The 56,508-nt window shown below is 51.8% G+C and carries 54 protein-coding genes and 1 riboswitch (2 of these 55 cut by a window edge); of the genes, 33 read left to right on the top strand and 21 right to left on the bottom strand.

Going from position 1 to position 56,508, the window contains the following annotated elements; genetic code table 11:
* The 8 genes from Q3O06_RS04400 to gcvT form a co-directional block, all read right to left on the bottom strand.
* On the bottom strand, positions 1-590 hold the 5' portion of the coding sequence (locus Q3O06_RS04400; protein ID WP_301817877.1) for an ABC transporter ATP-binding protein. The gene continues 307 nt to the left of window position 1, outside the view; only the first 590 of its 897 coding nucleotides appear in the window; its start codon is at positions 588-590; its stop codon lies beyond the left edge, outside the window.
* Positions 591-647: 57 nt separating this feature from the next.
* The gene (locus tag Q3O06_RS04395; RefSeq protein WP_301817869.1) at positions 648-2,003 is read right to left on the bottom strand and encodes a nitrous oxide reductase family maturation protein NosD; all 1,356 of its coding nucleotides are present in this window, start codon (positions 2,001-2,003) and stop codon (positions 648-650) included.
* Between the two features lie 172 nt (positions 2,004-2,175).
* Positions 2,176-4,143 (bottom strand): TAT-dependent nitrous-oxide reductase, encoded by a 1,968-nt coding sequence (gene nosZ, locus Q3O06_RS04390; RefSeq protein ID WP_301817868.1) that lies wholly within the window; start codon positions 4,141-4,143, stop codon positions 2,176-2,178.
* 127 nt (positions 4,144-4,270) lie between these two features.
* Complete coding sequence (locus tag Q3O06_RS04385; protein WP_301817867.1) at positions 4,271-6,577, bottom strand: NosR/NirI family protein; 2,307 nt, start codon at positions 6,575-6,577, stop codon at positions 4,271-4,273.
* A 247-nt stretch (positions 6,578-6,824) separates the two neighbouring features.
* Complete coding sequence (hemA, locus tag Q3O06_RS04380; RefSeq protein ID WP_301817866.1) at positions 6,825-8,072, bottom strand: glutamyl-tRNA reductase; 1,248 nt, start codon at positions 8,070-8,072, stop codon at positions 6,825-6,827.
* Between the two features lie 145 nt (positions 8,073-8,217).
* Positions 8,218-8,604, bottom strand: coding sequence for a glycine cleavage system protein GcvH (gene gcvH, locus Q3O06_RS04375; RefSeq protein WP_301817876.1), 387 nt, complete (start codon positions 8,602-8,604; stop codon positions 8,218-8,220).
* Positions 8,605-8,655: 51 nt separating this feature from the next.
* Positions 8,656-9,195: a hypothetical protein gene (locus Q3O06_RS04370; protein WP_308446888.1), complete on the bottom strand. Its 540-nt coding sequence runs from the start codon at positions 9,193-9,195 to the stop codon at positions 8,656-8,658.
* A gap of 147 nt (positions 9,196-9,342) precedes the next feature.
* A complete protein-coding gene (gene gcvT, locus Q3O06_RS04365; RefSeq protein WP_301817864.1) occupies positions 9,343-10,443 on the bottom strand; it encodes a glycine cleavage system aminomethyltransferase GcvT in 1,101 nt (366 codons plus the stop codon).
* 214 nt (positions 10,444-10,657) lie between these two features.
* Positions 10,658-10,754: riboswitch (glycine riboswitch) on the bottom strand.
* Between the two features lie 202 nt (positions 10,755-10,956).
* Between gcvT and Q3O06_RS04360 the strand changes: the two genes are divergently transcribed.
* The 13 genes from Q3O06_RS04360 to nqrM all read left to right on the top strand — a co-directional run bounded on the left by Q3O06_RS04360 (position 10,957) and on the right by nqrM (position 21,722).
* The gene (locus Q3O06_RS04360) at positions 10,957-11,439 is read left to right on the top strand and encodes an Lrp/AsnC family transcriptional regulator (RefSeq protein WP_107818519.1); all 483 of its coding nucleotides are present in this window, start codon (positions 10,957-10,959) and stop codon (positions 11,437-11,439) included.
* 46 nt (positions 11,440-11,485) lie between these two features.
* Complete coding sequence (locus tag Q3O06_RS04355) at positions 11,486-12,091, top strand: DUF1415 domain-containing protein (protein ID WP_301817863.1); 606 nt, start codon at positions 11,486-11,488, stop codon at positions 12,089-12,091.
* Complete coding sequence (locus Q3O06_RS04350; RefSeq protein ID WP_301817862.1) at positions 12,088-12,447, top strand: YbaN family protein; 360 nt, start codon at positions 12,088-12,090, stop codon at positions 12,445-12,447. The genes Q3O06_RS04355 and Q3O06_RS04350 overlap by 4 nt, the downstream gene beginning before the upstream one ends.
* Before the next feature lie 358 nt (positions 12,448-12,805).
* On the top strand, positions 12,806-14,227 hold the full coding sequence (locus Q3O06_RS04345) for a sodium:proton antiporter (protein ID WP_301817861.1): 1,422 nt from the start codon (positions 12,806-12,808) through the stop codon (positions 14,225-14,227).
* A 244-nt stretch (positions 14,228-14,471) separates the two neighbouring features.
* Positions 14,472-15,815, top strand: a complete 1,344-nt coding sequence (locus tag Q3O06_RS04340; protein WP_301817860.1) for a Na(+)-translocating NADH-quinone reductase subunit A — start codon at positions 14,472-14,474, stop codon at positions 15,813-15,815.
* Between the two features lie 2 nt (positions 15,816-15,817).
* A complete protein-coding gene (locus tag Q3O06_RS04335; RefSeq protein WP_301817859.1) occupies positions 15,818-17,050 on the top strand; it encodes an NADH:ubiquinone reductase (Na(+)-transporting) subunit B in 1,233 nt (410 codons plus the stop codon).
* Complete coding sequence (locus Q3O06_RS04330; protein ID WP_114935033.1) at positions 17,043-17,819, top strand: Na(+)-translocating NADH-quinone reductase subunit C; 777 nt, start codon at positions 17,043-17,045, stop codon at positions 17,817-17,819. Before Q3O06_RS04335 ends, Q3O06_RS04330 begins: the two co-directional genes overlap by 8 nt.
* Complete coding sequence (locus Q3O06_RS04325; RefSeq protein ID WP_036493003.1) at positions 17,819-18,445, top strand: NADH:ubiquinone reductase (Na(+)-transporting) subunit D; 627 nt, start codon at positions 17,819-17,821, stop codon at positions 18,443-18,445. The genes Q3O06_RS04330 and Q3O06_RS04325 overlap by 1 nt, the downstream gene beginning before the upstream one ends.
* A gap of 3 nt (positions 18,446-18,448) precedes the next feature.
* Positions 18,449-19,042 carry an NADH:ubiquinone reductase (Na(+)-transporting) subunit E gene (gene nqrE / locus Q3O06_RS04320; protein ID WP_301817858.1) on the top strand — a complete coding sequence of 198 codons (594 nt, stop codon included), beginning with the start codon at positions 18,449-18,451 and terminating at the stop codon, positions 19,040-19,042.
* Between the two features lie 13 nt (positions 19,043-19,055).
* A complete protein-coding gene (gene nqrF, locus Q3O06_RS04315) occupies positions 19,056-20,273 on the top strand; it encodes an NADH:ubiquinone reductase (Na(+)-transporting) subunit F (RefSeq protein WP_301817857.1) in 1,218 nt (405 codons plus the stop codon).
* Positions 20,274-20,330: 57 nt separating this feature from the next.
* Positions 20,331-20,468 carry a hypothetical protein gene (locus Q3O06_RS04310; RefSeq protein WP_301817856.1) on the top strand — a complete coding sequence of 46 codons (138 nt, stop codon included), beginning with the start codon at positions 20,331-20,333 and terminating at the stop codon, positions 20,466-20,468.
* Positions 20,426-21,481 (top strand): FAD:protein FMN transferase, encoded by a 1,056-nt coding sequence (locus Q3O06_RS04305; protein WP_301817855.1) that lies wholly within the window; start codon positions 20,426-20,428, stop codon positions 21,479-21,481. Before Q3O06_RS04310 ends, Q3O06_RS04305 begins: the two co-directional genes overlap by 43 nt.
* 25 nt (positions 21,482-21,506) lie before the next feature.
* A complete protein-coding gene (nqrM, locus tag Q3O06_RS04300; RefSeq protein ID WP_002231930.1) occupies positions 21,507-21,722 on the top strand; it encodes a (Na+)-NQR maturation NqrM in 216 nt (71 codons plus the stop codon).
* A 227-nt stretch (positions 21,723-21,949) separates the two neighbouring features.
* Here the strand turns inward: nqrM and grpE are convergent, their stop codons facing one another.
* A complete protein-coding gene (gene grpE / locus Q3O06_RS04290) occupies positions 21,950-22,531 on the bottom strand; it encodes a nucleotide exchange factor GrpE (RefSeq protein WP_301817854.1) in 582 nt (193 codons plus the stop codon).
* Between the two features lie 177 nt (positions 22,532-22,708).
* Between grpE and cysE the strand changes: the two genes are divergently transcribed.
* Positions 22,709-23,527 (top strand): serine O-acetyltransferase, encoded by an 819-nt coding sequence (gene cysE, locus Q3O06_RS04285; RefSeq protein WP_301817853.1) that lies wholly within the window; start codon positions 22,709-22,711, stop codon positions 23,525-23,527.
* Between the two features lie 45 nt (positions 23,528-23,572).
* Here cysE and ubiB read toward each other — a convergent pair whose 3' ends face one another.
* The 5 genes from ubiB to Q3O06_RS04260 all read right to left on the bottom strand — a co-directional run bounded on the left by ubiB (position 23,573) and on the right by Q3O06_RS04260 (position 26,899).
* Positions 23,573-25,084: a ubiquinone biosynthesis regulatory protein kinase UbiB gene (gene ubiB, locus Q3O06_RS04280; protein WP_301817852.1), complete on the bottom strand. Its 1,512-nt coding sequence runs from the start codon at positions 25,082-25,084 to the stop codon at positions 23,573-23,575.
* A gap of 34 nt (positions 25,085-25,118) precedes the next feature.
* The gene (locus tag Q3O06_RS04275; protein WP_301817851.1) at positions 25,119-25,583 is read right to left on the bottom strand and encodes a peptidase; all 465 of its coding nucleotides are present in this window, start codon (positions 25,581-25,583) and stop codon (positions 25,119-25,121) included.
* Entirely contained in the window at positions 25,580-25,726 is a 147-nt protein-coding gene (locus tag Q3O06_RS04270; RefSeq protein ID WP_167435405.1) for a hypothetical protein, read from the bottom strand. The genes Q3O06_RS04275 and Q3O06_RS04270 overlap by 4 nt, the downstream gene beginning before the upstream one ends.
* Positions 25,727-25,742: 16 nt before the next feature.
* Positions 25,743-26,081 (bottom strand): iron-sulfur cluster insertion protein ErpA, encoded by a 339-nt coding sequence (erpA, locus tag Q3O06_RS04265; protein ID WP_002219692.1) that lies wholly within the window; start codon positions 26,079-26,081, stop codon positions 25,743-25,745.
* A 131-nt stretch (positions 26,082-26,212) separates the two neighbouring features.
* Entirely contained in the window at positions 26,213-26,899 is a 687-nt protein-coding gene (locus tag Q3O06_RS04260; protein WP_301673450.1) for a S24 family peptidase, read from the bottom strand.
* 186 nt (positions 26,900-27,085) lie between these two features.
* Between Q3O06_RS04260 and Q3O06_RS04255 the strand changes: the two genes are divergently transcribed.
* The 11 genes from Q3O06_RS04255 (at position 27,086) to Q3O06_RS04205 (ending at position 39,199) form a co-directional block, all read left to right on the top strand.
* Positions 27,086-27,358 carry a hypothetical protein gene (locus tag Q3O06_RS04255; protein WP_107818505.1) on the top strand — a complete coding sequence of 91 codons (273 nt, stop codon included), beginning with the start codon at positions 27,086-27,088 and terminating at the stop codon, positions 27,356-27,358.
* 207 nt (positions 27,359-27,565) lie between these two features.
* Positions 27,566-29,494: a molecular chaperone DnaK gene (gene dnaK, locus Q3O06_RS04250; RefSeq protein ID WP_301817850.1), complete on the top strand. Its 1,929-nt coding sequence runs from the start codon at positions 27,566-27,568 to the stop codon at positions 29,492-29,494.
* A 366-nt stretch (positions 29,495-29,860) separates the two neighbouring features.
* Positions 29,861-31,780: a TonB-dependent receptor gene (locus Q3O06_RS04245; RefSeq protein ID WP_301817849.1), complete on the top strand. Its 1,920-nt coding sequence runs from the start codon at positions 29,861-29,863 to the stop codon at positions 31,778-31,780.
* Positions 31,781-31,837: 57 nt separating this feature from the next.
* Positions 31,838-32,815: an ABC transporter substrate-binding protein gene (locus tag Q3O06_RS04240; protein WP_301817848.1), complete on the top strand. Its 978-nt coding sequence runs from the start codon at positions 31,838-31,840 to the stop codon at positions 32,813-32,815.
* 591 nt (positions 32,816-33,406) lie between these two features.
* Positions 33,407-34,054: a DarT ssDNA thymidine ADP-ribosyltransferase family protein gene (locus tag Q3O06_RS04235; protein ID WP_301817847.1), complete on the top strand. Its 648-nt coding sequence runs from the start codon at positions 33,407-33,409 to the stop codon at positions 34,052-34,054.
* A gap of 2 nt (positions 34,055-34,056) precedes the next feature.
* Entirely contained in the window at positions 34,057-34,764 is a 708-nt protein-coding gene (locus Q3O06_RS04230) for a DarT1-associated NADAR antitoxin family protein (protein WP_301817846.1), read from the top strand.
* A 218-nt stretch (positions 34,765-34,982) separates the two neighbouring features.
* Positions 34,983-35,780 (top strand): ABC transporter permease, encoded by a 798-nt coding sequence (locus Q3O06_RS04225; protein ID WP_301817875.1) that lies wholly within the window; start codon positions 34,983-34,985, stop codon positions 35,778-35,780.
* The gene (locus Q3O06_RS04220; RefSeq protein ID WP_301817874.1) at positions 35,780-36,472 is read left to right on the top strand and encodes an ATP-binding cassette domain-containing protein; all 693 of its coding nucleotides are present in this window, start codon (positions 35,780-35,782) and stop codon (positions 36,470-36,472) included. Before Q3O06_RS04225 ends, Q3O06_RS04220 begins: the two co-directional genes overlap by 1 nt.
* Before the next feature lie 296 nt (positions 36,473-36,768).
* Positions 36,769-37,383: a CadD family cadmium resistance transporter gene (locus Q3O06_RS04215; RefSeq protein ID WP_032804110.1), complete on the top strand. Its 615-nt coding sequence runs from the start codon at positions 36,769-36,771 to the stop codon at positions 37,381-37,383.
* A gap of 336 nt (positions 37,384-37,719) precedes the next feature.
* Complete coding sequence (locus Q3O06_RS04210; protein ID WP_003712505.1) at positions 37,720-38,007, top strand: barstar family protein; 288 nt, start codon at positions 37,720-37,722, stop codon at positions 38,005-38,007.
* Positions 38,008-38,101: 94 nt separating this feature from the next.
* Entirely contained in the window at positions 38,102-39,199 is a 1,098-nt protein-coding gene (locus tag Q3O06_RS04205) for an NnrS family protein (protein ID WP_301817845.1), read from the top strand.
* A 46-nt stretch (positions 39,200-39,245) separates the two neighbouring features.
* Here the strand turns inward: Q3O06_RS04205 and Q3O06_RS04200 are convergent, their stop codons facing one another.
* A complete protein-coding gene (locus Q3O06_RS04200; protein ID WP_301817873.1) occupies positions 39,246-41,435 on the bottom strand; it encodes a primosomal protein N' in 2,190 nt (729 codons plus the stop codon).
* A gap of 41 nt (positions 41,436-41,476) precedes the next feature.
* Complete coding sequence (locus tag Q3O06_RS04195; protein ID WP_301817844.1) at positions 41,477-42,142, bottom strand: hypothetical protein; 666 nt, start codon at positions 42,140-42,142, stop codon at positions 41,477-41,479.
* Between the two features lie 255 nt (positions 42,143-42,397).
* Between Q3O06_RS04195 and Q3O06_RS04190 the strand changes: the two genes are divergently transcribed.
* Entirely contained in the window at positions 42,398-43,189 is a 792-nt protein-coding gene (locus Q3O06_RS04190) for a DsbC family protein (RefSeq protein ID WP_301817843.1), read from the top strand.
* 101 nt (positions 43,190-43,290) lie between these two features.
* On the opposite strand, the gene Q3O06_RS04185 is transcribed toward Q3O06_RS04190, so the two are convergent.
* Positions 43,291-45,225: a MacB family efflux pump subunit gene (locus tag Q3O06_RS04185; protein ID WP_301817842.1), complete on the bottom strand. Its 1,935-nt coding sequence runs from the start codon at positions 45,223-45,225 to the stop codon at positions 43,291-43,293.
* A gap of 65 nt (positions 45,226-45,290) precedes the next feature.
* Positions 45,291-46,469 carry a MacA family efflux pump subunit gene (locus tag Q3O06_RS04180; RefSeq protein WP_301817841.1) on the bottom strand — a complete coding sequence of 393 codons (1,179 nt, stop codon included), beginning with the start codon at positions 46,467-46,469 and terminating at the stop codon, positions 45,291-45,293.
* A gap of 225 nt (positions 46,470-46,694) precedes the next feature.
* Between Q3O06_RS04180 and Q3O06_RS04175 the strand changes: the two genes are divergently transcribed.
* Both Q3O06_RS04175 and adhP read left to right on the top strand, forming a co-directional pair.
* The gene (locus tag Q3O06_RS04175) at positions 46,695-47,084 is read left to right on the top strand and encodes a type IV pilin protein (protein ID WP_301817840.1); all 390 of its coding nucleotides are present in this window, start codon (positions 46,695-46,697) and stop codon (positions 47,082-47,084) included.
* 263 nt (positions 47,085-47,347) lie between these two features.
* Positions 47,348-48,394 carry an alcohol dehydrogenase AdhP gene (gene adhP, locus Q3O06_RS04170; protein WP_301817839.1) on the top strand — a complete coding sequence of 349 codons (1,047 nt, stop codon included), beginning with the start codon at positions 47,348-47,350 and terminating at the stop codon, positions 48,392-48,394.
* Positions 48,395-48,712: 318 nt separating this feature from the next.
* On the opposite strand, the gene smc is transcribed toward adhP, so the two are convergent.
* Positions 48,713-52,198 (bottom strand): chromosome segregation protein SMC, encoded by a 3,486-nt coding sequence (gene smc / locus Q3O06_RS04165; RefSeq protein ID WP_301817838.1) that lies wholly within the window; start codon positions 52,196-52,198, stop codon positions 48,713-48,715.
* On the opposite strand from smc, the gene Q3O06_RS04160 reads away from it, so the two are divergent.
* From Q3O06_RS04160 to Q3O06_RS04150, 3 genes are all read left to right on the top strand, one after another.
* Positions 52,182-52,451: a hypothetical protein gene (locus Q3O06_RS04160; RefSeq protein WP_301817837.1), complete on the top strand. Its 270-nt coding sequence runs from the start codon at positions 52,182-52,184 to the stop codon at positions 52,449-52,451. The genes smc and Q3O06_RS04160 overlap by 17 nt on opposite strands.
* Positions 52,448-53,170, top strand: coding sequence for a UDP-2,3-diacylglucosamine diphosphatase (gene lpxH, locus Q3O06_RS04155; protein ID WP_301817836.1), 723 nt, complete (start codon positions 52,448-52,450; stop codon positions 53,168-53,170). The genes Q3O06_RS04160 and lpxH overlap by 4 nt, the downstream gene beginning before the upstream one ends.
* 268 nt (positions 53,171-53,438) lie before the next feature.
* On the top strand, positions 53,439-55,025 hold the full coding sequence (locus Q3O06_RS04150) for an L-lactate permease (protein ID WP_301817835.1): 1,587 nt from the start codon (positions 53,439-53,441) through the stop codon (positions 55,023-55,025).
* Here the strand turns inward: Q3O06_RS04150 and Q3O06_RS04145 are convergent.
* A complete protein-coding gene (locus Q3O06_RS04145) occupies positions 55,022-55,177 on the bottom strand; it encodes a hypothetical protein (RefSeq protein WP_301817834.1) in 156 nt (51 codons plus the stop codon). The two genes, Q3O06_RS04150 and Q3O06_RS04145, sit on opposite strands and share 4 nt — an antisense overlap.
* 17 nt (positions 55,178-55,194) lie before the next feature.
* Entirely contained in the window at positions 55,195-55,398 is a 204-nt protein-coding gene (locus tag Q3O06_RS04140; protein ID WP_002241191.1) for a zinc-finger domain-containing protein, read from the bottom strand.
* Between the two features lie 115 nt (positions 55,399-55,513).
* On the opposite strand from Q3O06_RS04140, the gene Q3O06_RS04135 reads away from it, so the two are divergent.
* Together Q3O06_RS04135 and Q3O06_RS04130 are read left to right on the top strand one after the other, a co-directional pair.
* Positions 55,514-56,011 (top strand): DNA-mimic protein DMP19, encoded by a 498-nt coding sequence (locus Q3O06_RS04135; protein ID WP_301817833.1) that lies wholly within the window; start codon positions 55,514-55,516, stop codon positions 56,009-56,011.
* An 81-nt stretch (positions 56,012-56,092) separates the two neighbouring features.
* On the top strand, positions 56,093-56,508 hold the beginning of the coding sequence (locus Q3O06_RS04130) for an amino acid aminotransferase (protein ID WP_301817832.1). It continues 778 nt past the right edge of the window; the window shows 416 of its 1,194 coding nt (coding positions 1-416); it begins with the start codon at positions 56,093-56,095; its stop codon lies beyond the right edge, outside the window.

Here is a 56,508-nt window from a genome sequence, read left to right as displayed (position 1 = left end):
TCCAACTCGGCAAGGGCGTGGGTACTGAGCAATACGGTCGCGCCGCGCCCGTTGAGTTCGCGCACGACTTCGTAAAACATTTGCCTTGATGCAGGGTCGAGGCCGGTTGTCGGTTCGTCAAACAGCAGGACTTTGGGTTCGCCCAGCAGGGCTTGTGCCAGAGCAAGGCGTTGGCGCATCCCTTTAGAATAAGTGCCGACGCGGCGGTGTGCCGCCTGTGAAATGCCGACGCGCTCAAGCAGCCCCCGGTTCTGCGTGAGCGGCTGTTTTTTAAGTTTGGCATAAAAATCCAGCGTTTCGATGCCGGTCAGCGAAGGGTGCAGCGCAACGGTTTCGGGCAGGTAGCCGATTTGGCTGCGAAGCCGCGCCCCCGCTTTGCTGCCGGTACGTTCGCCCAAAAGCATCACTTCGCCTTCGGTCGGGGTAATCAGCCCGAGTATCAGCTTCATAATGGTGGACTTGCCCGCGCCGTTGTGCCCGGCAAGTCCGACGCTTTCTCCTGCCTTCAAAACCAAATCGACTTGGTTGACGGCTTTTTGCGCCCCGAAGCGTTTGGTTACCTTCCTCAATTCGACATGATGTGTGGTCATGGTTGTTCCTTTTGTGTTTTCAGACGGCATTTGAATCCGGATACCGTCTGAAGCAGACTAGTTCAAAGAACCGTTTTCCGCCCTGCCCCATTCCGACTTCCGCGTTTCGGCTTCTTTGAGCAGCTCGTCCTTCATCGCCTGATAACGGGTTTGAATTTTGGGGGCATAAGGCTTCATCAGCGGTTTGCTGTCCACCACGCCGCCGGGCAAAACGGCGGGAAACTGCGCCTGCGCCCATTTGACGATGCTGATTGCGGGACTGTTCATCAAGAGGCGCGATACGGGCGCGCGCCAGATGATTTGGTCGATGATACCGTTGGGACGGTACGCGCTGTCGCCGAAGCCGTCGCCGTTCAAATCGAACGCGCTGTTGTCGCTCCAGTAGTTGCCGTGTCCGCCCTCGCTCCAGTCGAGAAAGCGCGTGCTGACGTATTTGACTTGGCTTTCGTTATTGACAAAGGAATTGTCATGCAGGGACGTGCCTTCGATGGCGGCGGTAAAGTGTATGCCGATTTGACAGTTTTCAAAATGATTGGCGGACAGTTTGTCGTAGTTGGCATTGTAGGCAAAAACGCACTTGCCCGCCTTGTTGATAATGTTGTCGTGAATATCGGAATAGTTGACATAGTTGAGCATAATGCCCTGATCGCGGCTGCCGACGGCGATATTGTCAAACACTTTGAGCCGTTCGGAAAACATCAGCACATAGCCCATATTGTTGCCCACAGAAATATTGCCGCTGACTTCGCTGTCGTTGGTGTACATATAGTGGACGGCGAAACGCAAATCGCTGAAGCGGTTGTTTTTATAGGTGTTGTGCGTGCTGGTGTTGGAAAAAATGCCGTCCCGCCCTTTGGAAATGTCGTTTCCGACGACCTGCGCGCCGGGCGCATTCCAAACGGTAACGCCGTTGCCGCGCTCATTCACGCGCAAAGTCGCGTCGCCGACGATTTTATTCTCGCGCACCATCGCGTCGGCAGAACCATGCAGATATACGCCGACCGAATTATCAAAAATATTGTTGTGTTCAATCAGGGCGCGCGGAGCGGTTTCTTCGAGATAAATACCGGCATCCATTGCTGGCAGGCTCATACCGGAACGGGTAACGGTCAGGTTGCGGAGCGTTACGTCCGGCGCGTGTACGGCTATGGTACGCCCGCTCCTGTCCCCTTCGATGGTTGCGGAACGGTCGGCAGGCCCTTCAATCGTAATCGGTTTGTCGATATAAAGTTTGGTTTGATATACGCCGGAAGCCAGTTTAAGCGTATCGCCCGCATGGGCACGGGCAAGAATTTCGGCAAGATTGTCTTGCGGGGAAACGTGGACGACGGCTGCCGATGCCGTCTGAAAAATACTGCCGGCGGCAAGTATCAGCACGGCCTTCAGCCATATACGGAGCGCGGATGTGTGCATGGTGTCCCTCTGTTTCGTTCGGTATGGCCGAACAAAATAAAGCATCATTCAAATGTGCCTGTTTTTATAGCGAAACCGCCTGAAACGGTATGGCAAGCGGTTTGGCTATAAATGCCGTCTGAAGACCTGTTGCCTTCAGACGGCATTCTCCATATTCAGCCGTCAGGCCGCATTATTTGGGATGAACAATCATCTGACCGGACATTTCCATATGCAAGGCGTGGCAGAACCATTGGCAATAGTACCAGTGCACGCCCGGACGAACGGCTTTGAAGGTTACGGAAGATGTCGCTTGCGGGCCAATCTCCATAGCGATACCGTAGCCTTCCAAAGTGAAGCCGTGAGTCAAGTCCTCGATGGTCTCGACGTTGGTTACGTATACGGTTACTTCGTCGCCTTGGTTCACTTCAAATTGAGGGATACTGAATGCAGGTGCGACGGCAGTCATATACACGCGTACTTTGTTGCCTTCGCGTACGACTTTGGCGGCTTTTTCCAGCTCGACACCGTCTTTTTTCGCCTGTTCCAAAGCATCCTGCCAGAACCAAGGGTCTTTGCGGTCCCAAGTTTTGCCAGGGTTCAGTTTGGACGCGGCAACCAAACACAAGTCGTGCGGTTCGGCAAAAGTCGGGTTGTCGTGTACCAGACGCATTTCGTCGCCGGAGATGTCGATCAATTGGTCGCACTCGGGTTTCAACGGACCGGCATTCAGGAAGCGGTCTTTGGAGAATTTGTTCAAAGACACCAGCCATTGGCCGTCGGCTTCCTTGGTTTCGCCCATAGTCGTATGGTTGTGGCCCGGTTGGTAGTGAACGTCGAGTTTTTGTTTGATCGGATCGACTTTGTCGCCTTTGTAGGCTTTGATTGCGTCGTCGATGTTCCATTTCACCATTTGGCTGTCGATAAACAATGTCGTATAAGCATTGCCGCGACCGTCAAATGCAGTGTGTAACGGGCCAAGACCCAGTTGCGGTTCGGCTACGACCACATCGCGCTCTTTGATTTTGCCTGCAAACAAATCGTCCAGTTTGCTGACATCCAATACGGTAACGGTTGGAGACAGTTTACCGTTGAGCATGATGTATTTACCGTCAGGAGAAGCATTACAGCCGTGAGGAGAGTTCGGCACGGGGATATAGCGCGTGTATTTGGATTTGGCCTCAGCGCGACCGTCCAGCATTTTCACACCGTTAACTTCTTTGAAGTCGCCCGCTTTGATGCCTTCTTCGATGGCTTTCAGGTCGAAAACGACGCACCAGTCCTGCTCGTTGGAAGACGCACCTTGTACGGTCAGCGCGCGCTCGGAGTTGTAGCAGGTGGCAAAAGAATATTTGCCTTGATAGTCGGCATCACCGTTGTCCAGGTTACCGTCAACCAATACTTGCCATGCGATCTCCATGGTTTCGCCGTCGATGGCGGTGTACACGGCATTCCAGGTTTTTACATCATCCAGTTTGCCTACGCCACTAACAGGAGTAATGTGTTCGCCGTTGGCAAAGACATAACCGGTTTTCGGATAACGTTGCGGACGCAGACCGTGAATACCCGATGCATTGGGGATGTCGATGATTTTGTCGGCCTTCATCACATCCAGACGCACGCGGCAGACGCGGTTGTTTGCCTTGTCGTTGGCATAGGCATAGCGGCCGTCATAAGTTTGGTCGGTAAATGACAAGTGCGGGTGGTGAAGGTCGCCGTTGGGATAACAGCGCAGGCCGCTGTCTTTTAAGAATTTACGGGTTTCTTCGGTAATATTTCCGTTGAGGACTTTCAAGCTCTCATTGGTACGTCCCCAACCGGTCGCGCTGTCCATATTGAACACGGGGATACGCATCAGTTCGCGCATAGAAGGCAGACCGATCAGGCGCATCTCGCCGGACTGGCCGCCGGAAAGGAAGCCGTAATATTGGTCGAGTTCGCCCGGGCCGACTTCGGAAGACAGTTGGCCGGGTTTGGATTCCCCTTGCGCCTTGGCAACGGGGGCCGCGCCGGAAGCGTTAGCGGCAGCCTGTTCGCCGTCTTTAGAGCAACCCGCCAAACCCAACAGGCCCGCACCGGCAATACCTGCACCGGAAGCGGCGGCCGTACCTAAGAATGAACGACGGCTCAAGCCGTTTTGTTCTAATTTTTCGTCTGACATACAACACTCCTTGGATAAAATACGGCAAACCGGTTTTCAGACGGCAAGCCGATGGGAAAAAATTTTATTATCCTTCCGGGGAAACCCTGCCTGCCTGACACTTTGGCTTCAGACTTCCCCCGTATGCTTATTTTTCAGATTGCGCCGTTTCGGGTTTGACAAAACGGACGACCTGTTCCTGCGGCTGCTTGGAGACACTCTCCAATTCCCCTGATTTTGCAGCAGCCTGTTTTTGTTTTTTCTTATTCACTGCCACAACTTGCGGACAGCGCGTATCGTGGTGGTACATGACTTGGCAGTGCAGGCACTGGATACATTCGTTCGGATGGATGTCGCCCTCGGGCGCGATTGCCTGAACGGGGCATTCGTGCGTACAGATTTGGCAGGGGTTGCCGCACATTTTGTAGCGGCGCAGCCAGTCGAACACACGGAATCTGCCCGGCAGCGCGATGCCCGCACCCAAAGGACACAGATAACGGCAGAAGAAGCGTTCGATAAACAGCCCCGCAATCAAAAGTGCCACGGCAAAGGCGACAAACCACCAATCGCGCATGAATTTCAAAATAATTGCGGTTTTGAACGGTTCGACTTCGGCAAATTTTTCCGCCGTACCCAAATCATACAGCGAAATTGCCAAAAGTCCGAAGAAAATCAGATATTTGATAACGCTCAAACGGGTATGCAGCATATGCGGCACGATAATCTGTTTCACACCCAGTTTTTTGGCAATCCTGTTGGTCAATTCCTGTAATGAGCCGAACGGACACAGCCAACCGCAAAACGTCCCCCTGTTCCACAACAGCATAGTCGCGGCGGTAAACAGCCAAAGGATGAACACAATCGGATCCATCAGGAAAAATTCCCAATGAAATTCGGTAAGGATGGCGGAAAACAGCGTCAGCGTATTGACGACCGAAAGCTGTGCTTGCGCATACCAGCCGATATAGAAGAGCGTGAAGGTCAAAAAGGCGAGGCGGAAGCGGTCGTACCATTTTTCGTAACGCACAATCCAGTCTTGGAACAAAAACACCAGTAACAATATGGTCAGCGCAATGCCGACAACGACAATCTGCCCCTGTTTCGCTTTCCAAATCTGTTTCCATAATTGGTTGGATACACCGTTTTCAGCTGACGCATCTTCGGCAATGCCGTCTGAAGCGGCATCGGATGCTGCGGCAGGTACGGCTTCGACAGGCGCGCTGATTTCCACGGGCGGCGCTTTAGGATCATCGACATAATAACCCTGAGGCAATTCGTAATCCAAATCGGCGGTAACGAAGGCTTTATCGTTCACGCTCAATACGCGCTGAACCATTAATTGCAGACGCCACGGCTCCGCACCGTCAAACTCTACGCCTTCAGGGATGGTAAACCAAGAAACTTCTTTAAAACGCGGCGAACCGGCGGCAGACAGCGCGACGACGCGTTCATGTTGGGCATCGGTAAAACGGAAGCTGTTCTCCCCCTGAATCATCTCGATACGGTCGAAAATACCGCCGCGCACATAGCCCGAACCTTTCCAAGAATAACGGCCCTCTCCGGCAACCAAAACCGCCTGCTGCCCGGGTTTCAGCCGTTTTTGCAGATGCGCCCAGCCATCCTCTCCCAGCAGGCTTTTACCGATGGAAGGCTGGCTGACCAAGGCAACATACAAATCAATAAAGGTATCGTCAGGATCGCCCTGTTCGGCGTGATCGGCCACGCCGGCCTTGCCGCCTTTCTCAAACAGTTTGTTGATTTGATCGAGCGTGATATGCAGATGGCCGACGGCCTTTTGTTTCAAAAGTTCGTCCCAAGACAAAATATCCTGCTTGTCGGGATTTGCCATACGGCGCGGACGAGTTTCTGCCGCAGGCGCGGCTTCCTGAACATCGGAAGCGGATGCCGTCTGAAGGGCCTTATCCGAACCCAGACGGTATTGGTTGGCAATGACCTTGTACGAACGCTGGATGCTGTCGTTAATCACCATCAGCGTAACAGTCGCACCGCTGATAATGTCGCCCGGCGCCACGCCCGGAGTCGGCGGATTTTTAATAAAGTTCAGACCGATATATTTGTCGATGAATTTGTCCACGCGCGACTGGGGAATACCGATCAGCATAATCGGTTCGTGATGGTCGACCAGTTTCGCCCCGGCTATCGTGCCGTCGTTTGCCAACGCCATCAGCGTATCGATCGGTTTGCTCGAATAACCGCGCGTATTAACCACATCGGTTGTAATATAGACCAAACCGAGCTGCTCGTCGCCTTTGTAAACGCGGGCGACCATAGGCTTGCCTTCCGGCTTGCCGTAACGGTCCGCCCCCGGAAAGATTTCCGAAGGCTGTATTTTCGCCAGAAAATCAGGCAGACGCTCCGCATAAGCGGGCAGTGCCGCCGTCAAAAAGACAAAGGCGGCAAAAAACGCCGTTATCCGCGCCCGAAACGCAGACATACGCCGGATTGAAAAACAGGACATAGCTATCCCCGATATACCGATACTCTTTAATATTGATATTATATGAATCATCTATCAGCGATTTTTTGATGCAAATCAAATTTACAAATCTTAAAACCAATCCGCATACGGGATAATACTTTGTGATTACATCGATATAATGTGGGATTTCACGATGTTGTCAGACAGCACAAAAATATGCCGTCTGAAACCCCTTCAGACGGCATCCTTTTCCGGTGCACCGTTATTTGTCCAAATGATAAATCTGCGCGACGGCGTGAACCAAATCTTTATCTTCTTCCCCCGCCTTATTCAAGGTTTGAGTTGGCGAATGCAGCAGCTTGTTGGTCAGTTGGACGGACAGTCGTTCCAAAACCTCTTCTGCCGTTGCGCCTTTGGCAAGCTGTTTCATCGCATTTTCCAAGACCTGTTTGCGCGCTTTCTCTCCCTCATCCCTCAATGCCCTAATTAACGGGACACTCTGCCTGCCCTGTTGCTGCCTGACAAATTCGACAACCTTCTCAGACACCAGTGCTTCGGCGGCGGCAGCAGCCTTCTGCCTTGCCTCCTTACCGCTTTGGACGATATTGACCATATCGTCCACAGTATAAAGATAGGCATCATTCAAATCGCCGACTTCCGCTTCAATGTCGCGCGGCACTGCCAAATCAAGCATGAACAGCGGCATACTCTGCCTTTGTTTCAATGCGCGCTCCACCATGCCTTTGCCGACAATGGGGAGCTGGCTTGCCGTTGAAGAAACCACCACGTCGTAATCGTGCAGAATAACAGGCAGATCGGACAGCAGGCACGGTTCGGCGTTGACACCGAGCTTGTCGCACAACTCCTGCGCACGCGCCAACGTCCGGTTGGCAACCGTCATCAGCCGGGGATTTTTAGCGGCAAAATAAGTGGCAACCAGCTCGATCATTTCGCCTGCGCCGATAAACAATACGTTCAAATCGCCGATGTCGGGAAAAATCTGTTCCGCCAACTTGACGGACGCGGAAGCCATCGAAACCGAGTTTTCGCCGACAGCGGTATCGGTACGGATTTCTTTAGCAACGGAAAAGGTTTTTTGGAACAGGGCATTGAGTTTCTTACCCATACTTTCCTGCTCTTGAGCAACTCTGACCGCATCCTTAATCTGTCCTAAAATCTGCGGCTCGCCCAACACCATCGAATCCAAGCCGCAGGCAACGCGGAAAGCATGGCGCACAGTCTCCTGCATCCCCAAAGTATAAAGGTAGGGGCTGATTTCTTCTATGGGAAGGCTGTGGTAGTCTGCGAGCCAACGGATGATTTCTTCCGAATCGCCGACACAGTAAAGCTCGGTGCGGTTGCAGGTAGAAAGGATTACCGCCTCCGTTGCCGCATTGCTTCGGGCAAGATTGCGGACGGCTTCGGGCAGGCAGGCCGCGGCAAACGCCAGCTTTTCCCGTATGCTTAAAGGTGCGGTTTGATGATTGAGTCCGACAGCGGTAAGTTGCATGAAAAAATCGGTAAAGATGAATATAGGCCGTTATTATAGCCTAACTGACCTTGAAGACACAGACAAAAACTGCACTTCCAAACGCATCCTTGCCGTCTGAAAGTGCAGTTCCTTAAATAAGGCATCCTATTATCAGGATAGGAATTTAATCCACTTCGCCCGCGTATTGTTCGGCAGTCAGCAGACCGTCGTAATCGGCAGGATTGGCAGGTTTGATTTTGAATAACCAGCCTGCGCCATAAGGGTCGCTGTTGGCAGTTTCAGGTGCACTGGGTAAGTCATCGTTGACGGCAACGACTTCGCCCGCAATCGGCGCGTACACGTCAGATGCGGCTTTTACAGACTCAACCACACCGGCTTGCTCTTCAGCGGCAAGGTTTGCGCCGACTTCAGGCAGCTCGACAAACACGATGTCGCCCAACAGCTCTTGCGCGTGGTGGGTAATGCCGACGGTAATCGTACCGTCTTCTTCAAGGCGCAGCCATTCATGGCTGGCAACATATTTCAGTTCGACCGGGATGTTATTGCTCATGGTTTGATTCTCCATTGGTAGGGGGTTATTTTCAGACGGCATCTGCTCAGCTTAGCGTGCGCAGATACCTCGTGCGATTAATTCTTCCAAGCGTCCGTAATGGACGGCAATCATATTGTTTTTATCTTGTTCCAATTCTTGCTTTTGGGCGGAAGGAAGTTTAGGGGAGGCAGAATAATCCAAATACGCTTCGTTTATCTTGCGCTTGTTACTTGCCATTACGCCGCTTGCACGGAATACAACGATTTCTTGTTTGGACCTCATATTGTCTGCAACGGCAACCTTCAGACCTTTGCTGCGGTAATCTGCACAAATGCCTGCAACAGCCGATACTTCATCCACTTCAACTGTGCCCGCATAACGGCTGAACGCAAACAGGGTAAATGATTTCGCTTGCGACAATGATTTCAGGTCGGAAGCACGGCTTCTACCCTTATTATCTTGCACGGCAATACTCAAATCATCATTCATGCGGACAATATCAAGAGCATATTCCCCGTCTATCACCACCTCGCCGGCAATCTTTCCATTGCCGCCAACGATTTTCATAAATATTGCAGTATGGGATTTTCCTTCTGTATCGAAAAACATCAATCCGCGCTCGTCGGCAGACGAAGCGCAGGCCGATAACATCAATAACAACAATAAACTGCCAAAGGTTGCTTTCATAGGGAACAACAATTCCTTAAAACCTGCTTTCAGACGGCATATGAAATGAAAATGCCGTCTGAACCGATATTAATCAAACTGTTTTTGACCGTTGCGGACGAACGGCAGCTTCAGTACGCGCACGTCCGCTTCTTTGCCGCGAATCAGCACTTTGGCGGTATCGCCGTCAAAATCTTTCGGTACGCGCGCGATGGCGATGGATTGTTTCAGGCTGGGCGAGAATACGCCGCTGGTGGTTTCGCCTTTGCCTTTGTCGGTCAACACTTCCATATGCGCGCGCAGGATGCCGCCTTTGTTGAGCAGCAAACCGACTTGTTTGACGGCAACGCCTTTTTCTTTCAATGCCAGCAAGGCGGCTTTGCCGACGAAGTCGCGGCTTTCGTCTTTCAAATCAACCGTCCAGCCCATGCCTGCTTCGAGCGGGCTGGTGTCGTCGTCCATATCGTTGCCGTAGAGGTTCATGCCGGCTTCCATGCGCAGGGTGTCGCGTGCGCCGAGGCCGCAGGGCTGTACGCCGGCTTGTTGCAGGGCTTTGAAGAATGCAACGGCTTCGGTGCCGGGCAGGATGACTTCCACGCCGTCTTCGCCGGTGTAGCCGGTGCGGGCAACAAACCAGTCGTTGCCCAAATCCGCGCCTTGGAACGGTTTGAGATTATTGACGACGTCCGCCCATTCAGGTTTGACGGTCAGGAGTTTTTCGATGGCTTTAGGACCTTGCACGGCAAGCATGCCGAGGTCGTAGCGTGGATTGAAGGCAACGCCGAACTCTTGTCCAACTTTGTGGAATTGCGCCGTGTCTTTCTCGCGGGTCGCGCCGTTGGATACGATGCGGTATTGGGTTTCGGCTTCGTTGGTGCGGTAAACGATCAAGTCGTCAATCACACCACCGTTGTCGTTGAGCAGCGCGGAATAAAGGGCTTTGCCGACGAAGGCGAGTTTGGCAACGTCGTTGGCAATCAGTTTGCGGAAAAAGGCTTTGGCGTTCGCTCCGGCGACGTCGGTAACGAGCATATGGGATACGTCGAACATGCCTGCGTCGGTGCGCACGGCTTCGTGTTCGGCGATTTGCGAACCATAATGGATGGGCAGCTCCCAGCCGGCAAAATCGACCAGCTTCGCGCCTGCATCTTGATGGGCTTGGTGAAACGGGGTGGTTTTCAGAGCAGTCATTCTCAAGTTTCTCTGGATTTTTTGTTCAGATGCCGCCCGCGCACCTGTGCGCGGATGACCCTATCTGTCCTTGAACCTGAGATTTTCGGCCGTATCCGCTGGATGGCAAACCAGTCTGCTCACTGCTTTGCGCGGTTGTCTGAATGGTGGTTCAGACGGCCTTCTCCCCTTCGGTGGGCGTATCTTTGGGAAACGCCGCTCTCCAGATGTTTTATTTCAATGTGCAGTCCCTGTTGCCTGAGCGATTTAAGGGCATCTGCGCCTTCGGCGGCTACGCGTAATCGGGTGTAGCTCTCTCCTGCACATTTCCCGATTATGTCTTGAATCGGCGGTTTGGGCAAGCCGTCTTAAAGAGATGCAAACCGACCGCCTCTGTTTCCACATGATTTTCCGAAAACAAAATTTGTCCCGGATGACGGTATAACTTTTTATATGTTAATATGACCTCCATCTGTGCGGATTGCCGCAAACATACGGACAGACAATCCGGATTCCTTAAAACGGAACGCAAATATGCCCCAACTCACTTTAGACAAAACCGATATTAAAATCTTACAGGTTCTCCAGGAAAACGGCAGGCTGACCAATGTCGAACTGTCCGAACGTGTCGCACTTTCGCCTTCTCCGTGCCTGCGCCGTCTGAAGCAGTTGGAAGATGCCGGCATCGTCCGCCAATATGCCGCGCTGCTGTCTCCGGAATCCGTTAATCTGGGGCTTCAGGCATTTATCCGCGTTTCCATCAGCAAAGCAAAAGACGCGCGGGAAGACTTTGCCGCATCGGTTCGAAAATGGCCGGAAGTCTTGAGCTGCTTCGCCCTGACAGGGGAAACCGACTACCTGCTTCAGGCATTTTTTACCGATATGAACGCGTTTTCCCATTTTGTTTTGGATACGCTCCTGTCCCACCACGGCGTACAGGATGCGCAATCGAGCTTTGTTTTAAAAGAAATCAAACACACCACCTCCCTGCCGCTCAACCACCTGCTGAAGGAATAGTGCCCTTCCCGATTTTCCCGCACGTGCAATCTGCAAACACATTTACATGACAATAATGAATATCAATACTTCCGAAAATAAAGATGCTGTTGCCGAACACACCGGACAATGGTTGGAAAAAGCCGTCATCGGTCTGAACCTGTGTCCCTTTGCCAAAGCCCCCCACGTTAAAAACCTTGTCCGCATCGCGATCAGCGAAGCCAAACACCTTGACGGTTTTTTGGAAGACTTGGACGAAGAACTGCAGCGACTGGGCAATACGTCCGCCACCGAACTGGAAACCACCCTGCTGGTTCACCCGACCCTATTCCCCGATTTCGACGTATTCAACGATATGCTCGACATTGCCGATGCCGCCGTTGTCGAAAACGGCTTGGAAGGCATCATCCAAATCGCGCCGTTCCATCCCCAATTCCGCTTTCAGAATACCGAACCCGACGACATCGGCAACTATACCAACCGTTCTCCCTATCCGACGCTGCACCTTATCCGCGAAGACAGCATTGCCAAAGCTGCGCAAGCCTTTCCCGACGCTTCGGCAATATTCGAACGCAATATCGCCCTGCTGGAAAAAATGGGGCATGAAGGTTGGGAAAAACTGGGGATTTCGCAATGTCCGTTTACCCGCAATAAACAGCAGGGTGAAAAATGATACGCTACCTGTTGATTGCCTGCGGCTGCATTTCCCTGCTGCTGGGGATAATCGGCATTTTTTTGCCACTGTTGCCGACCACGCCGTTCGTACTGCTCTCCGCCGCCTGCTGGGCAAAGGCATCCCCGCGTTTTCACTGCTGGCTGCACCGCCACCGCTATTTCGGCCCGATGGTTCATAACTGGGAACAAAACGGCGCAGTACCGCGCAAAGCCAAGATTTTCGCCATCAGCATGATGACCGCATCCTGCCTGATGATGTTTTGGCAGTTCCCCCAACGCTGGTGGGTAGGCGCAATTTCATCGGTTTTCTGTTCCCTTGTCGCCATATGGATGTGGCGCAGGCCCGAATCTTGAATGCCGTCTGAAAGGGATAAGGGCAAACAAACGGACGGGGCAAACCTGCTTCATTGCAAATATATGTTAAAATAAATTCATTTTTCGTTTTTGATAGATTATTTATTAAAGATATATATTTCTTTGTTTTAAATAAAATTATTTATCAAAAAGAACATATATTCCCAAACACGGCAATCCGCCTTCCCGCCGCCTTCCGGTTTGGGAAACTGGTTTATCCTGATTATTTACTTTACAATCAATCGGAAAACTTTTTTCAAAAACAAACAGGCAGCACAGTCCGCCTATGTCCGGGCGGCACGAAGCCTGTATCACTCCCGCGCGCCGCGCAAGGCAGTGCTTGAATCGAGGAAACACGATGCGCCACCTACCCCTGTTTTCACTAATGCTTTTCCCGGCATCGGTTTACGCCGCAGATTTGGACGGCGCAAACCTAAACCTGCTGTGGGGTCTGCCCTTTGCCCTGATTTTGCTGTCTATCGCATTGGGCCCCTTGTTTTTTTCTCATACCTGGCATTACCATTACGGCAAAATTACCGCCTTTTGGACATTGCTGTTCCTCATCCCGTTCAGTTTGGTTTTTGGCGCGTCCGCCGGTATCCATACCGTCGCACACGCACTCGTTGAAGAATACATCCCCTTCATCCTGCTGCTGCTTGCCCTGTACACCATTTCAGGCGGCATTTTAGTTTGGGGCGACTTGAACGGCACACCCAAGCTCAACACCGCCCTGCTTGCCGTCGGCACGGCACTGGCTTCAATTATGGGTACGACCGGCGCGGCAATGCTGATGATCCGCCCTTTGCTGAAAGCCAATCAAACCCGTGCCCACCGCGTGCACATCGTCATCTTCTTCATTTTCTTGGTTGCAAACATCGGCGGCGGCCTGACCCCTTTGGGCGACCCCCCACTCTTCCTCGGCTTTCTTAAGGGTGTAGATTTCATGTGGACGGTCAAGCATATGCTCGCCCCTGTCCTGATCAGCACCGCTGTCCTGTTGACCGCCTTCTATTTCATCGACAACCGTCTCTTCAAACAGGAAAGCATTGCACAAGATACTCCGGCACAACAGGAAAAACCCGAAAAAATCGCCATCTTCGGAAAATGGAATTTTCTCCTGCTGACGGGCGTGGTCGGCGCGGTTCTAATGTCCGGCCTTTGGAAACCCGAACACTCGGGATTTGAAATCCTCGGCAGCCGTTACGCCCTGCAAAACCTCGTCCGCGATGTCATCCTGATTGTATTGACCGCCGTATCTATGGCAATCACGCCCAAACAAGTCCGCGCAGGCAACGAATTCAACTTTGAACCCATCGCCGAAGTGGGCAAACTCTTCCTCGGCATCTTCATCACCATCTTCCCCGTCCTGAGCATTCTGAAAGCAGGCGAGGCAGGCGCGCTGGGCGGGGTGGTATCGCTGGTTCACGATACAGCAGGTCATCCGATTAATACAATGTATTTCTGGATGAGCGGCATATTGTCGGCATTCTTGGATAATGCGCCCACTTATCTCGTGTTTTTCAATATGGCGGGCGGCGATGCCCAAGCCTTGATGACGGGTCCCCTGTTCCATACCCTGCTGGCCGTCTCTATGGGTTCGGTATTTATGGGTGCACTGACCTACATCGGCAACGCGCCGAACTTCATGGTCAAAGCCATTGCCGAACAGCGCGGCGTACCGATGCCCTCGTTTTTCGGTTATATGATGTGGTCGGCGGGTTTTCTGATTCCTGTCTTCATCATCCACACCCTTGTCTTTTTCGTTTTCAAACTGCTGTAAACGCCATGCCGTCTGAACCTTCAGACGGCATTTTAAATTTCAGCATAATCAAATCGATATTTCTCCCTTCCGACAATTAAAAACGGCTTCCGCAAGGAAAAAAGCGGCAAATCTGACAAACAGGTACAATTCCTGATAAAATCTAACACTTTGCTACATTAATTTATTCAATGCTTTTGATGCCCCGCGACACCGTATCAAAACACGCCGTTATTACCTTAACCATCACAAGTAATGCAAATCTATGATTAAAATCAAAAAAGGTCTAGACCTGCCCATCGCGGGCAGACCGGAGCAAGTCATTTATGACGGGCCGGCCATCACCGAAGTCGCGTTGCTTGGCGAAGAATATGTCGGCATGCGCCCCTCGATGAAAATCAAGGAAGGCGAAGCCGTCAAAAAAGGCCAAGTGCTGTTTGAAGACAAAAAGAATCCGGGCGTAGTATTTACCGCGCCGGCTTCAGGCAAAATCGCCGCGATTCACCGTGGCGAAAAGCGCGTACTTCAGTCAGTCGTGATTGCCGTTGAAGGCAACGACGAAATCGAGTTCGAACGCTACGCACCTGAAGCGTTGGCAAAATTGAGCAACGAAGAAGTGCGCCGCAACCTGATTCAATCCGGTTTGTGGACTGCGCTGCGTACCCGTCCGTTCAGCAAAATTCCTGCTGTCGATGCCGAGCCGTTCGCCATCTTCGTCAATGCGATGGACACCAATCCTCTGGCTGCCGATCCTACGGTCATCATCAAAGAAGCCGCCGAAGACTTCAAACACGGCCTGTTGGTATTGAGCCGCCTGACCGAGCGTAAAATCCATGTGTGTAAAGCAGCAGGCGCAGACGTGCCGTCTGCAAACGCTGCCAATATTGAAACACATGAATTCGGCGGTCCGCATCCCGCGGGTTTGAGCGGTACGCACATTCATTTCATCAAGCCAGTCGGCGCGAATAAAACCGTTTGGACCATCAATTATCAAGATGTGATTGCCATCGGACGTTTGTTTACTACAGGCCGTCTGAACACCGAGCGCGTGATTGCCTTGGGAGGCTCCCAAGTCAACAAACCGCGCCTCTTGCGTACCGTTTTGGGCGCAAAAGTATCGCAAATTACCGCCGGCGAATTGGTTAATGCAGACAACCGTGTGATTTCCGGCTCGGTATTAAACGGCGCGATTGCACAAGGCGCGCACGATTATTTGGGACGCTACCACAATCAGATTTCCGTTATCGAAGAAGGCCGCAGCAAAGAGCTATTCGGCTGGGTTGCGCCGCAGCCGGACAAATACTCCATCACGCGGACGACCCTCGGCCATTTCCTGAAAAACAAACTCTTCAAGTTCACGACAGCCGTCAACGGCGGCGACCGCGCCATGGTCCCCATCGGCACTTACGAGCGCGTGATGCCGCTGGACATCCTGCCCACCCTGCTTTTGCGCGATTTAATCGTCGGCGATACCGACAGCGCGCAGGCTTTGGGTTGCTTGGAATTGGACGAAGAAGACCTCGCTTTGTGCAGCTTCGTCTGCCCGGGCAAATACGAATACGGCCCGCTGTTGCGCAAGGTGCTGGAAACCATTGAGAAGGAAGGCTGATTATGGGCTTGAAACATTTTCTTGAAAAAATCGAACCGCACTTCCTGCCGGGCGGCAAACATGAAAAATGGTATGCCCTCTACGAAGCTGCGGCGACGATTTTCTACACATCCGGTGCGGTAACGCGCAAAGCGGCGCACGTCCGCGACGCGCTCGACTCCAAACGCATGATGATTTTGGTGTGGCTGGCTTTGTTCCCTGCCATGTTTTACGGTATGTACAACGTCGGCGTACAGGCATTCGGTGCGTTAACGCCTGATTTGCTGCAACAAAACATCGCCAACGACTGGCATTACGCCCTTGCCAACGCTTTGGGCATCAATATGTCGTCTGAAGCGGGTGTGTTGGGCAAAATGCTGTTCGGCGCGATTTACTTCCTGCCGATTTACGCGACCGTATTTATCGTCGGCGGTTTTTGGGAAGTCTTGTTCGCCACCGTGCGCAAACACGAAATCAACGAAGGTTTCTTCGTGACTTCGATTTTGTTCGCCTTAATCGTTCCGCCTACCCTGCCGCTGTGGCAGGCCGCCTTGGGTATTACCTTCGGCGTGGTGGTTGCGAAAGAGGTATTCGGCGGTACGGGTAAAAACTTTATGAACCCTGCGCTGGCAGGCCGTGCCTTCTTGTTCTTCGCCTACCCTGCCAATATTACCGGTGACACCGTTTGGACGGCAGTTGACGGCTATTCCGGCGCAACCGCGCTCGCTCAATGGGCGGCACACGGTGCAGACGGCCTGCAAAATGCCGTTACCGGTAAATCCATCACTTGGATGGATGCGTTTATCGGTAATGTGCCCGGCTCAATCGGCGAAGTCTCCACTTTGGCACTCTTAATCGGCGGCGCGTTTATCGTGTTTGCCCGCATCGCTTCTTGGCGCATTATTGCCGGCGTGATGATCGGTATGATTGCGATGTCTTCGCTGTTTAACGTCATCGGTTCGGACACCAACGCTATGTTTGCTATGCCTTGGTACTGGCATCTGGTCATCGGCGGCTTCGCCATCGGTATGCTGTTTATGGCGACCGACCCCGTTTCCGCTTCCTTTACCAATGTCGGCAAATGGTGGTACGGCGCGCTGATTGGCGTGATGTGCGTGTTAATCCGCGTGGTTAACCCTGCTTACCCCGAAGGCATGATGTTGGCGATTCTGTTTGCCAACCTGTTTGCCCCGATTTTCGACTATTTCGTCGCACAAGCGAACATCAAACGCAGAAAGGCGCGCAGCAATGGCTAAGAAATTCGATAAAGACAGCTTCAGCGGCACGCTGATTGTCGTGTTGGCGGTCAGCCTGATTTGCTCGGTCATCGTTGCCGGTGCGGTCGTCGGCTTGAAACCCATCCAAGAAAAACAAAAACTTCAAGACAAACAAGGCTATATTTTGAGTGTAGCCGGTTTGATGGATAAAAACACCGACATCGGCAAAACCTTTGCCGAGCGTATCGAGCAACGCGTGGTCGATTTGGCGACCGGCGAATATGTGAAAGACGCGCCGAAAGACTTCAGCGCGCGCATCGCAGGCAAAGACCCCGCGCAAAGCATCCGCATCAAACCCGAAGACGATTTGGCAGGCATCAAAAGCCGTGCCAAATACACTGAGGTTTATTTGGTAAAAGGCGAAGACGGCAAAATCGGGCAAATCATCCTGCCGATGCACGGCAACGGTTTGTGGTCGGTCATGTACGGCTTTGTCGCCATTCAACCCGACGGCAACACCATCAACGGCATTACCTACTACGAACAAGGCGAAACCCCGGGCTTGGGCGGCGAAATCGGCAATCCGTTGTGGCAGCAAAAATTCGTCGGCAAAAAACTCTTTGACGGACAAGGCAAACTCGCCCTGCACGTCGGCAAAGGCGCGGGTTCGGACAAAGAACACGGCGTAGATGCCCTCTCCGGCGCGTCGCTGACATCCAAAGGCGTGCAAGGTTCGTTCGCCTACTGGTTCGGCGAAAACGGCTATATCCCCTACCTGAACAAATTGAAATCAGCAGGAGCACAATAATGGCTGACATGAAACGCTTGAAATATTTGATGTTTTCACCCTTTATCGACAACAACCCGATTGCCTTGCAGGTTTTGGGTATTTGTTCGGCTTTGGCGGTTACCACCAAGCTTCAGACGGCCATCGTGATGGGTATTTCCGTGAGTTTGGTAACTGGTTTTTCCAGCTTTTTCATTTCTTTGGTACGCAACTACATCCCCAACAGCATCCGTATTATTGTGCAAATGGCGATTGTTGCCTCTTTGGTAACGCTGGTTGACCAACTGCTTCAGGCCTTTGCCTATGAGCTGTCCAAACAGCTCTCCGTATTTGTCGGCCTGATTATTACCAACTGTATCGTGATGGGCCGTGCCGAAGCATTCGCCATGAAAGAGCCGCCGCTGGAAAGCTTGGTTGACGGCATCGGTAACGGCGCAGGTTACGGCATGATGTTGATCATCATCGCAACCATCCGCGAATTGATCGGCTCAGGTAAGCTCTTTGGCTACACCATTTTCCAAACCGTACAAGATGGCGGCTGGTATCAAACCAACGGCTTGTTCCTGCTCGCTCCCAGCGCGTTCTTCATCATCGGTTTCTTGGTATGGGGTCTGCGCACTTGGAAACCTGAACAGGCGGAGAAATAACACATGGAACATTACTTAAGCCTCTTTGTAAAATCCGTCTTTCTGGAAAACATGGCACTGTCCTTCTTCTTGGGGATGTGTACGTTTTTGGCGGTATCTAAAAAAGTATCCACTGCATTCGGTTTGGGCGTTGCCGTCACTTTCGTACTCGGCCTGTCCGTCCCTGCCAACCAACTCGTTTATTCGCTGCTGAAAGACGGTGCGCTGGTTGAAGGCGTGGATTTGACCTTCCTGAAATTCATCACCTTCATCGGCGTGATTGCCGCTTTGGTGCAGATTTTGGAAATGTTCTTGGACAAATTCGTCCCTGCCCTCTACAACGCATTGGGTATCTACCTGCCTCTGATTACCGTAAACTGCGCGATTTTCGGTGCCGTATCGTTTATGGCGCAACGCGAATACAACTTCGGCGAGTCCGTTGTATACGGTTTCGGCGCGGGTTTGGGCTGGATGTTGGCGATTGTCGCTTTGGCGGGCATTACCGAAAAAATGAAATATTCGGACGCTCCCAAAGGCCTCAAAGGCTTGGGCATTACCTTTATCGCCGCTGGCCTGATGGCGATGGCGTTTATGTCGTTCTCCGGCATCCAGTTATAAGAAAGGGACCGGTATGGAGATTATTTTAGGTATTGTGATGTTTACCGTCATCGTCTTGGCTTTGGCACTGATGATTCTGTTTGCCAAATCCAAGTTGGTGAGCGAAGGCGACATCACCATCAAAGTCAATAACGAAAAAGAGCTGATGATGCCCGCCGGCGGCAAACTCTTGGGCGCGCTTGCCAGCCAAGGTATTTTTGTTCCTTCCGCCTGTGGTGGCGGCGGCTCGTGCGGACAATGCCGCGTCGTCGTAAAAAGCGGCGGCGGCGACATCCTGCCGACCGAGCTGTCCCACATCAGCAAACGCGAAGCACGCGAAGGCTGCCGTCTGTCTTGTCAGGTCAACGTCAAAACCGATATGGACATTGAGGTACCCGAAGAAGTGTTCGGCGTGAAAAAATGGGAATGCACCGTCATCTCCAATGACAACAAAGCCACGTTCATTAAAGAACTCAAGCTTGCCATTCCTGAAGGCGAAGAAGTCCCCTTCCGCGCCGGCGGTTACATTCAAATTGAAGCTCCTCCTCACACTGTTGCCTACAAAGACTTTGACATTCCTAAGGAATATCACGAAGACTGGGACAAATACAATCTGTGGCAATATGTTTCCAAAGTGGACGAGCCGATTTTGCGCGCCTACTCTATGGCTTCATACCCTGAAGAAAAAGGCATCATTATGCTGAACGTGCGTATCGCCACGCCGCCGCCGCGCGTACCCGATGCGCCCCCGGGACAAATGTCGTCCTACATTTGGTCGCTCAAACCCGGCGACAAAGTAACCATCTCCGGCCCGTTCGGCGAATTTTTCGCCAAAGACACCGATGCCGAAATGGTATTTATCGGCGGCGGTGCAGGTATGGCGCCGATGCGCTCCCACATTTTCGACCAGTTGAAACGTTTGAACTCCAAACGCAAAATCACCTTCTGGTATGGTGCACGTTCCAAACGCGAGATGTTCTATGTTGAAGACTTCGACCAACTCGCGGCAGAATTCCCGAACTTCACGTGGCACGTCGCCCTATCCGACCCGCTGCCTGAAGACAACTGGGACGGCTACACGGGCTTCATTCACAACGTGGTTTACGAAAACCATCTGAAAAACCACGAAGCGCCGGAAGACTGCGAATTTTATATGTGCGGCCCGCCGATTATGAACCAGTCCGTCATCAAAATGCTCAAAGACTTGGGCGTGGAAGACGAAAACATCCTCTTGGACGATTTCGGCGGTTGAGTATTCGGCTTCAAATACAAAAGGAAGAAACTTCGGTTTCTTCCTTTTTCCATGCTAATGCCGTCTGAACACCCTTCAGACGGCATCGGCATAGAAACATACCGGTCGTTTTGCGATATAATTCAAGCCATTTGCCAAAACCGTCAAACACTATGCCGTCTGAAACACGCCTGCCGAACCTTATCCGCGCCTTGATATTTGCCCTGGGTTTCATCTTCCTGAACGCCTGTTCGGAACAAACCGCGCAAACCGTTACCCTTCAAGGCGAAACGATGGGTACGACCTATACCGTCAAATACCTTTCAAATAATCGAGACAAACTCCCCTCCCCCGCCGAAATACAAAAGCGCATCGATAACGCGCTTAAAGAAGTCAACCGGCAGATGTCCACCTATCAGCCTGATTCCGAAATCAGCCGGTTCAACCAACACACAGCCGGCAAACCCCTCCGCATTTCAAGCGACTTCGCACACGTTACTGCCGAAGCCGTCCGCCTGAACCGCCTGACGCACGGCGCACTGGACGTAACCGTCGGCCCTTTGGTCAACCTTTGGGGATTCGGCCCCGACAAATCCGTTACCCGTGAACCGTCGCCGGAACAAATCAAACAGGCGGCATCTTATACGGGCATAGACAAAATCATTCTGAAACAAGGCAAAGATTACGACTCATTGAGCAAAACCCACCCCAAGGCCTATTTGGATTTATCTTCGATTGCCAAAGGCTTCGGTGTCGATAAAGTTGCGGGCGAACTGGAAAAATACGGCATTCAAAATTATCTGGTCGAAATCGGCGGCGAGTTGCACGGCAAAGGCAAAAACGCGCGCGGCGAACCGTGGCGCATCGGTATCGAGCAGCCCAATATCGTCCAAGGCGGCAATACTCAAATCATCGTCCCGCTGAACAACCGTTCTCTTGCCACTTCCGGCGATTACCGTATTTTCCATGTCGATAAAAACGGCAAACGCCTCTCCCACATCATCAACCCGAACAACAAACGCCCCATCAGCCACAACCTCGCCTCCATCAGTGTTGTCGCAGACAGCGCGATGACGGCGGACGGCTTATCCACAGGATTATTTGTTTTAGGCGAAACCGAAGCCTTAAAGCTGGCAGAACAAGAAAAACTCGCCGTTTTCCTGATTGTCAGGGATAAGGGCGGCTACCGCACCGCCATGTCTTCCGAATTTGAAAAACTGCTCCGCTAAACACACAAACCAATTAGGAAACACCATGAAAACCCTGCTCCTCACCTTCGGCATCTTCCTGCTGGTCATCATCGGCATGGCGGTCGGCTATATCTTCTCCAAACGCACCATCAAAGGCAGTTGCGGCGGCATTACCGCTTTAGGTATGAAAAAAATGTGCGACTGCGACACACCTTGCGACACCCTGCAAAAGAAACTGGATGAAGAAAAACAGGCAGGCGGCATACGGGTTGACCGTTAACGCCGAAATATAGTGGATTAAATTTAAACCAGTACGGCGTTGCCTCACCTTGTCGTACTATTTGTACTGTCTGCGGCTTCGTCGCCTTGTCCTGATTTTTGTTAATCCACTATAAAATGCCGTCTGAAGCCCGACAGGCGGGTTCAGACGGCATTGCCGCTTTACTTCAATCGGTTTATACGCAAAACGCGCTTCAGGAAATAAATCAGATTATTCCCCAGGCGCCTTCAGGCTTCCTTCTGTGCCACCGTAACCATTGCAGGACGCAACACACGGTCAGACAGGGTATAGCCCTTCTTCATCACACCGACCACGGTATTGGGTTCCTGCTCGCTTGCCACCGCCTGCATTGCCTGATGAATATTGGGATCGAGCTTATCGCCCGCTTTAGGATTGATTTCCTTGATTTGCGTGGCATCAAATGCTTTCTGCAACTCGTTCAAAGTCATCTGCACGCCCATTTTCAGCGCATCAAAATTGCCGCTTTGATCCAAAAGTGCCATTTCCAGATAATCCTTGACCGGCAACATTTCCACGGCAAACTTCTGTCCGGCGAACTTGTGCGTATCGGCAATTTCCTGCTGATGGCGGCGGCGCAGGTTTTGCTCGTTTGCCAAAGCGCGCAGTTGTTCGTCTTTCAACTGCGCCTCCAGCTCGGCAATCCGCGCCTGCAAATCCTCATAAGCCGACCCGGCAGCAGCCTGTTCCTGCACACCGTCCGCATTTCCTACTGTCTCGACGGTTTCCACCGCCCCCACATTTTCAACCGCTTCTTCACTGTTTTGCTGTTGCTGCGTCTGTTCGCTCATATCGTATCCCTTAAAACAAATTGGAAATCAAAATCTGATTGCGCTGAATATAAGGACGCCGGAAAGAAACTTCAAGACGAAACAGAAAATCTCAAACTTATCTCCGAATACCCTACCGCAAAAACCATATAAACGGTAAGATACCGCCGACCTTATGCTTTTCAGACGGCATCCATTATGAAAAAAAACCATTTGAACACAAACGGTTTCGACCTCTGGCACACCATCCGCGAAGAAACCGCGGCCGCCGCCGCCGCCGAACCGATGCTGGCAAGTTTTTTGCACCAAACCGTGTTGCGCCATGAGTCCCTCGGCTCCGTCCTTGCCTACCACCTTTCCAGCAAACTCGGCAGCCCGATTATGGACGTGCGCGCGCTGTTTGAAATCTACCAGCAGGCGTTGGGCAGCGACACCCAAATCGGCAAATGTGTCGAAGCAGACTTAAAAGCCATCTACGAACGCGATCCCGCCTGCGACGAATATTCGCTGCCGCTTTTATATTTCAAAGGCTTCCACGCGATTCAGGCACACCGCATCAACCACCGGCTGTATCTCGACGGGCGCAAAACGCTGGCGTATTTCCTGCAAAACCGTATGTCCGAAGTATTCGGCGTGGACATCCATCCTGCCGCCCGTTTCGGATACGGACTGATGCTTGACCACGCCACCGGCTTTGTTGCCGGCGAGACTGCCGTTTTAGGCAACAACATTTCGATTCTACACGGCGTAACCTTAGGCGGTTCGGGCAAAGAAGGCGGCGACCGCCACCCCAAAATCGGCGACGGCGTGATGATCGGCGCAAACGCCTCAATATTGGGCAATATCCGCATCGGCAGCAATGCCAAAATCGGCGCGGGCAGCGTCGTGGTTTCAGACGTACCGCCGTCCATCACTGTTGTCGGCGTACCCGCCAAACCCGTGGCACGCGCACCCAAAACACCGTCGGCGGATATGGATCAAAATATCCAGTTTGCCGAAATCGACTTTATCATCTGAACACTCGTAAAAATGCCGTCTGAAATTTATTTCAGACGGCATTTCTTATTTCAAAAGCAAGATTAGCAGTAAAACAAACGCTATCGCCGCCAGCCACAGGCTTTGCCGCTGCTGCACTTTAACCAAATGAATATAGGCATCGCGCATTTCCTGCCGGCGCGCCTCATCGACCAAGGCATTGATTTTGCGCGGCAATGAAGGGATGATTTGCGCCCAGTCGGGGGCTTCGTTTTTGAGGTTGCGCCAAAGGGCTTTGGGACCGACCTGCCCGTTCATCCATTTCACCAAAAACGGTTTGGCGGTTTTCCACAAGTCCAAATCGGGATCGAGTTGTCGGCCCAGACCTTCGATGTTGAGCAGCGTTTTTTGCAGTAGCACAAGCTGCGGTTGGATTTCGACATTGAAGCAGCGGCTGACTTCAAACAGGCGCATCAGTACCAAGCCGAAGGAAATTTGCGAAATCGGCTTGTTGAACACCGGTTCGCACACGGCACGGACGGCGGCTTCCAATTCTTCCGCACGCGTATCGGCAGGCACCCATCCCGATTCGATGTGGGCGGTGGCGACACGGTGGTAATCGCGGTTGAAAAAAGCGAGGAAGTTGATGGCGAGATAACGTTTGTCGTAATCGGTCAGCGTGCCGACGATGCCGAAATCGAGGGCGATGTAGCGGTTGTCGGCGGCAACCAAAATATTGCCGGGGTGCATATCCGCGTGGAAAAAGCCGTCGCGGAAAACTTGCGTGAAAAAGATTTCCACGCCGTAATCGGCAAGTTTGTGCAAATCGATGCCGTCTGCTTTGAGTTTGGCGATGTCGGATACCGGCGTGCCGTCCATCCATTCAATCGTCAGCACGTCGCTGGTGCAGTAGTCGTAAAACACCTTGGGCACAATCAGCATATTGCTGTTTTGGAAATTGCGACCGAGCTGTCCGGCATTGGCGGCTTCGCGCATCAAATCCAACTCGTCGTGCAGATATTTGTCGAACTCCGCCACCACTTCGCGCGGCTTCAGACGCTTGCCGTCTGAAAACAAGCGTTCGACCCAAGCCGCGCCGAAACGCATCAGCGACAAGTCCTGTTCGATAAGGGGCAAGAGGTTGGGGCGCAAAACTTTGACCGCCACTCGTTCGCCCGAATGCAGGCGGGCTTTGTGTACTTGGGCGATGGACGCGCTGGCGACGGGCTCGGTTTCAAATTCCGCATACAGCTTTTCGATGGGCTGACCCAACGATTTTTCGATTTGTTCACGCGAAAGCCGCGCGTCAAAAGGCGGCACTTTGTCTTGCAGCTTTGCCAGTTCGACGGCGTAATCGTGCGGAATCAAATCGGGGCGTGTGGACAAAACCTGCCCGAACTTGATGAAAATCGCCCCCAGGCTTTCCAAGGCAAGGCGCAGACGGACGGCAGGCGGTTCGTTTTTCAATTTGGACGACTGCGGCATCATTTTCAGCAGAGCGCATATCCAACCGCTACCCATCAGCGAGGCGCACAGACCTGCCAGCCGATAGCGGTAAAGAGTCCCGACAATGACCGTCAGGCGTTTCAACCATTTCATATATAAAATCCCGAATACAGCATTTATCGGACAATCAAAAAATCTTACCGAGCAGATAGCCCAAAAAGGCAATCAGCAACCCGAAAACCAGCGGTTTGATATTGCGGGGCGGCGGCTCGGGTTGCGAAGGTGCGGAAATATCATCTTCCCGCCCGCCGTGAAGTTCAAGATATTCGGGCATTTCCCCATCCGCGCCTTCTCCTTCGCCCTCCCCTTCCTCTGGAGGCACAACCGTTTCCAACTCCATATATCTCCGGGTAATAATATCCAAACCCAAATAGCTGAAATAATCGTGCAACTCTTCCCGTTTCGCCCAAGTGCATTTTTCCTCAACCAGCACTTGCGGTTTGGAATCGAGGGACGCAATCAACCCTTCCGCCTTTTCTTCGCCGAGATTCTCCTTAAGGCACTCCCGGATAAGCCCGCGATCCACTTGGGGCGGGTAGGAAACATATACATCGTACAAATCGTTTCGGTAATCTTTACTCATCTCAATCATAAGGGAACAAATACGCCTGATACCGTTCCGCCCGTTCCTTCCGGGAAACCCGATTCATCTTCAAACAATCGGATTATATGTGAATTCATCCCGATAATATATTTTCCAAAAGTAAAAATGCCGTCTGAACGTTCAGACGGCATCACACGAACCAAGCGGTCATACGGAAAACGACGATCCGCAACCGCAGGTCGTTTCCGCATTGGGATTGCGGATGACGAATTGCGAACCCTGCAAACTTTCCGTATAGTCGATTTCCGCACCGACCAGATATTGATAGCTCATCGGATCGACCAAAAAGACCAAACCGTTTTTCTCAATTTCAAAATCGTCGTCGTTTTTGATTTCGTCAAAAGTAAATCCGTACTGGAAACCCGAGCAGCCGCCGCCGTTGACAAAAACCCGCAATTTCAAATCGGGGTTGTTTTCTTCGGCAATCAAATCGGCAACTTTGGCACAGCAGCTGTCAGTAAAAATAATGGGGCTTTCATCCGACATGGTGTTATTCCTTAATATAGTATTTTCTGCATTCTCTCTCAAACCCCCTTCAAAGGCAAGCAGGCTTCGCCTTTGAAAAAGGAATTGTTCCAATAGATAAGTTTGACCGCCTGCAATTTCAAGCCCCAAACTCAAATCGTCCTGCCGAACCACTCGACACGCCCGATAATCTCCACATCATCGGTCAAGTCGTTCAAATTGATTTCAAAAGCAGGATAAGCCTCGTTTGCAGAAATCACATTGATAATCCCGCCGGGGACGATTTGCAGGCGTTTGACCAACAGGTTTTCATTAATCCGCAACACATACAGTCCGTCCTTCGGCGTATTCTCGCTATGGTTGACCAAAATCGAATCCCCGTCATTCAAAACCCCCTCCATCGAATCCCCCTTGACGGAAATTACAGACAGGTTTTTCACATCACGGGTAACATAATTCTCAATCCAATGCCGTCTGAACGCCATTGTAAATACCGGTTCCTCATGATCGACAAACTGCCCGTATCCCGCAGCCGCCCGAATATCATATCTCGGCACGAAGACAAACTCGTCCGTATCGACTTCATTGCCCAAGGTATCGTAAGCAAGGGATTTTTTTGGGGCTTCATCCGGAAACGGATTACCCTCCCCCGTCAGCAGCCAATCGATACTACACCCCTTCAACTGCTTGATTTTTTTTAATGTTTCAGACTTCGGCAGACCGCCTTCATTCCATATCCTGCTGAAGCCCGCAATCGTCATTTCAATATCGGATGCGATTTTTGCCTGCTTCGCTTCGCTTTTCCATAAAAAAACCAGTCTGTCTTTAAAGGTTTCCATAAATATCCTTCCGCTCCCCTTCATTCAATCATCTAAAGTAAACATAAAATATATTTTACATTAGCTATCCCAAAAACGGAATAACTATGATAAACTAAATTCAAGTTATGATTTTTCTTACTCAATGCATAATTTTTCAGATTTTCCATAGATTTGATCCTGAATTGACAGAAAAAGGATAGAAAAATGAAGAAAACCGGCAAATATCTTATCTATACTACGGCATTTACCGCATTCTGCTTTGCCTTCCAAGAAAACCGTTCTGAAGCCAAACAGCCCGACATCACTTTATCCGCATCCCTGTGCGAACAATTCAATATGCTGAACGCCAAAGATATGGATGCAGAACAAGTCTCCCTTTCCAAAGAATGCGACATCATCGAGTCTTCACACGACTGGGAAAAAGAGTACGGCAACTTGAACGAACAGGAAATGCTCGCCGGCATCGTCTATGAATAAACCTGCCTGCCATTTGAAATATTATGCTGGAATGCATTGGAGCCAAATGTATTAAATCAAATATAAAACCAATATATTCATAAAGTTACATACTTATACCCGTACTGTGGCTTGAAACAGCCCGCCGCCCGCCCTATTTACAGCCCATCGGGACAAAATGTTCCAACATATTTCGCAAAATAAGCAAAATCAAATAGGAGTATCCACATGGCAAAAGTCATCGGTATCGACTTAGGTACAACCAACTCTTGTGTATCCATTTCTGAAAACGGTCAAACCAAAGTCATTGAAAACGCAGAAGGCGCACGCACCACGCCGTCCGTCATCGCTTATCTGGACGGCGGCGAAATCCTCGTCGGTGCACCTGCAAAACGCCAAGCGGTAACCAACGCTAAAAACACTATTTATGCCGCCAAACGTTTGATTGGTCATAAATTTGAAGATAAAGAAGTCCAACGCGACATCGAATCTATGCCTTTTGAAATCATCAAAGCCAACAACGGCGATGCGTGGGTGAAAGCACAAGGCAAAGAGCTGTCCCCGCCGCAAGTTTCCGCAGAAGTCCTGCGTAAAATGAAAGAAGCCGCCGAGGCTTACTTGGGCGAGAAAGTAACCGAAGCCGTGATTACCGTCCCGGCCTACTTCAACGACAGCCAACGTCAAGCGACTAAAGACGCAGGCCGCATCGCCGGTTTGGACGTAAAACGCATCATCAACGAGCCGACCGCTGCCGCTTTGGCATTCGGTATGGACAAAGGCGACAACAAAGACCGCAAAGTAGCCGTATATGACTTGGGCGGCGGCACTTTCGATATTTCCATCATCGAAATCGCCAACCTCGACGGCGACAAACAATTTGAAGTTTTGGCAACCAACGGCGACACCTTCTTGGGCGGCGAAGACTTCGACCAACGCTTGATTGACCACATCATCGCCGAGTTCAAAAAAGAACAAGGCATTGATTTGAAACAAGACGTGATGGCTTTGCAACGCCTGAAAGAAGCTGCCGAAAAAGCCAAAATCGAATTGTCCAGCGGTCAGCAAACCGAAATCAACCTGCCATACATCACCATGGACGCAACCGGTCCGAAACACTTGGCGATGAAAATTACCCGCGCCAAATTCGAGAGCCTGGTTGAAGACCTGATTGCCCGCTCTATCGAACCTTGCAAAATCGCATTGAAAGATGCCGGCTTGAGCACCGGCGACATCGACGACGTGATTTTGGTCGGCGGTCAGTCCCGTATGCCGAAAGTACAAGAAGCCGTTAGAGACTTCTTCGGCAAAGAACCGCGCAAAGACGTGAACCCTGACGAAGCCGTTGCCGTAGGCGCGGCGATTCAAGGCGAAGTATTGAGCGGCGGCCGCAGCGATGTATTGCTGCTGGACGTAACGCCCCTGTCTTTGGGTATCGAAACCATGGGCGGCGTGATGACCAAGCTGATTCAGAAGAACACCACCATCCCGACCAAAGCGTCGCAAGTGTTCTCTACCGCCGAAGACAACCAAAGCGCAGTAACCATCCATGTGCTGCAAGGCGAACGCGAACGCGCCTCCGCCAACAAATCTTTGGGTCAGTTCAACTTGGGCGACATCGCACCCGCACCGCGCGGCATGCCGCAAATCGAAGTAACCTTCGACATTGACGCCAATGGGATCCTGCACGTTTCCGCCAAAGACAAAGGCACAGGCAAAGCCGCCAACATCACCATCCAAGGTTCTTCAGGTTTGAGCGAAGAAGAAATCGAACGCATGGTGAAAGATGCCGAAGCCAATGCCGAGGAAGATAAAAAACTGACTGAATTGGTCGCTTCCCGCAACCAAGCCGAAGCCCTGATTCACTCCGTGAAAAAATCTTTGACCGACTACGGCGACAAACTCGACGCAGCCGAGAAAGAAAAAATCGAAGCCGCGCTGAAAGAAGCCGAAGAAGCCGTGAAAGGCGACGACAAAGCCGCCATCGATGCCAAAGCCGAAGCTTTGGGTGCAGCCAGCCAAAAACTGGGCGAAATGGTTTACGCGCAAGCGCAAGCCGAAGCCCAAACCAGCGAGGGCGCACAAGCGGACGCATCATCCCAAAAAGACGATGACGTGGTCGATGCGGACTTTACCGAAGTAAAAGACGACAAAAAATAATTAATGCCGTCTGAAAAAAGCGCGAACCGTTTGGTTCGCGCTTTTTTAGGCTGTGTTTTAATATAGTGCCGACAGGCATACTCGGCTTCAAGGTATTTAATAGGATAGGTTTCTACCCAACCGAAAAAATAATTTTCTTTTCCCTGACAAATAGTTGCAATCAACGGATTATTAAAATACAGCCTTTCTTATCAGCCGCTGCAAAAACGACAGTATGGCAACAGTTCCAAATCAATCTGCCGCAACGCTCCAAAAATCAAGTTTCAACCGATGTATCATGCTCTAGGCGTTTTTATATCATTTTCTTGTTTACTTAAAATATTTTTAATAGGATAATAAATAATTATTATTATCAAAGGCTGGAAAATGAAACCGAATCCGCTCCTATGGGCTTTGATGACCGTTTTTTCCGTTGCGCCATCTTGGGCAGAACAACTAGCAAATACTGAAGAAATACAATCCGTCAAAACCTTCTCCCCTCCCAAACTGATTGCACCGACCGCAGCGCAAGGCTATTTCCCAGAAAACCAATTCGACCGCACCGACCGCAGCGATTATTACTTTATTACTGAAAACATAGACCAAGCCTTCCGTCCGCTGAAGGCAAACAGCGGTTTTTACGGCAAAAGCTTTTACAACTCCATTACCACGCAAGCGCGTGGGGCGAAGGTATACGGCGTAGCCAACCTCAATCACACCAAGGCAAACGGCTACAAAGATGGCGGTGGGCGCGACACCGATTGGAAATACAGCCGCTTCAATCAGGCTTTGGTACTCGGTTTCGTGCCGTCTGAAAATCAAGAATACCGTCTCACTTATCTGCACGACGACATCAACAACGACCGCCAGCCGCAGTTCGTCAACGACGCATTGGACACCGAACGCCACATCTCCAAACTCAACGCACGTTGGGGCAATGCCGATTTAAGCAATACGGTCAGCGCGGAAGCAGCCGTAATCAAACTCAAACGCCGCGCCGACAATTACTCCCTGCGTCAAAACAATACGCAGCAGAAAGTGTTCGTAGAACTTGACCGCAAAGTGTACGACTTCTCGCTCAAACACGATGCAGATTTCGGCAAGTTCCACAACACCGCTGCCGTCAGCTACCGCAACGACAGCCAAAACGGCAAGCGCAACGCCCACACTCCCATGCGCGACTTTCTCAACAGCTACCGTTTCGCCGATGTGCACATCGACCGCTGGCGCATTGCCGATACCCTGTCTTACAAGTTTGACGACCGACACAAACTGGGCTTGGGTTTAAGCTACGAGCTCAACGAAGCGGACGTTCGCAAAAATACAGTGCAGCCCGCCCATCCGATGAACCGCAATCTCGCCTTCGCCTCAGCGCAGCAAATCTGGAAAACCCATTACGGCTACGACTTCAACGGTAAAGTGCGCCGTCATGCTTTGTCGGGCGAACTCAAATACGATTTCACGCCGTCTGAAACGCAAAAATACAGCGTTTCCCTCGCTCACTTAGAACGAATCGGCGACAACACCGAACGCTTCAACTCGCTTGCCGCCATCGTGCAAGACCGTACGAACGGCGCATTAACAAATTCCAAACCGGCCGCCGCCATCGCAGGCAATCCCCTGCTGAAAACTGAAAAACACAACCGCATCAAGCTCACCGCCGACAGCCGCAACGACTACTACAACGGCTACATGAACTCGTTGGCAGGCGCAGGCTGGAACGTGGGCGGCACGCTTGTGGCGGACAAAGTCAAAGACCTGATTATTTTTGACCGCGCACACGGACAAAGCGGCACGGCTTCCAAAGGCGGCGGCATCATCACACGCAACGTGGACGCACGATTGTTTACCGCGCAGGCCTACGCGCGTTACAACTTCAATCCGCATTGGGCGGCAGGCATCAAAGCCGCCTACAACTACGGACACAACGAAACCGACGGCAGACCTCTCTATCAAATCCGTCCGTTTGAAGCCGCCGTCCAAGCCGACTACAAAAACTACTTTACCTACGGCAGCTACAACATCGGCGCGGCGACACGCTTTGTCGCCAAACAAACGCGCGGCGATTTTGACGCGGCAAGCAGTCTGGGCATAGACAAACGCGAAGCCGCCAAAGGCTTTACCGTTGCCGATGTGTACGCAGGCGTAAACATCAAAGACAAATACGGCTTGCGCTTGGGCGTGAACAACGTGTTCAACAAAAAATACGCCGAACACATCAGCGGCGACCACGTCCTCGCCCTGTCGCCCAGCGTGGTGTATGCACCAGGCAGGACATATTGGTTGAGTTTGCATGCGGCTTTTTAAAATCAGGCCGTCTGAAAGAATGCCTGCATTGGCTTATTAAGAATTAGGAGATAAAAAATGGAACTGAAAAGACGCGATTTCTTAAAAATGACCGCCGCTCTGGCAGCCGCAGGCGTTTCGCCTTCTCTGCTTGCTGCCGGTAAAGAGCAATTTACCGTGTACGGCGCACCGGCGATGCCCAGCGTTACCATTGCCGTAGCGGCGTTGCAAGGTAAACTGGCGAAACAGGCGGACGTGTCGCTGAAAATCTGGCGTTCGCCCGACCAACTGCGTGCAGGCGTAGCAAGCGGACAATTTAAAGTCATGATGAGTCCGAGCAATGTCGGCGTAAACCTGCGCAACCAAGGGCAGAAAGTCGGCATGGTCAATATTTTGACCAACGGCATCACGCAGCTGATGTGCAAAGGCAGCGCGATTGCCTCGCCGCAGGATTTGATCGGCAAAAAAATCCTCGTGCCGTTTAAAAACGATATGCCTGACATCGTGCTGCAAGCCTTGTTGAAAAAACTGAAAATCGACGCACACAAAGTCGGCATCACTTACACAGCCACGCCGCCCGAAGCGGTGGGGCTGTTTTTAAGCAAAGACTACCACGCCGCCATCCTGCCTGAACCGATGGCAACCGCCAGCCTACTTAAAGGCAAAACCATGGGCGTAAACGTCGTGCGCGGCTTTGATTTGGTGAAAGCATGGGGACAAGCGTTTGACACCAAACCGCTGATTCCGATGGCAGGCATCATCGCCAACGAAGAATATTTCCACGCGCACAAAGCGCAGTTCGACCTCTTCCATCAGGATTTGAAAAACGCGCTCAACTGGATACTGGCCAACCGCCAAAGCGCAGCGAAAATCGGCAAAAACTACCTCCCCGCCCCCGAACCCGCCCTAGTCATGGGCTTGGACGGCGCGCGGCTGACGGTAACCAAAGGCAGCGAAGTGAAGAACGAGATTTTGAAGTTTTACGAAATCCTGATGCAGTTCAACCCGAAACTTTTGGGCGGCAAGCTGCCGGATAACGGGTTTTTCTTGGCTTAAAGGGAGGAGAGGTCGTCTGAAAATAGTGGAGTAGCCATGAAATCTGACTTGTCATTTTCAGACGGCCTATAAGGACATTATCAGCAGCGTAGGTCGGATTCTTGAATCCGACCTACTTTTTTCAGACGGCCTATCAGATAATAGTTAGAACAGTACACAAAGAGCCGTCATTCCCGCGCAGGCGGGAATCCAGTCTCTGATATTGCAGGAATATTTTAAAATTGCAGCAACGTCAAACCTCTGGATTCCCGCCTGCGCGGGAATGACGATCGGTGGTAACCGTGGATTGGGTTGTTAAACCAATAAAACCGTCGGATTGCCTGAAAAATTGGGTTATGAGCCAATCTACGCTTGCTGATTTATCATGTTTCAGACAATCTATTAGAGGATTATCTGCCATGGATGTTGGGTAGAAATCCCCATAATCTTTGGACTACCTAAAAAGTTGAGTCATAATCTAGCCTATGTTTGCGGGAAAGCCTAATTGTTAATGAAGATTTATCAGACGGAGTTGCTGGGGGAACGGGATAGGAGTTTGGGGTATGTGGATGGGTTGTTTGAATATCTTTTTAATATTTAAGGGAAAATTTTATGTCAATCGAAAATATATTACGAGAAAGACAGATTCAATATTTATGTCATTTCACAAGATTAGAGAATCTTGAGTCAATTTTAACTCATGGATTAATTCCCAGATCTAATTTGTATAATGCAGAATTTAACCCTAATCCCAGTTTATCTATTCATGGTATTTTTAATGATAGGTATCGAATTGATGGGAAGCCAGACGCAACGTCTCTGTCTATTTCATTTCCGAATAGTAGCATGTTTTATGGTTTACGCTGTTCTAATAGTTCTGTTAAGTGGGCTGTAATTGTTTTAAATGCACAGGTTTTGATAGATAAAGATTGTGCCTTTTACCATACTAACGCAGCTAATAGCAATGTAAATTCCATTCCTATCTCTAATTTTCAAGGAGAAGAAGCGTTAGAACAATTATTTAAAACAAATGGTAATAGACAAAATCTTTTGGAAAAAGATCCAACAGACGTTCAGGCAGAAGTTTTAGTATTTGATACGATCGAATCTGATTATATTTTAGGAGCGGTTCTAATGTCAGATGAAGATGTGAATTATTTTAAAGAAAAATTTAGTAAGCTGACTTTTTTCAAACATAGATACTGGGATGTATTTAGTGATAGATATTCTGCAAGAATAAATGGTTTTAAAGGATACTAGATATGGCAACTCGTCCAATTTTTATCTCTAAAACTGATGGAGATTTTTTGGTAAGAACAAAAAATATAGATTTTAAATGGTTTGCAGGCCAATCAGATTCTCAAAAACAAAAATCTATAGATTCTTTGCATTTAGAAGCTAAAAAACTTGAAGGAGTAGAGAGGATTCTTGAAATTTCGAGCAAATCCAAAAGTAAATTAGGTATTTCTTTAAGTGCTTTTAATCTGATGATTAAAAGTACAAAAGGTAAGCAAGTAAGTGTTGAATGTGTTTTCCAAAGCAGTAAAGTTTTTGAGGGAGATATTCAATATTTAGATTTGCTTGAAGTATCATCAAGAGAAGCAAAAAAAGACTCTAGACTAAAATCATCTGGAAGAGTAATAGCTTTTCGTACCTATGGAAAAAAAGATAAAGAATGGGGAACTGAACCTATTACAGCCTATTATGATTGGCTATATGTTAATGCTTTAAATCAACATACAGAATTTCATGAAGAGCTTCTTGAATATTCAGCATTTAGCGATATTGAATTTAATCCTGAAAAATCTCTTAATTGTCAGGCGTATTCGGTAGCGTTATTTTGCGCTTTATATAAGCGAAAGCTTTTGAAAGATGCCCTAAAATCTCAAAAAGATTTTTTGTCTTTATATCAAGATTACAAAATTGATAATTCTTCCACTTCAAAAAAACAGTTAGGAATATTTTTATAAATCATTTATAGCTTGCACCGTTTTTCTGCAATCTTAGGTTGGTTTGGTCGCAGTCGTAACCGACGAAACCCCGAAATCCCAAACCAAGGTCGTCTGAAAAACACTATTTGGGAAATCAAACCGTTTCGTTGGGTTACGGTGTTCCGTCTAACCCAATCAACCATTTTTTCAGACGACCCACCATCCCCAAACCATCCCCATCAACTAACACCCAAACCATGATTAAAACCGACAAAATCCGCAAACCGCAGCCTGCGGTGTTTTACATCATCGACTACCTTTGGAGCGGATTTGCCGGTCTGAGCGTGGCGATGATGGTGGTGGCGTTGTGGGCGTGGGGCAGCGCCATGTTCGGTGAGTTTATGCTGCCTGCGCCGGTGGAGGTGTTTCAAAAGTCTTTGGATTTATTGAAACATTTTCAGGAAAACGAAATCGGGATTTCGCTGTGGCGGTCGGTGGTGGGCATTTCGATTGCGTTGGTAGCGGGCTTGGCGGCGGGGCTGGTGGCGGGCAGTTTTAAGACGGCGATGGCGTTGCTTAAGCCTGTGATTACGATTTTGTTGGCGATGCCGCCGATTATTTGGGTGGTGATGGCTCTGTTTTGGTTCGGTTTCGGCAATCCGAGCGTGTTGTTTACCATCATTGTGTTGGTTGCACCGCTGACGTTTGCGAGTGCGGCAGTCGGGATGGCGAGCGTGAACAAGCAGCATGAGGAATTGTTTGACGCTTATAAATTAGGCCGTCTGAAAAAAATCCGCTATCTGTATATCCCGCATCTGACAGGCTATGTGATTTCCAGCATCGGCGTGGCGGTGGCGATGGGGGTGAAGGTGGTGATTATGGCGGAACTCTTGGGCGCGAGCGAAGGCGTGGGCGCGCGGATTGCGGACGCGAGGGCGATGCTGGAGACTTCGACGGTGATGGCTTATGTGGTGCTGGTTATCGTGTTTGTATCGCTGTTTGAATACCTGATTACCAAGCCTTTGGAAATTTTGTTTATGCCGTGGAGAAGATGATGCTCTGTCTTGAAAACGTGCGTTTTGAAATTCTCCGCGACCCCATCGTGCGCGATTTCAGTTTGAACCTGCAACACGGCGAAGTGAAAGCCTTGTTCGGGCCGAGCGGCTGCGGCAAGACAACGGTTTTGCGGCTGATTGCGGGCTTGGAAACGCCGAAATCGGGCACGATACGCAATACTTTCCGCAAAACGGGTTTTCTGTTTCAGGAAAACCGCCTGCCGGAAAACCTGACCGCGATGCAGAATATCGCGATTTTTATGGACAAACCCGATGAAGGCGAAATCATCGCGCTGGCGGCGAAAGTCGGGCTGACTGCGGGCGATTTGAACAAATATCCGACCGAATTGTCCGGCGGTATGGCGAAACGGGTGGCGTTTTTGCGCCTGCTGCTGTGCGGCTGCGACCTTGCCTTGCTGGACGAGCCGTTTGTCGGTTTGGACCGCGATTTACGCGATATTTTGGTTGCCATGCTGGTGGAAAAAATCGAGCGGCAGACTATGGCGTGTATGCTGGTAACACACGACCGCTTTGAAGCCGCACGCCTGAGCCATGAAATCATGCTGCTCTCCACTAAGGGCATGAACGTGCAAAACGTGATGACCCTGCCCACACCGCTGTCCGAACGCGATTCGGCTTTTGAAGAAACCGTGGTGGCAAGGGCGTTTCAGGGGATTCATTATTATGAATGATAAGGATTTGAGTGTCTGACGAATCGCCCTCTCCCTAACCCTCTCCCACAGGGAGAGGGGAACAGGTTTCTGAAAATCAGAGGGCGCAGGATTGAGAATCAGATGGCGGGTAAACCTGAAAATACTCGGACTTGACAGCCTAATCCCCTCTCCCTGTGGGAGAGGGCCAGGGAGAGGGTAAGCGAGCCGAAGGTTTGCCTCTTTGGTGGAAGGTACGAATCTGTTGTTCGAACGCGATTCGGTTTTTGAAAAAGCCGTGGTGCCAAGGGGGCAGGGGATTCATTATGAGGTGCTTTATGTTTTCGACTGTGATTACTGCTGCTGTTTTATATATTGCTACAGCAGTAGATTTGTTGGTAATACTATTAATATTTTTTGCTAGAGCAAATACTAGAAAAGAATATCGAGATATTTATATCGGACAATATTTAGGTTCTGTAATTTTAATATTAGTTAGTTTATTTCTAGCTTTTGTTTTAAATTATGTTCCGGAAAAATGGGTGTTGGGTTTATTAGGTTTAATACCGATTTACTTAGGTATTAAAGTTGCTATTTACGACGATTGTGAGGGCGAAAAAAGAGCTAAAAAAGAATTGGATGAAAAAGGGTTGTCAAAATTAGTCGGTATTGTTGCTTTGGTTACAGTTGCTAGTTGTGGTGCAGATAATATTGGACTTTTTGTTCCTTACTTTGTGACTTTAGATCTTGTCGACTTATTAGTTACTATTCTTGTATTTTTAATATTGATTTTTGTTTTAGTATATACAGCACAAAGATTGGCTAATATTTCAGGTGTTGGTGAAATCGTAGAGAAGTTTAGTCGTTGGATAATGGCTGTTATTTATATTGGTTTAGGATTATTTATTATTATTGAAAATAATACAATTCAAACAATAATATCAATAATATGAATGATAAGGGCATTTGAGTATCTGACGAACCTTGCGGTTCGTTGCCCTCTCCCTAACCCTCTCCCACGGGGAGAGGGAATCAGGTTGCTGAAAATTAGAGAGCGCAGGATTGGGAATCGGATGGTAGGCAAACCTGAAAATGTTCGGGCTCGACAGTTTAATCCCCTCTCCCCGTGGGAGAGGGCTAGGGAGAGGGCAAGCAAGCCGCAGACTTGCCTGTTTGATAAAAGATACGGATCTGTCCGCCCAATAAATCCATAATGGATTGCTATATATAACAACTGATTATTATATCTCTGCAATACAAATTGGAACTTGGAAATATGAGTATAACTTATGCAATTAGAGATTATCGGTAGTAAAATTTATACGGAACAAGATTTTCATAATCAAATTTCAAAAATATTTTCTATACAAGATTATTATGGGAACAATCTTGATGCTCTGTGGGATTTATTAAGCACAAATGTAGAACGACCGATTACTTTGGTATGGAAAGATGCTATGTTCTCAAAAAATCAATTAGAAAATATATTTATTGAAATAGTAAAGGTTCTAGAAAGAGTTAAGAAACAAGATGAAGATTATGGATTCGAAGAAAAATTTAATTATATTTTAGAGTAAGTAAACCCTAATTACATTACGTACACAGGCTTAAAACTCCCCAGAGCCAATGTAAGCAATCCGAAAGCATCTTCATGCAGAATCAAACCAAGCGATGAATAAATTTTTCACCCACCCCATGCGCCCGTTTTTCGTCGGTGCGACGGTGCTTGCCGTACTCGGCGCGTTGGTGTTTTTCATCAGCCCTGCCGCCGTTGTCCTGCACCGCCAAATTTTCTTGGAACTTATGCTGCCGGCGGCATACGGAGGTTTTTTGACTGCGGCTTTGTTGGACTGGACAGGTTTTTCGGGCAACCTGAAACCTGCCGCTACTTTGATGGCGGTGTTGTTGCTTGTTGCGGCTGTTTTATTGCCGTTTTTACCGCAACTTGCCGCATTCTTTGTAGCGGCTTATTGGCTGGTGTTGCTGCTGTTCTGCGCCTGGCTGATTTGGCTAGACCGAAACACCGACAACTTTGCCCTCTTAATGCTGCTTGCCGCGTTCACCGTTTTTCAGACGGCCTATGCCGTAAGCGGCGATTTGAACCTGTTGCGCGCGCAAGTGCATCTGAACATGGCAGCGGTCATGTTCGTGTCAGTTCGTGTCAGCGTCCTTTTGGGCGCGGAAGCCCTCAAAGAATGCCGTCTGAAAGATCCCGTATTTATCCCCAACGTCGTTTATAAAAACATCGCCATCACCTTCCTGCTGCTGCACGCCGCCGCCGAACTTTGGCTGCCCGCGCAGACCGCCGGTTTTACCGCGCTCGCCGTCGGCTTCATCCTGCTCGCCAAGCTGCGCGAACTGCACCATTACGAACTCCTGCGCAAACACTACGTCCGCACCTATTACCTGCTCCAGCTTTTTGCCGCCGCAGGCTATCTGTGGACAGGTGCGGTGAAACTGCAAAACCTGCCCGCCTCCGCCCCCCTGCACCTGATTACCCTCGGCGGCATGATGGGCGGCGTGATGATGGTGTGGCTGACCGCCGGACTGTGGCACAGCGGCTTTACCAAACTCGATTATCCCAAACTCTGCCGCATCGCCGTTCCCATCCTCTTCGCCGCCGCCGTCTCGCGCGCTGTTTTAATGAACGTGAACCCGATATTCTTCATCACACTCCCTGCAATTCTGACCGCTGCCGTGTTTGTGCTTTATCTCTTTACGTTCGTACCGATCTTTCGGGCGAATGCGTTTACAGACGATCCGGAATAAAAATGCCGTCTGAAACGGTTTTCAGACGGCATCGGATTGCCAATAATCAAGCCTCCTGCGGATCGACATCCACCGACCATCTGATTTTGCCGTCGCGGTTTTGCTGCAACACCTGCACCCACAAACTCACGGCGCGGTGCAAATCCTGTCGGGATGTCGATTCGAGGAAGATTTGCGCGCGTTCGCGTTCGGCTAGGCGCACCATCAGCATCGGGGCGGCACCGAACTGGGAGACGCTTTCAGGCAAAAGCGGGGCCAGGGTTTCTTTGGCGGCGTTGAGAAATTCCATCGCATCGGCAACGCGCGGCGCGTCGGCGCGGACGGCGGTCTGGAAACCGAAAGGCGGCATGGCGAACATTTGCCGCTCGTTCAATTCGTTTTCGGCAAACACGGCGTAGTCCTGCGCTTTGACGGCGGTGAAGACGGGATGTTCGGGCAGTTGGGTCTGTATCAACACCTTGCCGGGTTTGTCGGCGCGCCCCGCCCTGCCGGACACTTGCATCAGCTCGGCGAACAGCCTTTCCGGCGCGCGAAAGTCCGCGCTATACAGGCTGCCGTCGGCGTTCAATACGATAACGAGGTTGAGCCGCGCGAAATCATGGCCTTTGGCAAGCATCTGCGTGCCGACCAGAATATCGATTTCGTTGTCGGCAATGCGGCGGTACAAATCCGCCCAGTCGTTTTTGTGCGCGGTACTGTCCCTATCAACGCGGACGACGGCGGCCTTGGGCAGGAAGGCGCGCAGGGTTTCTTCGACGCGCTGCGTGCCGTGGCCGACGGCGGTCAGGTCTTGGTTGCCGCAGTCGGGGCATTTGAACGGGATGGGTTCGCGGTGGTCGCAGTGGTGGCAGCGCAGTTGGCGGGCGCGTTGGTGCAACACCATTTTGGCGGAACAATTCGGGCAGCCGAAGGTATGGCCGCAGTCACCGCAAAACAGCGCGGGTGCAAAGCCGCGCCGGTTGAGGTACACCAGCGACATGCCGCCTGCTTCAAAATTCTGTTTCAAAAGCTGTAAGGCTTGCGGCGAGAAGCCGTTGTCGAGTTTCAGACGGCCTACGTTGAGGATGTCCACTTGCGGCAGTTGTGCGGCGGTATGGGCGCGTTCGGTCAGTTGCAGCAAGCGGTACGCGCCGCTTTGCGCCTTTTGCCAACTCTCCAAACTGGGCGTGGCGCTACCCAACACGACGGGGCAGCCGCTCTGCTTCGCCCGCCACACCGCCAAATCGCGGGCGTGGTAGCGCAATTCGTTGTCCTGCTTGAACGAGCCGTCGTGTTCCTCATCGACCACAATCAGCCCGACATCATCCATCGGCGTGAACACCGCCAGCCGCGTGCCGATGACCAATTTCGCCTGCCCCAACATCGCGCACAAATAATCCTGCGTGCGCCTGCCTGCCGCCATCCGGCTGTGCAACACGGCAGTCGGCACGTCAGCAAAACGGTCTTCCACCCGTTTTAAAAGCTGCGGCGTGAGGTTGATTTCGGGCAACAGAAACAACACCTGCCGCCCCTGCGCCAACACTTTCGCCATCGCATCGAAATACACCTCGGTCTTGCCGCTGCCGGTGATGCCGTATAGCAGAAACGGCCGGAAGCATCCCAATGCCGTCTGAATTTCATCGGAAGCCTTCTGCTGGTCGGCATTTAATACAAATTCAGAGTGCGAAGCCTGCCCGTGGTACGACCTTAATATAGGATTCGCCGCTTCCATCGTTTCAATCCAACCCTGCTCCGCCCAATCCTCAATCAATTTCGCCGCCTGCGCGTTCACCTGCTTCAACGCCGCCATCGTCATCCCGCCTAACAGCAGCGCGTCCCACAAAGCCGCTTTTTTGTTGAACCGCGTCGGCGGCGGCGTTTGCGCCCTGCCTGCTTCGTTCAACGCATAAAACAACGGCGGCTGCGGCATTTCCACCGCACGCGTTTCCTTCAAACCCTGCGGCAGCGCGGCAAACACTGCCTGCCCCGTCGGATAGTGGTAATAACGCGACGTAAACGAGAGCAAATCACGCCAGCTTTCGGGCAGCGGCGGCTCGTCCGAAAAGGTCGTCTGAACGCCCAAAATCCGCGCCGCATCCATATCCGGAGCAATATCCGTTTCCCACACAATCCCGACCACGGTCTTGTTGCGGAAAGGCACAAGCACCCGCGCGCCCAGCGGCAGCGGCTCGGAATGGGAATAAGTCAAAAGGCCGTCTGAAAGCGGCACGTTTACAGCGATGCGGTGGTAGATCATGGTGTGTAAAAAATGTTTGAGGCCGTCTGAAAAAACGGAAGCTATTTGCACAAATACAAACAGTCTTTATCCAAGGTAAAGCCGTAACCCTGTTTCCACAAATCAAAATAAGGACGGAGAAAATCGCTGTCAGGTTTGGTGCGGTAAAGCGGGTATTGCAGATAGGCGGACAGGTAATAATCACAACTTACGGAATAATAGGCTTCGGACAACACTTGTTCGGGGCTGTTGTCATCTGTATTGCTCGTCTGCCATTCGCTGAATACCTCTCCCAACAAATCCTGAGTATCGTTAAACTCTTCCGCAGACTCACCCAAACGTATCTGTTTAATCGCTGCCAAGGCTGCAATCAGCTCTTCGTCTTCAACAAAGCGGGCAAATTCGCGCAACCCTTCCAGCAAACGCTCACCCGTCTGTCTCACTTCTGCCTCATCTTGCGCAGGCGGACAGAAATAGCCGGGAATATAGCCGCCGTCGAGGATTTCTTGGTTATGTTCGGCAGTGTTTTGATACACAGGCATAATGCGCGCCAACAATTCACGCCCCTTTTCCAAAGGCTCAAACACATCAGCCACGCCTTCTCCGTCAGGCATAAAACCTTGAAACAAACCATAGAAATAGTCTTCCCAGCCATTATATTTATCTGCTGCCCGTGGCTCTTCGCCCAGCAGCTTAAACAGATATTCAGCGTATTCTTGTTGGTTCATCTTTTCTCTCAAAGTGTCGATAAAATCTTTCAGTTGCCCGCAGCAAATCTTTCAGACGACCTCAAACCGGCCCGAAGTCCGCTTAGCCATATGTTTACGGCGATGCGGTGGTAGATTATACAAACAATCAAATTATTTTTGCGTATTTTAACAACCGGAAGCTATTTTCAGACGATAAATTGAGCCTCGGCGCAATGCAGGCGCAACAGAGGTTTGATACAATGCCCTCTTTTCCAACACGCGCAGTCATCTGATATGAAAACCAAGTTAATCAAAATCTTAACCCCATTTACCGTCCTCCCGCTGCTGGCGTGCGGGCAAACGCCCGTTTCCAACGCCAACGCCGAACCCGCCGTCAAAGCCGAGTCCGCCGCCCCCGTACAAGGAAAAGTCGGCGAAGCCTTGAAAGCACGCCTCGAAAAAATTTACGAATCCCAAGACCTGAAAGTCATCAGCGTCAGCGAAACACCGGTCAGAGGCATTTACGAAGTCGTCATCAGCGGAAGGCAGATTATCTACACCGATGCAAACGCCGATTATCTATTTTCCGGCGAACTTCTTGACATCAACAACCGGAAAAACCTCACCGAACAGCGTATGGCAGATTTGAACAAAATCGACTTCGCTTCCCTGCCTTTGGACAAAGCCATCAAAGAAGTACGCGGCAACGGCAAGCTGAAAGTCGCCGTCTTCTCCGACCCGGACTGTCCGTTCTGCAAACGCTTGGAACACGAGTTTGAAAAAATGACCGACGTAACGGTTTACAGCTTTATGATGCCCATTGCCGGCCTGCACCCCGATGCCGCGCGCAAGGCGCAAATCTTATGGTGCCAGCCCGACCGCGCCAAAGCGTGGACGGAATGGATGCGTAAAGGCAAATTCCCTGCCGGCGGCGGCATCTGCGACAACCCCGTCGCGGAAACCACTTCCTTGGGCGAACAGTTCGGCTTCAACGGCACACCGACCCTCGTCTTCCCCAACGGGCGCACCCAAAGCGGTTACAGCCCGATGCCCCAACTGGAGGAAATCATCCGCAAAAACCAATAACCCATCCGCAAAACAAAAGGCTTGGAACCGTGTTCCAAGCCTTTTTCAAATGCCGTCTGAAGCCTGTCACGGCAGCTTCAGACGGCATCTTTGTGCCAACCTCAATCCTGCGCCAATGCGTCTATCGGATTGAGTTTGGCTGCTTTATTGGCAGGCATAAAGCCGAACGCGATGCCGATTCCGGTCGAACAGGCGACCGCGCCGATGACGGACATGGCGGAAATGTCCATCGGGAAGTCGGTTACAAAATGATTGAACACGAGGCTGACGGCGGCGGATAAACCTACGCCGACCAAGCCTCCGATGATGCAGATTAACACCGCCTCAATCAAAAACTGCTGCAAAATATTGCCGCGCCGCGCACCGATTGCCATCCGTATGCCGATTTCTTTGGTGCGCTCGGTAACGGACACCAGCATGATGTTCATCACGCCGATGCCGCCGACTACCAACGAAATCAATGCGATGGAGGAAATCAGCAGCTTCATCGTGCCGGTGGTGCTTTCGACCATCTGCCTGATGCTGTCGCTGTTGTTCATAAAGAAATCTTCCGTGCCGTGCCGCGCTTTGAGCAGATCGGCCAGCCCTTTTTCGGCAACCTGGGTATTGGCATCGTCTTTGATTTTGACGGTGATGGAGTTGGTGTGGCTCTCGCCTGTAATTTGGTGCATCACGGTCGTATAGGGCGACCAAAGCATCAGCACGTCGGAATTGCCGAAAGCATTTTCGTCTTTTTTCATCACGCCGATGACGGTCAAGGGGCGTTTCCTGAACAAAATGGTTTTACCCAACGGATTCGAGTCCGCAAAGAGTTTGTCTTTGACATTTTGGTCGATGACGACGACTTGCGCGTCTTCTTTCACATCGTTTTCGTCAAACAGCCGCCCCGTTTCCAGCTTCAGCCCGCGCACGTCGAAATATTGTTCGCCCACGCCGTAAAGCGAGGCGGTCAGGTCGGTGTTGCGGTAAGTCAGCGTGCCGCCGCTCGAAGTCATGGGCGTGGCGGAAGCAACATAGCTTTGTTTGCCGATGATTTTCGCGTCGTCTATGGTCAGGGTCCTGATTTTGCCGCTGCGCCTGTCGCCGAAGCCGCGCCCGGGGAAGATGCTGATGGTGTTCGTCCCCATCGAGCTGATGTCTTCGAGGATTTTTTTCTGCGAACCGTTGCCCAGTGCGACGACGGAGACGACGGATGCGATGCCGATGATGATGCCGAGCATCGTCAGAAGCGAACGCATTTTGTGCGCCATAATCGCCTGAACGGACATTCTGAAGGCTTCGACAAACTGGTCGTAATAAAACGACCACGAGGCTTTTTCCTGAATCCTCCCGACATTGCTTGCGGGGATTTCGGGATTTTTCGAGGTGTCGGAAATGATTTCGCCGTCCCGGATTTCGATGACGCGGTTGGCGTTGGCGGCAATGCTGGGGTCGTGCGTGACCATAATGACGGTATGCCCAGCTTCGTGCAGCCTGCGGATGATTTCCATCACGTTTTTGCCGCTGGCGGTATCGAGTGCGCCGGTCGGCTCGTCGGCGAAGATGATTTCTCCGCCGTTCATCAGGGCGCGGGCGATGGAGACGCGCTGCTGCTGTCCGCCCGAGAGTTCGCCGGGCTTGTTGCCCTCTTTGCTTGCCAAACCCAAATCCTGCAAGAGTTTGTCCGCCCGCGCCAAACGCTCTTTACCGCCCATACCCATATACACGGCTGGCAGCGCGACGTTGTCCCTTGCGGTCAGCGAGCTTAAGAGGTTGTAGCGTTGGAAGATGAAACCGAAGCGTTCGCGGCGCAATGCCGCCAGTTCGTCGGGCTGCATTTTGGCAGTTTCGATGCCGTCGATGCGGTACGAACCGGAACCGGCGGTGTCCAGACAGCCGAGTATGTTCATCAGCGTGGACTTGCCCGAACCGGACTGCCCGATGATGGCGACAAAATCGCCCTTCTCTATCGACAGGCTGATGTCTTTCAAAATATGGACGCGGTTCTCGCCGCTGCCGAAATAGCGGTTGATGTTTTTACATTCGATCAAGCTCATAATATTCCGTAAATCAATAACAAATGCCGTCTGAAACCGTTTCCGTGTTCAGACGGCATATTCGTTTATCGGCGCGGCGGGCCGCCCATAACGCGTTCGCTGCTTTCCTGTTGCTCGGCGGCGGTCATTTCGGAGATGACCACTTTGTCCCCCTCTTTCAAACCGCTTTTCACTTCGATATTCATACTGTCTTTCATACCGGTTCGGATTTCGCGTTCCACTGCTTTGCCGTCTGCACCCAACACGCGCACAAACGCCTTGCCGCCGCGATTTTTCACCGTCAGCGACGGAATAAGCAGCACATTTTTCACACCGTCGATTTCAATCGTATTCTGCGTCGTCATCCCCGTGGCGAGTTTGCCGTCCGGATTCGGCACAAACGAACGGGCATAATAATAGACCGCATTGGAAGCCGTATCCGTACTGCTGTTGTAGCCGCCCGACGACATCGTGGTCAGCCCGGGGTCGACGCTGTCGAGCTTCGCCTTAATCGGCGTATCCGGTTCGGACAAAATCGTAAACGAAATATCCTGCCCCGCCTTCACCTTGGTAATATCGCCCTCGGCAATCTGCATTTTGTTCAACATCGTATCCAGATTCGCCAACTGGATAATCGTCGGCGTGGACTGCGCCGCATTCACGGTTTGCCCTTCTTCCACGGGAATCGCCACTACCGTGCCGTCCATCGTTGCGGTAATGCGCGTGTAGCCCAATTCCGACTCGGCGGTATTGATGGAAATTTTGCTCTGTCTGATTAGAGCCTTCAGCTCGGCAACATTGGCTTTGGCGGCGGCAAGCGCATCCTGCGCGCTTTCCAAATCTTCTTTAGAGGTCGCATCATCCTTCCACAACGCCGTCTGACGCTTATATTTCTTCTCCGCGCTGCCCAATGCAATCTGTGCCGACACCAGCTTCGCCTGATACGTTTCCAATTTGGATTTTTCCGTATTGAGCGTGTTGGTCTGCGTGGTCGAATTAATTTCCGCAATCAAATCGCCCTTTTTGACCTGTTGCCCGAGTTTGACATAAAGCTTCTTAATCTGCCCCGAAGCCTGCGCGCCGACCGATACCAGATTCGACGGCGAAATTTCCCCCGTCGCGGAAACCGTCCGGCTGATGTCGCCGCGCCTGACCGTTTCCGTAATATAAGAAGCCTGCGGTTCGGGCTTCAGATAAGACCATCCGCCCCAAACCGCTGCCGCCGCGACTGCCGCAACAGCCGCCCATTTCATCATTTTTGCCATATTTTCAATTCTCTGTATGCGTCAATCCCATAAACCGGAAGCGGATTCTACCGCAAGTCCCTGCCCCATCCAAGGCGGAAAACCGCCGACAATAAAAATAACCATTTGTTTTAAATGGCTTATACAATCTGCTTTCCCGAAAATTTCAATCCGTTTACATATTCCGCCATTTCCGATACGGCGTTATAATGCCGCCCACAAACAACCAAATGGAAACACATTGCTATGAAAAACGTTCAAAAAGGCTTTACGCTGACCGAGCTGCTGATTGCCGTCGCCATCCTCAGCATCCTGACGCTCATCGCCTACCCCTCCTATAAAACCTACACCCGCCGCATCCGCCTGTCGGAAGTCAAATCCACCCTGCTGATGAACGCGCAAAACTTGGAACGTTACTACCGCCAAAAAGGGACGTTTGAGAACTACGACAAAAACAAACTGAAACAAAACAAATATTTCGACATTACCTTAAGCAAAGTCAACCCCGACCACTTTACCCTTCAGGCTGCCCCCAATCGGGCGACCAACGAAGGCGAAACCTGCATCGTTACGCTCAACGACGGCGGCACGCTTTCCGCCGCCGGCAGCGGGCAGGACTGCCCGGACTTCGACTGACCCTCCGCCGAAGCCCCCAAACCCGTAAAAATGCCGTCCGGACACAGCTTCAGACGGCATTTTTACGGGTTCGCCCATCCGTTTTTTCAAACTTGAAACCTGCCGCCCTTATGCCGCACCTCCACAACTGTTACAATATAACATATAATCCATATTTTTCAACAACATACCATTTGACCCGCAAGATGCGGAAGCGTATGCTTATCCTTATATCGGACAACATTCCGTTTACAGGTTTTTTACCGTAACTAAGGAGCGCAATCATGAAAATGCAGGCAGTTGTTGTGAATAAAAATGTAGCGGGCGATGTGGAAGTAGTCGAACGCGAGGTTCGCCCGTTGGAATACGGCGAGGCGTTGGTCGAAGTCGAATATTGCGGCGTGTGCCACACCGACCTGCACGTTGCGGCAGGCGACTACGGCGACAAACCGGGCCGCGTGCTGGGACACGAGGGCATCGGTTTGGTTAAAGAAGTTGCCGACGGTGTGAAAAATCTGAAAGTCGGCGACCGCGTCAGCATCGCCTGGCTGTTCCAAAGCTGCGGCTCTTGCGAATACTGCAACACCGGCCGCGAAACCCTGTGCCGTTCCGTATTGAACGCGGGCTACACCGCCGACGGCGGTATGGCGACCCACTGCATCGTCAATGCGGATTATGCGGTCAAAGTCCCCAACGGTCTCGACCCCGCCCAAGCGTCCAGCATCACTTGCGCCGGCGTTACCTGCTACAAAGCCGTGAAAGTGTCCGGCGTGCGTCCGGGACAGTGGATTGCCATCTACGGCGCGGGCGGTTTGGGCAACTTGGGTGTCCAATACGCGAAAAAAGTGTTCGGCGCGCACGTTGCCGCCATCGACATCAACGACGACAAGCTGGCGTTTGCCAAAGAAACCGGCGCGGATTTGGTTGTCAACGCCGCCAAAGAAGACGCTGCCAAAGTGATTCAGGAAAAAACCGGCGGCGCACACGCTGCGGTCGTAACCGCCGTATCTGCTGCCGCATTCAACTCTGCCGTGGATTGCGTCCGTGCGGGCGGACGTGTGGTTGCCGTCGGTCTGCCGCCGGAATCGATGGATTTGTCCATCCCGCGTTTGGTTTTGGACGGCATCGAAGTGGTCGGCTCGCTGGTCGGCACGCGCAAAGATTTGGAAGAAGCCTTCCAATTCGGCGCGGAAGGTTTGGTTGTACCCAAAGTCCAACTGCGTGCTTTGGATGAAGCTCCCGCCATTTTCCAAGAAATGCGCGAAGGCAAAATCACCGGCCGTATGGTAATCGATATGAAAAAAGAATGCGGCTGCGGCCACCACCGCTGATTTGACGTGGCGGTACACATCGAAATGCCGTCTGAACGCTGTTCAGACGGCATTTTTTATGGATTTGGATTTGATTTTAATCTGTTCTGTTTGAAATATAGTGAATTAACAAAAATCAGGACAAGGCGGCGAAGCCGCAGACAGTACAAATAGTACGGAACCGATTCACTTGGTGCTTGAGTACCTTAGAGAATCGTTCTCTTTGAGCTAAGGCGAGCCGACGCTGTACCGGTTTAAATTTAATTCACCATACCGTCTGAAAACCCGTATCGCAACACGTCATTAAAAACGGCAAGATTCAGCCGTTCTGCAACCCGTTCAAACGGCTTCCGCCATTTCCAACGCCTGTTTGATGTCCACGGCAACAACGCGCGACACACCTTTTTCCTGCATGGTTACGCCGACGAGCTGTTCCGCCATTTCCATGGTCAGGCGGTTGTGGGAGATGTAGAGGAACTGGGTTTGCGCCGACATTTCTTTGACCAGCTTGCAGAAACGCGAGGTGTTGGCATCGTCCAGCGGGGCGTCGACTTCGTCCAGAAGGCAGAAGGGGGCGGGGTTGAGGCTGAACAGGGCGAACACGAGGCTCATGGCGGTGAGGGCTTTTTCGCCGCCGGAGAGAAGGTGGATGGTGCTGTTTTTCTTGCCGGGCGGGCGCGCCATAATGGATACGCCGGCGGTCAGGAGGTCGTCGCCTATCATTTTGAGGGTGGCTTCGCCGCCGCCGAACAGGGTCGGGAAGAAGGTTTGGACTTTGCCGTTGACGGCGTCGAAGGTTTCTTTGAAACGCTCTTTGGTTTTGTCGTCGATTTGGGCGATGGCTTCTTCCAAAAGGGTAATGGCGGCCTGCACGTCTTCGCTTTGGCTGCGATAGTAGCCGTCGCGTTCGCGCGCTTCTTCGAGTTCTTGCAAGGCGGCGAGGTTAACGGCACCAAGGGCTTCGATTTGCTGGGTGAGGCTGCCGATGCTGCTGTTCAATACTTTCGGCGATTCTTTCGCCAACGCTTCGAGCGCGTCCAAATCGGCAGCGCGTTCGGTCAGGTTTTGATGGTAGCGTTTGGCGTTAATCAGGGCTTCCTGCTGCTGCAACAGGGCGGTTTGGGTAGCGGCCTGAAGCTGCGGCAGCTTGGTTTGCAGGGTTTGTACGCGGGCGTATTGCTCCCTGCCCTGCTCCTGAATCTGCGCGAGTTTGTCCTGCACGGCGATGTATTCTTCATCCAAGGTCTGTACGGCTTCGCTTAATTCTTCAAGCTTGATGTGCTGCTCGTCGTTTTGGAACTCGGTTTCATAGGCGAGAGCAAGCTCTTGTTGGCGTTCCTGCCAATCGAATGTTTGCTGTTCAAGTTGGGCAATTTGCTGTTGGTAGTTTTGTTTTTGCTGATTGAGCTTGTGAACGGCGACTTCGGCAAGCCCGTATTGGCGGTTGGCTTCCAACAGGGCAAGCTGCGCCTGTTTCAGACGACCTTGCTGCTCTTGGCGGCTGTGCGCGGCGGTTTGCTGCTGGTGTTCGAGTTCGGCGGCGGCTTCCTGCAAAATGGCGATGTCGTCTGAAAGCCCGTCGGACGTGTGTTGCAACACGGTCTGCTCTTCCGCCAACTGCGCCAGTTCGCGCTCGATGTGTTCGCGGCGGATTTGCCCTTGGTTGGTGCGCGCCAGAAGTTCGGCGGCGCGTTGCTGCGCTTGGCTGTATTGGCGCGTGTGCTGCTGTTGCTGCTGCATCAGGTTTTTGTGCTGCACTTCAGACGAGCGCACGGCGGCTTCCGCCTGTTTGAACGCGGCTTCGGCAGCGGAGAGTTCGGGGGCGAGGTTTTCCAGTTCGGACGCAATGCCGTCGAGGCGCGCTTTTTGGGCAATCAGGCTTTCCTGCGCGGGCTTGGCATAGAGCAGGACGCTGACTTTATCGACCTGATGGCCTTCAGGCGTGAGCCAGATTTGGTGTGCGCCCAAATCGCTTTGATGCGCGAGGGCGTAGCTCAAATCGGGCGCGCACAATACGCCGTCGAGCCAGTGGTGCAATGCCGTCTGAAACGGCGGCTGTGCTTGGATTTGGTTCAGCAATGCCTGTACGGGCAGGGATTTTTTGATGCCGCCGGAGAGGTCGTCTGAAAGCCATGCTGCCTGCCCCTGCGGCAACGGCACGGGGGGAACGAAGCCGTTCGATACGGCGCGGGCGTGCAGGCGTTCGGCCAGGATGACGGACAAGGCGTGCTGCCACTCGGCGGGGGCGGTGATGTGTTGCCACAGTTGCGGCGCGGCGGCGTGGTCGGTTGCCTGCCAGAAGTCGGCGGCTTCCTGCTGTTGCGACAGGATTTGCGACAACGCCTGCTGCTGCGCCTGCAAGGTGATGTGTTGCTGCTTCAGGTTTTGGAAGCGGTTTGAGGCCGTCTGAAACGCCTCGCGGGCGGCGTGTAAGGCTTCTTCCGCGGCAATGATTTGTTCTTCGTAATGCTCTTGCCGGCTTTGCAACAAGGCGGCGGCTTCCTGCGCGGCGGCGGTTTCCGCTTCGTCGGGCAGGTTCAGGGCTTGGTTTTCCTGTTTCAGACGACCTTTGCGCTCTTCGTGCTTGGCAACGGTTTGTTCGGCATGGGCAAGCTGCTGCTGCTTCAACGCCAGTTCGCGGCGGATGCGGTTTGCCTCGTCCTGCTGGGTTTGGAAGGCGGCGTTGAGCGTGGCTTGGGCTTCTTCCAATTCGGGCAGACGTTCTTCGTGTTCGGCAACCTGCATCGCCCATTCCGCCAACTCGGTTTGCTTTTCTTCGGCCTGCAACTCGTTTTCTTCAAGCTGCACGCGGATTTGCTGCTGCTCTTGATGGATGCGCTGCATCTGCGCCTGCGCTGCCTGCTTGTCGCGTTCGATGCGTTGATGCAAGTTTTGCTGATGGCGGATTTGTTCTTCCAAACGGGCAATCTGCTCGCGCAACACGCCGCGTTTGTTGCTCAATTCATGTACCGCCTGCTGCTGCGACTGTTCGGCGGTCTGCAAGGCGTGTACTTCTTCATTTAACGCCTGAACCTGCGCGGCGGTTTCGTCTTGCTGCGCCTGCAAAGACTGGTGCTGCGCGGTTGCCTTGTCGGCGGCGGCAAGCGATTGCTGCCATTGGGCGTAATCGAGCAAATCCTGTTGTTGGTTCAACTGCGCGGTCAGTGATTTGTAGCGTTCGGCAGTTTCCGCCTGTTTTTCCAGCTTTTCCACCTGACGCGCCAACTCGTTCTGCAAATCGCCCAAACGCTGCAAATGCTCGCGCGTGTCTTTCAGACGGCCTTCCGTCTCCTTGCGGCGTTCCTTATATTTGGACACGCCCGCCGCCTCCTCGATATAGGCGCGCAACTCCTCCGGCCGCGCTTCGATGATGCGCGAAATCATCCCCTGCTCGATAACGGCATAACCTCGCGCACCCACGCCCGTACCCAGAAACAAATCGGTAATATCGCGGCGGCGCACGGTCTGATTGTTGATGAAATAAGTCGATTCGCCCTGCCGCGTCAGCTGCCGCTTGATGCTCACCTCGGCATACTGCCCCCACGCGCCCTGCAAACTGTGGTCGCTGTTGTCAAACACCAGCTCCACCGAAGCCCTCGGCGCAGGACGGCGCGTTGCCGCACCGTTAAAGATCACGTCCTGCATACTCTCGCCGCGAAGCTGCTTCGCCGAAGCCTCGCCCAACACCCAGCGCACCGCATCAATCACATTCGACTTGCCGCAGCCGTTGGGCCCGATAACCGCAACAAGCTGCCCCGGCACATGAATCGTGGTCGGGTCGGTAAAAGATTTAAAACCGGAGAGTTTGATGTGGGTCAGGCGCATAATGGTCGGAAAAAATAAAAAAGAAGCGTATTTTAACGGAAATCTCGCCGCACCACCCCATATCTTTCCGGCAAAACCTTACCGCATCCCGCCCCCGCGATGCCGTCTGAAGCCTTCAGACGGCATTTTTAACGCGCCCGAACCCCGATTCCGCCAACGCCCGATGCTTGGCGCGACATTTGCTGTATTGCCACGCCGCCGGGCGCGTTATAATCCGCCACGACATCCGCCCGATTTGGAAACCTGCCTATGAAACCCGCCTATTTCATCTCCGACCTGCATTTGAGCGAAAAGCATCCCGAACTGACCGCACTGCTGCTGCGTTTTTTACGTTCTGCCGCCGCCGGGCAGGCGCGGGCGGTTTATATTTTGGGCGATTTGTTTGATTTTTGGGTGGGCGATGACGAAGTTTCCGAGTTGAATACTTCGGTTGCGCGGGAAATCGGGAAATTGTCCGACAAAGGCGTTGCCGTGTTCTTTGTCAGGGGCAACCGCGATTTCCTGATTGGGCGGGATTTTTGCCGGCAGGCGGGTATGACGCTGCTGCCGGATTACTCGGTTTTGGACTTGTTCGGCTGCAAAACCCTCATCTGCCACGGCGACACTCTGTGTACGGATGACAGGGCATACCAGCGTTTCCGCAAAATCGTGCATCGGAAGCGGCTGCAAAAACTGTTCCTGATGCTGCCTCTGAAGTGGCGCACGCGCCTTGCCGCCAAAATCAGGCGTGTCAGCAAAATGGAAAAACAGGTCAAGCCCGCCGATATTATGGATGTCAATGCCGCCTTTACCGCGCGGCAGGTTCGCGCCTTTAACGCGGAAAGGCTGATACACGGACACACCCACCGCGAGCATATCCATCACGAAAACGGCTTTACCCGCATCGTTTTGGGCGACTGGCATAACGACTATGCTTCAATCCTCCGTGTGGACGGGGACGGCGCGGTATTCGTGCCGCTGGAAAAATGCTGAAAATGCCGTCTGAAGCCTTTCGGGCGGCTTTTTTTACACACCCCTTTCCCACACTCCCTCCGCCGCATCATCGCCATCCTTAACCCGCATTAATAGCCATTATCGATAAAATGCTTGACCGATTACATAAGATTACGTAAAGTGTGCAAACGCATAATAATTGGTCTTACCAATTTATCTTTTAACCAGAATATCGGGTGTGCGGGATTTGAACGTCTTTCCAAACCTCAACGCGCCTTATGATGCAAATGCCTAAAAAGGATTCGTTATGGCACTTTTCCTCAGCATATTCCCCATCGTCCTGCTGATTTGGCTGATGGTGAAAAAAAACAGTATGCCTTCCTACATCGCGCTGCCGATTACCGCAGTGCTGATTTACGCCATCAAACTTTTCTACTTCGGCGATGCGGGAATGCTGCTCAACGCCACCGCCGCTTCCGGCCTCGTCAAAACGCTCACGCCGATTACCGTGATTTTCGGCGCGATTATGTTCAACCGTATGATGGAAACCACGGGCTGCATCGATGTCATCCGCAAATGGCTGGCGACCATCAGCCCGAACCCCGTAGCGCAACTGATGATTATCGGCTGGTCGTTTGCCTTTATGATTGAAGGCGCATCCGGCTTCGGCACGCCTGCTGCGATTGCCGCGCCGATTCTGATGAGCTTGGGCTTCAATCCGTTGAAAGTAGCGATTTTCACTTTGGTGATGAACTCCGTCCCCGTCTCTTTCGGCGCGGTCGGTACGCCGACTTGGTTCGGTTTCGCACCGCTGAATCTGAGTGCCGAAGACATCCTCGCCATCGGCAGGCAGACCGGCGTGATGCACTTCTTCGCGGGTTTCGTCATCCCCGTCATCGGCTTGAGTTTTATCGTACCTTGGTCTGAAATCCGCAAAAACTTGGGCTTCGTCGCCATTGCCGTTTTCTCCTGTACCCTTCCCTATGTCGCATTGGCAATGGTCAACGAAGAATTTCCTTCTTTGGTTGCCGGCGCAATCGGCCTGATGTTTTCCGTATTTGCCGCCAACAAAGGCTGGGGCTTGAGCAAAGACCACGCCAAAGACCCGAATGCCGAAAAAGTGCCGTTCGCCCAAGTCGCCAAAGCACTCGCCCCTTTGGGTATGCTGATCGGTATGCTGGTGGTTACCCGCATCAAACAACTTGGCATCAAAGGCATTTTGACCAGCAAAGAAGAATGGTTCAGCTTCCAACTGCCGTTTGATTTGTCCAAAATTACCGTCAGCGACTCCCTGACAATTACCTTCGGCAATATTTTCGGACAAGATGTCAGCGCGTCTTACCAAACGCTGTACGTCCCGGCTTGGATTCCGTTTGTCTTTACCGTTTGGATCTGCATCCTGCTGTATAAGACCAAATTCAAAGATGCTTGGACAATTTATGCCGTAACCTTCAATCAAACCAAAAAACCGCTGCTTGCCCTGATGGGCGCGCTGATTATGGTTCAGCTGATGCTGGTCGGCGGCGACAATTCGATGGTGAAAATAATCGGTAAGGAATTTGCCGCAATGGCAGGCGAACACTGGGTTTATTTCTCGCCGTATCTGGGCGCGATCGGTGCGTTCTTCTCCGGCTCCAACACCGTGTCCAACCTGACCTTCGGTCCGATCCAACAGCAAATCGCCTTGGATACCGGCCTGTCCGTTACCCTGATTTTGGCGTTGCAATCCGTCGGCGGCGCGATGGGCAATATGGTGTGCCTCAACAACATCATCGCCGTATGTACCGTATTGGACGTGAAAAATTCCGAAGGTGCGATTATCAAGAAAACCGTTATCCCGATGGCGATTTACGGCGTGATTGCCGTCGTCGTGGCAATGATTTTCTTCCTCTAGGCGAAACGCCGCCATCCATAGCGGCAGCACGCGGGGAACGGAAACCGCCGTTCCCCCGTCCGGGCGGCGCGTCGGGCAGAATACCCGTGCTGGAACAAGCCCGCCCCGCCAAACAAATGCCGTCTGAAACCGGAAAAGGCTTCAGACGGCATTTTTCCGCCGTTTGCATTCAGGCGTAATGATGATGCGGCATCTTGCCGTCAAGGCGGTAGCGCGTGCCGCAATACGGACAGGCAACGCTGCCCGACTCTCCTTCGCCCAAAGGCAAAAACACCCTCGGATGTCCGTTCCACTGCTCGTTGTCCGGCCCCGAGCAATACAGCGGAAGATTTTCCGGCAACACGGAAATTTCCTGCGGATTCAGATTGTCCATTCGATTTTCCTTCACGTGGTTGGTGTACGCCTATTTTACGCCATCGGCAAGATAAAGGATATTTCCGACCCGAAGGCGCAATCCGCTATAATCCCCACTTTTCAGACGGCATACCATGACTGCGCTTACCCTTCCGGAAGACATCCGCCAACAAGAACCATCCGTTCTGCTCTATACCCTCGTTTCCGCCTACCTCGAACACACCGCCCAAACCGGCGACGAATCCCTCTCCTGCCTGTCCGACGACCAGCACACGCTGACCGCATTCTGCTACCTCGACAGCCAAGTCGAAGAAGGCGGCTTCGTACAGCTTATCGCCTCCGGCTACGGCGAATACATTTTCCGCAACCCGCTTGCCGACAGCCTGCGCCGCTGGAAAATCAAAGCCGTGCCGAAAGTCTTGGACAAAGCCAAAGCCCTCTACGAACAACACGGCAGCGCCATCGAATCGCTCGCCGACGGAGGCGCAGACATCGAATCCCTGCGCAAACAGTTCCCCGACTTTGAAGAATGGGACGGCGCATACTACGAAGCCGCCGAACAAGACCTGCCCCTGCTTGCAGAACACATACGGTCAAACTGGGAAACCTTCGCCCATATCGGGCAGGCGTGATTGCGTCTGTTTCCAGCCCGTGTAAAACAGCGTAAAATCGGCAAACCCGAATGACCTTCCGTCCCCATCAAGGAGCAAGCTATGTTCTTCAAGCACATCGAAGCCGCCCCCGCCGATCCGATCCTCGGTTTGGGCGAAGCGTTCAAAGCCGAAACCCGCCCTGAAAAAGTCAACCTCGGCATCGGCGTGTACAAAGACGCATCCGGCGCGACACCCATTGTCAAAGCCGTCAAAGAGGCTGAAAAACGCCTGTTGGAAAGCGAAACCACCAAAAACTACCTGACCATCGACGGCGTTGCCGACTACAACGAGCAAACCCAAATCCTGCTGTTCGGCAAAGACCACGAAATTATCGCCAGCCACCGCGCCAAAACAGCGCAAAGCCTTGGCGGTACAGGTGCATTGCGTATTGCGGCCGAGTTTGCCAAACGTCAGTTGAACGCGCAAACCATCTGGATTTCCAATCCGACCTGGCCAAACCACAACGCCATCGCCAA

It is taken from the genome of Neisseria maigaei (assembly GCF_958267405.1).
GTDB classification, from domain to species: Bacteria; Pseudomonadota; Gammaproteobacteria; order Burkholderiales; family Neisseriaceae; genus Neisseria; species Neisseria bergeri.
The sequence above is the reverse complement of the archived record's forward strand: the minus strand, read 5'-3'. Positions and strand labels throughout refer to the sequence as shown.

Excerpts from the sequence above, each read along its gene's own strand:
- Q3O06_RS04395 (WP_301817869.1), bottom strand. The coding sequence starts at position 2,003 with ATGCACACATCCGCGCTCCGTATATGGCTGAAGGCCGTGCTGATACTT.
- nosZ (WP_301817868.1), bottom strand. The coding sequence starts at position 4,143 with ATGTCAGACGAAAAATTAGAACAAAACGGCTTGAGCCGTCGTTCATTC.
- Q3O06_RS04385 (WP_301817867.1), bottom strand. The coding sequence starts at position 6,577 with ATGTCTGCGTTTCGGGCGCGGATAACGGCGTTTTTTGCCGCCTTTGTC.
- hemA (WP_301817866.1), bottom strand. The coding sequence starts at position 8,072 with ATGCAACTTACCGCTGTCGGACTCAATCATCAAACCGCACCTTTAAGC.
- gcvH (WP_301817876.1), bottom strand. The coding sequence starts at position 8,604 with ATGAGCAATAACATCCCGGTCGAACTGAAATATGTTGCCAGCCATGAA.
- Q3O06_RS04370 (WP_308446888.1), bottom strand. The coding sequence starts at position 9,195 with ATGTTTTTCGATACAGAAGGAAAATCCCATACTGCAATATTTATGAAA.
- gcvT (WP_301817864.1), bottom strand. The coding sequence starts at position 10,443 with ATGACTGCTCTGAAAACCACCCCGTTTCACCAAGCCCATCAAGATGCA.
- Q3O06_RS04360 (WP_107818519.1), top strand. The coding sequence starts at position 10,957 with ATGCCCCAACTCACTTTAGACAAAACCGATATTAAAATCTTACAGGTT.
- Q3O06_RS04355 (WP_301817863.1), top strand. The coding sequence starts at position 11,486 with ATGACAATAATGAATATCAATACTTCCGAAAATAAAGATGCTGTTGCC.
- Q3O06_RS04350 (WP_301817862.1), top strand. The coding sequence starts at position 12,088 with ATGATACGCTACCTGTTGATTGCCTGCGGCTGCATTTCCCTGCTGCTG.
- Q3O06_RS04345 (WP_301817861.1), top strand. The coding sequence starts at position 12,806 with ATGCGCCACCTACCCCTGTTTTCACTAATGCTTTTCCCGGCATCGGTT.
- Q3O06_RS04340 (WP_301817860.1), top strand. The coding sequence starts at position 14,472 with ATGATTAAAATCAAAAAAGGTCTAGACCTGCCCATCGCGGGCAGACCG.
- Q3O06_RS04335 (WP_301817859.1), top strand. The coding sequence starts at position 15,818 with ATGGGCTTGAAACATTTTCTTGAAAAAATCGAACCGCACTTCCTGCCG.
- Q3O06_RS04330 (WP_114935033.1), top strand. The coding sequence starts at position 17,043 with ATGGCTAAGAAATTCGATAAAGACAGCTTCAGCGGCACGCTGATTGTC.
- Q3O06_RS04325 (WP_036493003.1), top strand. The coding sequence starts at position 17,819 with ATGGCTGACATGAAACGCTTGAAATATTTGATGTTTTCACCCTTTATC.
- nqrE (WP_301817858.1), top strand. The coding sequence starts at position 18,449 with ATGGAACATTACTTAAGCCTCTTTGTAAAATCCGTCTTTCTGGAAAAC.
- nqrF (WP_301817857.1), top strand. The coding sequence starts at position 19,056 with ATGGAGATTATTTTAGGTATTGTGATGTTTACCGTCATCGTCTTGGCT.
- Q3O06_RS04310 (WP_301817856.1), top strand. The coding sequence starts at position 20,331 with ATGCCGTCTGAACACCCTTCAGACGGCATCGGCATAGAAACATACCGG.
- Q3O06_RS04305 (WP_301817855.1), top strand. The coding sequence starts at position 20,426 with ATGCCGTCTGAAACACGCCTGCCGAACCTTATCCGCGCCTTGATATTT.
- nqrM (WP_002231930.1), top strand. The coding sequence starts at position 21,507 with ATGAAAACCCTGCTCCTCACCTTCGGCATCTTCCTGCTGGTCATCATC.
- grpE (WP_301817854.1), bottom strand. The coding sequence starts at position 22,531 with ATGAGCGAACAGACGCAGCAACAGCAAAACAGTGAAGAAGCGGTTGAA.
- cysE (WP_301817853.1), top strand. The coding sequence starts at position 22,709 with ATGAAAAAAAACCATTTGAACACAAACGGTTTCGACCTCTGGCACACC.
- ubiB (WP_301817852.1), bottom strand. The coding sequence starts at position 25,084 with ATGAAATGGTTGAAACGCCTGACGGTCATTGTCGGGACTCTTTACCGC.
- Q3O06_RS04275 (WP_301817851.1), bottom strand. The coding sequence starts at position 25,583 with ATGATTGAGATGAGTAAAGATTACCGAAACGATTTGTACGATGTATAT.
- Q3O06_RS04270 (WP_167435405.1), bottom strand. The coding sequence starts at position 25,726 with ATGCCGTCTGAACGTTCAGACGGCATTTTTACTTTTGGAAAATATATT.
- erpA (WP_002219692.1), bottom strand. The coding sequence starts at position 26,081 with ATGTCGGATGAAAGCCCCATTATTTTTACTGACAGCTGCTGTGCCAAA.
- Q3O06_RS04260 (WP_301673450.1), bottom strand. The coding sequence starts at position 26,899 with ATGGAAACCTTTAAAGACAGACTGGTTTTTTTATGGAAAAGCGAAGCG.
- Q3O06_RS04255 (WP_107818505.1), top strand. The coding sequence starts at position 27,086 with ATGAAGAAAACCGGCAAATATCTTATCTATACTACGGCATTTACCGCA.
- dnaK (WP_301817850.1), top strand. The coding sequence starts at position 27,566 with ATGGCAAAAGTCATCGGTATCGACTTAGGTACAACCAACTCTTGTGTA.
- Q3O06_RS04245 (WP_301817849.1), top strand. The coding sequence starts at position 29,861 with ATGAAACCGAATCCGCTCCTATGGGCTTTGATGACCGTTTTTTCCGTT.
- Q3O06_RS04240 (WP_301817848.1), top strand. The coding sequence starts at position 31,838 with ATGGAACTGAAAAGACGCGATTTCTTAAAAATGACCGCCGCTCTGGCA.
- Q3O06_RS04235 (WP_301817847.1), top strand. The coding sequence starts at position 33,407 with ATGTCAATCGAAAATATATTACGAGAAAGACAGATTCAATATTTATGT.
- Q3O06_RS04230 (WP_301817846.1), top strand. The coding sequence starts at position 34,057 with ATGGCAACTCGTCCAATTTTTATCTCTAAAACTGATGGAGATTTTTTG.
- Q3O06_RS04225 (WP_301817875.1), top strand. The coding sequence starts at position 34,983 with ATGATTAAAACCGACAAAATCCGCAAACCGCAGCCTGCGGTGTTTTAC.
- Q3O06_RS04220 (WP_301817874.1), top strand. The coding sequence starts at position 35,780 with ATGCTCTGTCTTGAAAACGTGCGTTTTGAAATTCTCCGCGACCCCATC.
- Q3O06_RS04215 (WP_032804110.1), top strand. The coding sequence starts at position 36,769 with ATGTTTTCGACTGTGATTACTGCTGCTGTTTTATATATTGCTACAGCA.
- Q3O06_RS04210 (WP_003712505.1), top strand. The coding sequence starts at position 37,720 with ATGCAATTAGAGATTATCGGTAGTAAAATTTATACGGAACAAGATTTT.
- Q3O06_RS04205 (WP_301817845.1), top strand. The coding sequence starts at position 38,102 with ATGAATAAATTTTTCACCCACCCCATGCGCCCGTTTTTCGTCGGTGCG.
- Q3O06_RS04200 (WP_301817873.1), bottom strand. The coding sequence starts at position 41,435 with ATGATCTACCACCGCATCGCTGTAAACGTGCCGCTTTCAGACGGCCTT.
- Q3O06_RS04195 (WP_301817844.1), bottom strand. The coding sequence starts at position 42,142 with ATGAACCAACAAGAATACGCTGAATATCTGTTTAAGCTGCTGGGCGAA.
- Q3O06_RS04190 (WP_301817843.1), top strand. The coding sequence starts at position 42,398 with ATGAAAACCAAGTTAATCAAAATCTTAACCCCATTTACCGTCCTCCCG.
- Q3O06_RS04185 (WP_301817842.1), bottom strand. The coding sequence starts at position 45,225 with ATGAGCTTGATCGAATGTAAAAACATCAACCGCTATTTCGGCAGCGGC.
- Q3O06_RS04180 (WP_301817841.1), bottom strand. The coding sequence starts at position 46,469 with ATGGCAAAAATGATGAAATGGGCGGCTGTTGCGGCAGTCGCGGCGGCA.
- Q3O06_RS04175 (WP_301817840.1), top strand. The coding sequence starts at position 46,695 with ATGAAAAACGTTCAAAAAGGCTTTACGCTGACCGAGCTGCTGATTGCC.
- adhP (WP_301817839.1), top strand. The coding sequence starts at position 47,348 with ATGAAAATGCAGGCAGTTGTTGTGAATAAAAATGTAGCGGGCGATGTG.
- Q3O06_RS04160 (WP_301817837.1), top strand. The coding sequence starts at position 52,182 with ATGTGGGTCAGGCGCATAATGGTCGGAAAAAATAAAAAAGAAGCGTAT.
- smc (WP_301817838.1), bottom strand. The coding sequence starts at position 52,198 with ATGCGCCTGACCCACATCAAACTCTCCGGTTTTAAATCTTTTACCGAC.
- lpxH (WP_301817836.1), top strand. The coding sequence starts at position 52,448 with ATGAAACCCGCCTATTTCATCTCCGACCTGCATTTGAGCGAAAAGCAT.
- Q3O06_RS04150 (WP_301817835.1), top strand. The coding sequence starts at position 53,439 with ATGGCACTTTTCCTCAGCATATTCCCCATCGTCCTGCTGATTTGGCTG.
- Q3O06_RS04145 (WP_301817834.1), bottom strand. The coding sequence starts at position 55,177 with ATGCCGTCTGAAGCCTTTTCCGGTTTCAGACGGCATTTGTTTGGCGGG.
- Q3O06_RS04140 (WP_002241191.1), bottom strand. The coding sequence starts at position 55,398 with ATGGACAATCTGAATCCGCAGGAAATTTCCGTGTTGCCGGAAAATCTT.
- Q3O06_RS04135 (WP_301817833.1), top strand. The coding sequence starts at position 55,514 with ATGACTGCGCTTACCCTTCCGGAAGACATCCGCCAACAAGAACCATCC.